Genomic DNA, 57,671 nt, shown 5'->3' with positions numbered 1-57,671 from the left:
GAAAAGTGTCTGCCTCTCAGATTTAGCATACTTAAACTATCTTATAAAAAGTCGAATATAATCTTTAACTAGCTGGTTCAACAAATGTTTCCATATGTTGTTCTATTAATTCCTTCGTTTCATTTTGCATTTCAAAATAAGCATTCATGACTTGGTGTGCAATACGTGTACTTTCACGCCCCCATGATTCTTCTAAAAGATAAGGCACGACTACTGAAACTGCAATTTCTGGATTGTTATAAGGTGCAAAACCTACATATGTAGCATTCGTAACAGGTTGGTTACGAACATATTGAATGGGACCAGAATAAAATGCTTCTGTTGTCCCTGTTTTTGATCCAACCTGAATTGGATAGTTTTGGAAGAAGTAACGTGCTGTACCTTCATCGGTATGTGATACTTGGAGCATTCCTTCATGGATGCGCGCCATTTCTTCTTCTTCTAATTGAATAACATTCATAACTTTTGGTCCAAGTGAAACACGAATATCTCCCAATTCACCATTTGCATCTGTTCCACGAATTTCTTTAACTAAACGTGGTGCATATCTTATTCCACCATTAGCAATGGTTGAGACAAATTGAGCCATTTGCAAAGGTGTATATAAGTCAAATTGACCATACGACAAGTCTAGAGCACTAACTAATTGTGTGCTATCAGGACTATAACCTGAAGATTCATTCGGAAGATCAATACCTGTTTGTGTACCTAAACCAAATTCAGCAAAATACCCACGTAAAATTTCTAAGGTATTATTATCAATCGTTAATTGACCATTTTCTTCGTATTGAGTTTGGCCTCCAATTTCCATTGCCATTTTAATCATGTAAATATTTGAAGACATTTGTAAGGCTTGTATGTCTGAAATTGGCATTTGTCCATTACGATTAAATACGGAAGATTTTTCTTGAGATGCTTGGAATTTTAAAGGTTCATCTAAAATAACATTATCATCAACTTCGATAACATCATTTAAATAACCAATCCCAACCATTGCTGGTTTAATACTTGATCCCATTCCGTAACTTGTATTAATCGCTCCTAAGGCATCATCTACAATCTCATCATAATTGTACGAATCTGTATTTTGGTTATACTCAAAACGTTTACCGGTTAAAGCAAGAATATCACCATTTTGCGGATTCATGACGACAATATAGACCCGGTCGTTATAACCTCTATTGGTCATATTGACTAAAGCATCTTCAGCTATTTGATCTATTTTCCGTTGGAATTCAGTATCAATCGTCAGCATTAAATTATCCCCTTTTGCCCCTTCAAATAATTCTTGATTGGACAAAATATCATCGGTTGAGTCTGTAACGATATTATGAATGGATTTTGACCCTCTTAGTGCATCTTCATATTGTTGTTCTAAATAAGAAATACCGACACGATCATTCATTGCATAACCTTTACTTAATAAATATTGAGCATTTTCACTTGGTAATCCACGTTGTTCAGTTGAAACTTGACCTAGCACAGAGCGCAGCATATCGCCTGCTGGATATGTACGTTGCCAATCTGTCCCAATCGATATACCAGGTAAATCATGTAATTGCTCACTTACCCTTGCAACCTCAGCTTGAGTTACATTTTGATTTTTTACTGTAACTGTCGATAAGGCAAAGGCACTATTCATTCTTTTAAATAAAGCAATAATTTTTCTCTCAGCTGGTGAATAATTTAAATCTTCTTCAGTAACGGCATCCAATTGTACTTGATATAATTGTGTTCCTGGTAAGAGTTTCTCCTCGTCAGTTAAACGATTATTCACTAAACTTGTGTTATCAATAATGAAATAATCTTTTAGATCACGTTCGGTTAAATCTTGAATTGGAATTTCAATTAATGAAGCGAGATTTTTTGCTACACCTATAATATCTTGGGAAGAAATTTGTGAATCACGGTCGCGTGTGTACAAAATAGCTAGTTCGGGATTATTCCCAACTAGAACTCTCCCACTACTATCATAAATCATACCTCTAGGAACAGCTCCAGTAGAAATAGTCGATTCAGTTCGTTGAACCATGTCATTTAAAGCTTCGCCGCTATATAATTGAAGATAACCTAATCGTAAAAATAATGCTGTAAAGCATAAAAAAGCAATGAAAAACAATAAGTTCAAACGTCTTGGAATATGTGAACGTTCCTTTTTCTTTTTCAATTTATATCTCGCCATTTGATCACTCACTTCTAAAATAATTGCTTATTCATTATAGCAAATATTTGTACTAATGATAAATTAAATTCAAACTAATAGAAAAACTTTAAATTTATAAAAAATCAGCAAGCTTTAATGCAGTATTTATTTTTATTTGTTAAGATGTTAATTGCATGCAAATAAAATTGTAGCAATTTTATCAATAAAGGAGAACCCCATATGTTACAAAAGGTTAAGCCTTATGCAATAAATATTCTTTTTCTTTCAATCATTTTAATTGGAATAGCTGTCGTTTTTGGTTTTACTCCATTTGGCAGTGAAACCATGCTAACAGTTGATTTAGGTCAACAATATATTGATTTTTATAGCCTATACCGTGAAACAGTTTTTAACCAACCTGAAATGTTACTCTACTCTTTCCAAAAGGCAATTGGTGGTGAAATGATAGGTCTATGGGCTTATTATTTAATGAGTCCATTTAATTTAATTTTTTTACTTTTTAAAGAAGACCAACTGGCAGTAGCTGTTACTACAATCACTTATTTAAAAGTAATAGCTTCGAGTTTATCATTTATGTACTTTGCCCGAAAAAAATATCACACTAATACTGCTAGTTCATTAATTTTTAGCTTTTCATATGCCTTAATGAGCTATGTAGTTGTCTATTTATTAAATATTATGTGGTTAGACGGTCTTGTATTTCTTCCGTTAATTGCATTAGGTTTGGATAAAATTATTCAATTAGAAAAACCTTATCTATATGTATGTTCATTGAGTATCATGCTTGTTGCCAATTATTATATTGGTTACATAATCTGTATTTTCTTAGCTTTTTATGCTGTTTTTGTTATTTTTGAGCATTATTCAAGCTCACAATGGAAAAAAGCCTTGATTCAATATGGTCGTTTTGTCCTCTATTCAATTGTTGCGGTATTAATGAGTGGCTTGAGTCTCATCCCAACCTTTATTTCCTTAACATCGAGTAAAGTTGAACATATGAACTTTCAATTTAATTTAGACGTTGCACATGAATTAACTGACATAGGTTCTAAATTATTCATTGGTAGTTTTAATTTTGATGAAATGTCTAAAGGTTCACCCAATTTATTTGCGGGAACGTTCATTTTATTACTACTAGTCTTATATTTCACCAATCGAAAAATTAACTTATCTGAAAAAATTGCTGCGATTATGATAACGATTGTCTTTCTATTTACCTATCATTACAAAGTTTTAGATCGAATATGGCATGGTGGACAATTCCCAATCTGGTATCACTTCCGCTTTTCATTTACACACAGTTTTTTCATAATAGTTTTAGCTTTAAAAGCATTTAAATATCAGCCAAAACGTTATTCGGCGATCACTTTGATCAGCTTAATGTTAACTTTTTCCGCTTATACTTTCTATTATTATTTTTACAATGAATATGAATTTTTGGATGAAATGCGGTTATTTATTACACTTACCTTTTTCTTAGTCTTATTGTTAATTTTCCAAATGGAACAACTACAGTCGTCATTACGTCAAATTATATTGCTAGTAATTGTATCTTGCGAGTTATTTATTAATGGGGTTTTGATACTAAATGAAATGAGTTATGTTGATGTAAGTAAATTTGATGATTATACTGCTACTTTAAATGAAGCAGTTGATGGTTTACGTCATGATGATACTGACTTTTATCGGATTAACAAAACTTACATGCGGACAAAAGATGAGGCTATGTTTTCTCATTATAGTGGACTCGATCATTTTGGTTCAACACTCGATGCGGTCCTACCTCAATTATATGGTTATTTAGGACTTCCTGAAGGTAATGGCTTTGTTACTTATACAAATGGTACTTTATTTACGGATGATTTCTTTAATGTTCGTTATTTACTTGATGTTACTAAAGACTCAGCAGACCACACAGCTCCAGAAGAATATGTATTATTTCCACAAGCAACGGATTTAGATATTAAAGCCTACCCTATTGTTAGAGAAGAATCACGGTTTTTAGTCTATGAAAATCCCAATCGATTAGGCTTAGGAATGGAAGTGTCATCAGAAATTGTCAATGACACGACTTCGTTTGTCCGACATCAACCCATTCGCAATCAAGAAACTTTACTTTCATTGATTGATTTTAATGGTAGTGGTGCAGCTTATTTTAGTGAAGTTCCGATTGATGTTTCAAATTTAGAAAATGTTAATATTACGGATGAAGGCGATGGGGATTATCTTACCTATGTACCAATCAATGAGGATGAAGATGCGATTGTAGAATTACGGTTTAATACAACGAGCAACAATCCATATTATTTCTCCATACCGAGCCAATTTGATGATGACAATGTCGCTTTACAATTAAATGGCCAACGTTATCGTTTTTATGCCCCTTTTAGACGTCGTCAATTAACCAATGCGAGTTATCAAACAATTCAAAATAATCAGACCTTTAGTTTCCGTCTTTTAGAAGATGAATTAAAGGCTAACCTAGTTTCTTTATATGAATTTGACGAAAATCGTTACAATCAAATGATTGCAGAAAAACAAGATCATCAGTTACAAGTATCAGAGTTTTCACAAAATCGTATTCGAGGAAATATCACTATCGTACAAGAAAATGCTCATGTACTCTTTTCTATTCCTTATGACAAGAATTGGAAAATAAAAGTTGATAATCAACCTGTAGAACCAGTTAGTGTTTTATCTGACACCCTATTAGCTATTCCGATTACACAAGGCCGTCATGAAATCGAATTACACTATTTCCCAAATAGCATTTGGATTGGATTAGCTTCATCAATCATCGGTTTAAGTGGTTTACTAGCTTTAACTTATGTTGAATTTTATCGAAATAAAAATATGTTAAACCAAAAACTGTCTCTTATTGAAGATAATGTTGAATTAACAGTAGATGATGAAGATTTCATAATTGAAGAAAGGATCGTTATGGATGACAATGATGAGGTTTCTGTGTAATCTTTGTGTCATAAACTTACTATTGACTTCTTATTGCAAATGAAGTTCAACTTGATTAGAATAGTAGAATAACATTCAAGTCCAAGTCGACTAGAAAGGAGTTCTTTTGAAACATTTATTTAAAATTTTAATTCAAGCACTAAAAAATCCACGCCATTATATTGAGTCTATCAATTTAAAGTGGCGTACCATGATGATTCTACCACTCATAGGATCATTAGTTATTACCTTTAATTTACTTTATTTTACTAACAATATTTTAGATGGCTTTTTTTCTGATATTTCATCCGCATCACAATATGTCCCTAATTATGAAATAACCGATAAGCAATTGATTATTAGCGACAATGAAAAACCACTGTACTATAATTCTGGCTTTTTTCAGCTCGTTATTGACGATACAATTGAAAACCGCGGTATTCAAATGAATATTCCGATACCTGTAGAAAAAGCGAATAAAATTTCAGATGATACCCCACTAAACTTATTTTTATTTAAAAACCAAGCCATCGCAATTGTTGGTGGTGTTGATAATATGTTAGATTATTCCACCCCATTACTCAGTCATGATCAGTTAACTCGATTGATGGGGTCAGTAAATAATCAACAATTTTCCTTATTAGGCGCAGTCTTTTTAAGTTATTTTGTTTCTTCTTTCATTTTTTACTGGATTCAAATGTTGTTAATTGCTCTTTATGCTGGAATATTTAATTTGCGTTTAGTACAACCTTTACCTTTTAAAATCAGGCTAAAGTTATCAGTCATTATTTCATTTGTTCCCTTAATCTTAATACAAATAATAAATATCTTTATCCCAGCCATTCAATATGGAACATTCTTACTTCAATTTATAAGCTTGTTCTTATATTATTTAGCTTTGAAAGATCATTCGCGTTTTATAAGAAATCTAATGGAACGATTCAATATTAGGAAAAAATGAAGTGATTAATATGTAAAAAACCGAATGAGTCAATAATAGTATCGGATTTAGTCCAACTATTGACTCATTCGGTTTTTCATATTATTTAATATAAATTAACTTTCATTATTTCTTCGATTTTGACGACGTCTAGCACGTTGTTCTAAGCGATTGGATCGTTTAGCTTCTGAACGCTTATGGTCAGAAATTTGGCTCTTTAATTTCTTTTTGTATCCTGGTTTAACTTTTTGCTTCTTACTCCGATGAATCATGCCTTTAATCGTTGGATCAGTTTCAGCTGGAACTTCTTTTCGGCGTTTACGTTGTTGTCTGCCTGTCACTTCTACGATTTCACCTTTAACAATATCAACTGTCTTAAATTCAACACCTTTGTTTTCCAACATATTAATTGCGTCATCGTCATCTGGAGTTGCTAAAGTATAAGCTGTTCCTTCAAGTTCATTTCTTCCTGTTCTACCTACACGGTGAATGAAAAACTCTAACTCTTTAGGGATTTCACTGTTAATAACCATTGATACTCCAGGAATATCAATACCCCGAGCAGCTAAATCAGATGCAACAACAAATTGAAATTCTAAATCTCTTATTTGCTTCATCACTTTTTTTCGATCCCGTGGTGGAATATTTCCATGAATTGTAGCAATTTTTAAGCCTTGTTCTTTTAGATATTGACTAAGTTTATCTGCATACTCAATAGTATTACAAAAAATTAAGACTAAGTAAGGATGGCCTATCGTTAAGAGTTGGTAAATAATCTCTTCACGTTTTCGGCTTCGTGTTTGAATTAAATAGTTGGTAATTGTATCAGCAATTAAAACTTTTGATTCAATCACAATCGTTTCAGGTTGATCCATATATTTTTTAAGAAATATTGTTAATTGTTGCGGAATGGTTGCTGAAAATGCCATTAGTTGTAAATCTTTACTAAGACGTGAAGCAATTTCATCCACGATGTTTAAAAAACCTAAATCTAAGGTCATATCAGCTTCATCAATGACCATAATTTTCGCCGTTTGTACCAATAAAGCATTTTCTTTCATTAAGTCAAAAATACGCCCGGGTGTTCCAATGACCAGTTGAGGTTGTTGGTGATTTAATTTATCAATTTGGCGCACTTTATCCGTTCCGCCAATATAATTAACTATTTGGATAGGATTGGCCGAAAATGAATTCAGCTGAACAGCTACATTGTATAGTTGGGTCGCTAACTCACGGCTTGGTGCTGTAATGACGGCTTGTACTTCTTTTTTATCTGCTTGGATCATCTGCAATATTGGAATAAGGAAGCTGTGTGATTTCCCTGATCCTGTTTGAGATTGAACAATTAGACTCTTACCGTCTAAAACACGTGGAATGACTTTTTCTTGCACTTGAGTTAATTCGATAAAGTTTAAATCTTCTAAAGCTTGGATGATAAAATCATCCACTTTTAATTCATGGATTGTAGTCATATAAACTCCTTTTAAAAAATATTATTTGACAGCTTATTGTCATTTGTTTGATTATCATATACTAAAATTGCTTGAATGAATAGAATTTTTTCATATCATTGTTTTAAATCGTATATTAACGTATAATTAGAGTACTTACTGGGGGGATTTCATGGAAAACAATCGACTATTAATAACTTTGTTTGGTGCAACAGGCGATCTTGCCTCACGGAAATTGTATCCAGCTATTTATCGATTATATAAGTATGGGCATATTTCAAACCATTTTTCTCTGATTGGTACTGGAAGAAGTAAATGGGATGATAATAAAATAAGAGAAGTTGTTCTTGAAAGCATCAAAGATGAAATTGATGACAAAGAACATGCCCACGAGTTCATCTCACATTTTTATTATTTAATCCATGATGTCAACGATGCTGATGACTATTCAAGTTTAAAAGAACTTGCCGAAAAACTGGATCATCAATATGATATTCAAGGTAATCGTATTTACTACATTTCATTAGCACCTAATCTGTTCCCAATTATTACCCATAATTTAAAACAACAAAATGTTTTAACGGAACAAGGATTTAATCGTTTGATTATTGAAAAACCATTTGGTCATGATCAAGCTTCAGCTGCAGAACTACAAAATCAATTGGAGAAATCTTTTGATGAAGAACAAATTTACCGAATCGATCATTATTTAGGTAAATACATGGTACAAAATATCAAGACATTAAGGTTTAACAATCCTTTATTTGAAAGCATTTGGGATAATCAGCATATCGACCATATTCAAATTACCTTAGATGAAGAGGTTGGTGTTGAAGATCGAGCTGAATATTACGATACGAGTGGTGTTCTAAAAGATATGATTCAAAACCATATGCTGCAATTAGTGGCCCTATTGACAATGGAAAAACCTGAAAATTTTGATGCAGAAGGCATTCATCAAAATAAATTAGAAGTCCTGTCTAAAATTCAGAAATTCGACAGCATAGAGGCATTGAATGAGAATACTGTTTTTGGCCAATATGATACAGATAAAGATAATACCGTTCTTGCTTATCGTGACGAAGAAGACATTGATCCTGAATCAATGACACCAACCTATTTTGCAGCGAAAATATTGATTGATTCAAAACGCTGGGAAGATGTCCCAATTTATATTCGCTCAGGCAAACGTGTTGCTAAAAAAGCAACGCATATTGTTGTGGCATTTAAAGCTGCTTCAAATGGTAATATAGAAAACCATTTGAAAATTGAAATTGCACCAAAACAAGGATACGAACTTCATTTAAAACAAAACAATACTGATTATGATGATGGATTGATGTCTGTCCCTCTATCTTATTATTTAAATAGAGAAGATGAGAAATCTCTTGCTGGTGATTATGAACGACTAATTTATGATTGTATTATAGGTCAAAGAGAAAACTTTACGCATTACGAGGAAGTTGACGCTTCTTGGGAATTTATTGATCATATTCTTAAGTTAGCAGACAAAGCAACTCCACCGATCTATCCTAACTACGCATCGTATTCAATCGGTCCAAAAGAGGCTGATAGTTTATTAGAAAAAGATGGTCGTTATTGGTACGACTAAAATAATATATAATATTTTATGAAAGAAAAGTCTATTTCAGACTTTTCTTTCATTTTCTTGCAAATATTTTCGGTTTGCTACATTCATTTCTTCAATGATTTCTTTTAATTCTTCTTCGCTATAGGCATTTGCCCCACTAGCTTTTGGATGGCCACCACCATCATGGCGACTTGCTATTTCATTAATAGAAGGTCCTTTTGAACGTATCCGGCAACGATATCTCACGTTCGGGCTATCTCCTTCTACAAATGTTACCCATGAAAGAACATCTTCAAGTCTAGAAGCTAAATTAATGACACTATCAGTTTGTTCTTCGCTTATATTAAATTCTTTTAAATCATCTCGTTTTATGACTAAATAAGCTACTTGGTCATCAGTAATCGTTAAGTTTTGATAGGCATAGGCATGAAATTTAGCTTGCTCAAAGGTAATTAATTCCATCCGGTCATTAATATCAAATGCATCAAAGTCGTATTTAATTAAAAAACTCGCTGCCTTAAAAGTTAATTCGGACGTAGCATCATACTTAAATCTTCCCGTATCCGCTACAATACCTGCATATAATAATGCAGCCGCAGCATCAGTCATTGGTAATCGATCATTTAATTGCATGGCGATGAGTGTGATAATTTCACTCACAGAACTAGCGATTGGATAGACCAATTGTAATTCCCCATAGTCATCGACTTCTGGATGGTGATCAATTTTAATAATGCTTTTACCCTTATCATAAAATTTACCATCAATGCGTGGCTGATTGGCAGTATCAACGATAATGACTAAGGCCTCTTTGTAATCCTCTTGCTTCACTTTATCCATCTCACCGAGCCAGCTTAAGCCTTTAGTAGTGGAACCAGCTGCAAGCACTTGTTTTTGGGGATATCTATTTAGAATAAGATTTTTTAATCCTAGCTGTGAGCCTATCGCATCAGGGTCTGGTCTTACATGGCGATGAATGATAATGGTATCCGTTGCTTCAATTGCTGCTAATAAATTTTCAATGTGTTGCTCTTCAATGTAGGTCATAAATTTACTTCCTTTCTATTGTCGATCAATGGTTTGTGATGAAATAATGGCTTTAGCTACAATGGTATTTTCATGAAAAACATCCACTTGAACCAATGAGGATCGTCTTGTTTGATGAAATATTTCTACTTTAAAGTTTATTTCATTTCCAATTTGAATTAATGAAAAATAGTCTAATTGTATTTTCTCAATAATAACATTAGCATTGGCTTCTTTAACAATTTTTGATTGAGCAACTAGCGTAATAAGTTCACATAAAACACCGTATGAAATTGTTCCATAATTATTAATCATTTGTGCTTGTATAAATACACGATAATCATATGGGCTTTCCAATGTTTCTGGCATCTCTTCCAGTGATAGTGTCATTTCATCTTCAAAGGTATGAATCGTTTGTGGTTGCTGCTGAACGGTTTGCATAGCTTTCATCACATCTTGCCGTGAAACCACTCCAAGTAGTTGTAAATTGTCTGCTACAACGGGAATCATCTCAATATCTTCCCAAATCATACGGTGAGACACATTGGCAATGCTCACATGTAATTGGACTGTGACGGTATTTTTTGTCATAACACGTTCAATCGTTGTCGTTTCACTTTTTCCGATTAAATCTTTCGCAGTTACGACTCCGATTAAGCGATTATTATAGGTTACTGGGAAACGCGATAGGCCTGTTTTATCTGATTTTTGGTGAAAGGTGTGAACTGTATCCGTTTGGGTTAAATACTCGGTTTCTTCAATAGGTGTGTAGACATCTTTGATCGTTAAAATATCTTTTTTAATCATTTGATCATTCATTGAACGATTAATCATCATCGCGACTGTAAAGGTATCATACGTCGATACAATTAAAGGTAGTTTTTTCAAATTGGCTAATTCAATTATTTCGTCATCTACTTCAAAGCCTCCTGTTACTAAGACAGCCAAGTCATTTTCAAGTGCAAGTCGTTGAACAGTGGTTCGGTTTCCTACTAAAATTAATGAATTAGGTGTGAAATAGCGAACCATGGCATCTTCTTCCATTGCTCCAATAATGAACTTATTCAAATGCTCCTTTAGACCATCCTTACCACCTAAAACATCTCCATCAATAATCCGAACAATTTCTTCATAGGTTAACATTTCAGGCAAATACTTTGTCTTCTTCTCGATGCGAATAGTACCAACCCGTTCGATTGTTGATACTATACCAAGGGATTCAGCATCTTTGATTGCACGATAGGCTGTTCCTTCACTCATATGTAATTTTTTTGCAATTCCACGTACAGAAATCTTCTCCCCAACCGGCAAAGATTCGATGTATTGAATAATTTGTTCATTTTTCGTCAATTTAAACACCTCTATATAAAATCTTTAAATTAAAATATCTGCAATCTACTATTAAAAAGTTTTTTCAATAATACAGTTTATTCTTTATATCATTGCTTTACTGTATATATTATAACAGATATGAAACAGATTAAGTATGATTGATCTGATTATCAATAAACAAAAAATCCAAATATTTAATGATAGTTTTATGCCCAATGCAGCACTCGCGACTCGATCATTACAAGTCACACTACCAATAAATATCTGGATTAATTTTTATATAAATGATTATCCTAAAGCGACATCTAAAATCATCATGATAACAAAACCAACCATGAACCCCATTGTTGCTGAGTCAGTATGGTTTGATGTTTGAGATTCAGGAATTAATTCTTCGATAACAACGAACATCATAGCTCCTCCAGCAAAGGCTAAGGCATAAGGTAAGATTGGTTGAACGACGATTACCGCAGCTGCTCCTAATACAGCACCTAAAATTTCAATTAAGGCAGATGATTGACCTAAATTAAATGCAGTAAATTTAGATTTGCCTTCGGCGTAAAGTGGAAGTGATAAAGCAGATCCTTCTGGAAGATTCTGTAAGCCAATTCCAATCGCTAAAGCAACAGCAGATGACAAACTCGCTCCTTCAACACCTATACTAGCAGCAGCAAAGGCCACTCCAATTGCCATACCTTCGGGGAAATTATGAATGGTCACGGCTAACCATAACATAGTCGTCCTAGATAAGGATGATTTTTTTACATCTGTATCACCATGGTCTTCAGCTAAGTGAATATGTGGTACGATAACATCAAGCAGTCGTAAGAAAAACCCACCCACTAAAAAGCCAATCGCTGCTGGAAACCATACAGGTAAAGAACTTGAACCATTTTCTGCATAGGATATAGCCGGTGATAATAAAGACCAGAAAGTTGCTGCTGTCATTACTCCAGCTGCGGAACCTTGCATAATCGCTAAAAACTTTTCATCTATTTCCTTGATAAGAAAAACAACAGCGGATCCAGCTAATGTACATAACCATGTAAAGATTCCACCTAAAAAAGCTTGGAGTATTGGGTTCGCTTCTATAAACCAATTAATCATTCACAATATCCTCTCATTTATTCTAAATTTAATCGAATTAATTCAAAGTCAGGATCATCAAAATTTGAAACCGACACACCCAATAAACGAATTTTTTGCTTAAGATGACCATGATTCGACCATAGACTTTTTACCATTTCAAATGCCAATTCATTTTCATCAAAAGCGATTGCTACTTGCATCTGTCGGGTAATGGTTTCAAAGTTTTCATATCTTATTTTAATCGTTATAGTGTGGGCTTGCAAGCCCTTCGATTGCAAACTTTTAATAACCTTATCTGTTAATTGTTTGAGTATCTCCAGGACTTGTGGTTCAAACTCTAAAAATTGACTAAAGGTTGTTTCTTTCCCAATTGATTTTTGTTCTCTAGAAGATTTTACCGCTGAGTTATGAATCCCTCTAACTTTGAAGAATAGAGAATGACCCATTTTCCCAAAATCGTTTTCTAATTCTTCTAGTGTTTTATTAGCTAAATCTTTCCCTGTTTTTATTCCTTTTTCATGAAAATAAGGAACTGATTTACGCCCTACCCCATAAAACTTCTCAATCGGCAAATTTTCTAAAAATGGAATAGCCTCTTCTGGAGATACTAACGTTAGTCCATATGGTTTATGAAAGTCAGAAGCTATCTTAGCAATGAATTTATTATATGATATACCAATAGAGCACGTTAATTGCAGCTCATTAAATATTTGTTGTTGAATTTGTTTGGCAATAATCGTAGCACTTTTGATTCTTTTTTTGTTATTTGTGACATCAAGATATGCCTCATCTAATGATAATGGTTCTACTAGGTCAGTATATTGATAAAAAATGGCTCTTATTTGCTGGGAAACCTCACGATAATATGAATAATTACCTGCAATAAAAACAGCGTGTGGACAACGTTTATAAGCTTCCATTGATGACATAGCAGAATGAATACCATATTGTCTAGCAATATAATTACAAGTCGTTACAATTCCACGACCATTAGTTAACTTAGGATGTTTTGCAATAACAACAGGTTTATCTTTTAAATGAGGTTGATTACGGATTTCCACACTTGCGTAAAAAGCATCCATATCAACATGTAAAATTTTACGTGATATATCCGGTTTTGGTTCTTCAAATTTTAAAATGCCGTATTGCATAACCATTCCTCCTTATGGTTATTATACAAACATTTGTTCGTATTCTCAAGTTTAATTCAAAAAAACGAACACTAGTAAGTGTCCGCTTAAATTAATCATTATTAAGAATTTTTGCTAGCATATTCATGCTCTTGGTCGTATTCTTCTTCTGAGTATTCACCTTCGACTTCATCAGCAGCATCATATGCATCGTACTCATCATACTCATCTTCTACTACTTCTGTTTCTGTTACTTCTGCTGTTGTAACCACACCTTCTTTAACAGTAGAAATAGCTGATATTTCAAAAGTTAAATACACACCTTCACAGTCTAAAACAACTGTTCTTTTTGCTTTGTTAACTTCATCAACAATCCCATGTAAACCACCAATTGTAACGACATAGTTACCTGGTTGCATAGAATCAAGCATGGATTGTTTTTTCTCTTGTTGTTTTTTCTGAGGGCGAATCATTAAAAAGTACATCGCGCCCATAATAATGACAAAAGGTAATAAATTTACTAATAATACATCCATCATTTCACCTACTTTCAAAAAATCATCTGCTAATATTTTACCAAAGATAGTTCATATTAGCTATTTATTTTAATCATTTACGACTAAAAATCCGGTGCATTTTCTTTGTTATAACCATAACGTTCAAAGAAATCTTCTCTGAACTCTAATAAAGAATCATTCATAATATTTTCTCTTACATCTTGCATTAATTTTAATAGGAAATGCACATTATGAATGGAAGCTAAACGCATACCAAACAACTCATCCGCTTTAAATAAATGACGAATATAAGCGCGTGTATAATTTTTACAAGTATAGCAATCACATTGAGGATCAATCGGAGTGAAATCGCGGGCATATTTGGCATTTTTAACGACTAAACGGCCATAAGTCGTCATACATGTTCCATTACGTGCAATTCGAGTCGCTAGGACACAGTCAAACATATCTACCCCACGAATAGCTCCGTCAATTAGAGCGTCTGGTGAACCAACCCCCATTAAATAACGTGGTTTATGTTTTGGCATTTCAGGTGTCAAATAATCTAACACTTGATTCATTTCTTCTTTCGTTTCACCTACGGATAAACCACCAATTGAATAACCTGGAAAATCCATTTGTGCTAATTCACGTGCATGCCACATCCGTAAATCTTTATATCCAGCTCCTTGCATAATACCGAATAAAGCTTGTGTTTTTGGATTCTTATGGGCTTTTAAGCCTCTTTCAGCCCATCTAGTGGTTCGTTCAATAGATTGCTTCACATAATCATATGTATGGTTAAAATCAGGACATTCATCAAAACTCATAATAATATCTGCGCCTAATTTATTTTCAATTTCAATCGCTTTTTCTGGAGATAAAAATAAAGGTTCACCACTAATATGACTTCTAAAGTGAACACCTTCTTCTTCAATGCGACGACGATCACTCAAAGAAAAAACTTGGAAGCCACCAGAATCAGTTAAAACACCACGGTCCCAGTTCATAAATTTATGAAGCCCGCCCGCTTCTTCTACAATATCTTCACCTGGACGTAACCAAAGATGATAAGTATTACTTAAAACAATTTGTGCACCCATATCCTTTAATTCTTCAGGTGATAAACTTTTTACCGTTGCTAAAGTCCCAACTGGCATATAAATTGGCGTATCAAACGTTCCATGAGGTGTATGAAGTTTTCCTAAACGTGCACCTGTGTGTTTTTCTTCTTTTATTAATTCATAACGTACTGCTGCTTCTGTCATTCTGTTGTTCCTTTCATTGACTTAATTATATGGTTCTTCAAGCCTTACTTCTAATACAAAGGGGTAATTTTTCCCAGTTATATAAAAATAATCATCTTCAATATGAGCAATGCCATTTAAAACATTCATAGGTTCCAATTGTTCTTCTGTTAAATCTAGATTAGCGATTATAGGAGCTATATCATAATGCGCTACTACTTTTTCAGTGTTAGGATCAATCTGATAAATCAAATCTTGAAACCATACATTAGCATAAATATAGCCATTTGCATATTCAAGTTCATTTAATTGTTCCAATGGAAGCCCATTTAAATAAATATCAATCGTATCCAACAATTCAAAATTATCACTATCACGTTTTAATAGTTGATGTGAACCATTTGACATCCAAATAACATCATTTTGAGGATCATAAGCTAAACCCCAGCCCATACCTTCGTAATCATAGGTTTCGATAACTGAATAATCATGTTTATCCCGTTTGAAGGCCAATTCATTTTCCCATGTCACTTGCCATAAATAATCATTTGTAAACGTAATGCCTTCCCCAAAAAATATCTCATCTAGTGAGTCAAAAACATTAATTTGACCTGTCTTTAAATCTAATTCCCCAATAATCGATTCTCCGTAAAGACCTGTTGCAATAACTAAATCATTATTAGCTGAAAGTTCAAATCCTTGAGTAAATGCTGTTTGATCACTTAAATATTGTTCAACAACGATGACATTACCTGCTAAGTTTTCTGCAAAAACATTAGCGGGAAAACTCGCTATTAAATAAACTATTAATAGTAAATAATTCTTCATATTGTAGTCCTCTTTTTGAGTTATTTATTAAGAATAAGATAAATCTAGTAAATAAAAGCAATACTTGGTACAATAAAGCATATCGTTACAGAAAAGGAAGTGTATGAATGTCTTTTTATAGCTTTATGGTTAAGGTTTTCTATGTTTTATTTATAATATTTAATGGAAAACCTCAAATAGTAGGCAAAGAAAAATTAAAAAATATCAACCCTTCAATATTAACGGCAACACATCGTTCGATGACCGATCCATTTTTCTTAGCTTTTATTGCAGCTCCACATGATGTAAGCTTTATGGCCAAACATACATTATTTGAAAATAAATTTTTAAATTATGTCTTAACTAAGGCAAATGTTTTTCCGATTAATCGGGCTAAACCTTCATCCAATACGATCCGACATGCCGTCAACGAACTAAATGAAAACAAACGACATTTAGGTATCTTTGCTACTGGTTCACGTTATAGTACTGAAGTTAAAAGTGGGACGGCCTTTATCCAACGCCTTAGTAAGCAAGATATCATTCCTATTGCTATCCAACCTCCAGTAGGTTTTTGGCAATTTATTAGCCGGAAAAAAGCAAAAATGGCTATTGGAGATCCTATAGCCTACAATCCTAATAAAAAATATACAAAAGATGAACTAACTGAAATTGATCAATTGATTGGGCAACGATTTGCTGAGTTAGATAAACAGCTTGATCCCAATTATGTCTATCATGTCCCTACGAAAAAAGAAAAATAATAAAAGTTCCTTTAGCTATTTAATCCTAAATACCTTTCAACTGCAAATAGAGTTGAAAGGTATTTTGTTATTTTATTCCATTGTTTGTAAACGATACATTTGATAGTAGGTACCTTGTTTTTCGATTAATTCATCATGCGTTCCTTGCTCTAAAATCCGACCTTTATCCAGTACAATAATTTGATTGGCATCTTTTATGGTACTTAGGCGGTGAGCAATAGCAATTGTCGTACGATTTTCACGCATCCGATTTAAGCCACTTTGGATATATTCTTCTGTTTCAGTATCAATATTCGCTGTGGCTTCGTCTAGAATCAATAATTTTGGATTTCTAGCCATTGTTCGAGCAAAAGAAATCAATTGTTTTTGACCTGTAGAATAACTCGCTCCACGTTCAATAACGCGTTTACTATAGTTTGCTGGATCGGCTTCGATAAATGTATCAGCATGTACAAAGCGTGCTGCATTCCGTACAGTTGCATCCGAAATTGATTGGTCTAATAAACGTATATTGCGTGAAACATCCCCATGGAATAAGAAAGAATCTTGTAATACTAATCCTATTTCACTTCTTAAGTCTTCATATGAGAAGCTGCGAATATCATGTCCATCAAATAGAATTTCACCCTCTTGAAATTCATAGAACCGCATTAAGACATTTATAATTGAACTCTTACCACTACCAGTGTGTCCAACTAAGGCAACAGTTTCTCCAGGGTTTACTGTAAAACTAATGTTTTTCAGCACATAATTTTCGTTATCATAAGAGAAAGATACATCTTTAAATTCAACTTTTGCATCTGAAATTTTTGCATTTGGATCAACAATTTGTTCCGGTACACTTTCTTTATGATCTATAATTCTAAGAATACGTGAACTTGAAACAACCCCATCTTGCAATAGACTCAGACTATCCATCATCATCCCCATCGGTCTAAAGAAACTAGTACTGTATTGAGTAAAGGCATAAATAACACCAATTTCAAGGAATCCATCAAAAAATTGATTCCCTAACACCCAAAATACTAATGCCAATGAAATACCTTCGAGTAAGTTTATAACAGGCATCAAGAGTAAGGCATTCATGCGAACCATGGCCACTCTACCACGATACTGTTCCTCATTTTCATTTTCAAATTCTTTGATTAAACGTTTTTCTTGTCTAAAATCTTGAATAATTGACATACCCAAAATGGATTCATTAAGTCGCGTATTCAATCGACTTAAACTTTCACGCATGGTCCGATAAACTCTTGAACTATAAGACTGATAAAACCAAATCATAACGGCCATTAAAGGGACAAAAATTAAAAACAGTAAAGCCATACGTCGATTCAGCAAATACATACCTATAAAAACAGAAATTAAAGTAACAATGCCTTCAAACAAAGCGTAAAATACATTCCAGAAATCTTTAATTGTTTCAGTATCATTTGTCACACGAGAAACAATTGAACCAGATGGTGTCTGGTCAAAGAAACGCATGCCTAAGTTATTTAATTTAGTAAATAAAGAATTACGGAGCAATTCAACGGTTTTTTCTGAGGCCATCCCAAAAATATAAGTTGAAAAATAATAACTTATTCCTTGAGATAAAATCAACAATAAATATACAATTGCAAATATAACAGACGTACGAACTGTGGCTGTCATAGGCTCTAAATAATTATCCATATAAAATTGAACCACACGTGGCATAAGCACACCAATTGCTGTCATGACAATACTAAAAATGATTGCTATAAAGAAGCGCCATTTAAACGGTGATGCATATTTAAACATCCTTCTAATTACAGCGATTTGTTCACTTATTGGCATTTTTCTTGCCCAAGCAGACTGTTGATTCTCATTAGTCTGTGACATGTTCAAATCCCCCCTCGCCTAATTCTAATGCTAGTTGTTGTTTTTCATACATTTGTTTATACCAGCCATCATTTTCAATTAAGGTTTGATGGTTACCTTGTTCAGCAATTTTACCATCTTCTAAAACAATAATATTATCAGCATGCATAACAGATGAAATTCGATGTGCTGAAATAATGGTCGTTTTATTCGCACGTGTTGCTTTAATCGAGCTCAAAATAGCTTCTTCGGTTTTCGCATCAATGGCTGATAATGAGTCATCTAGAATTAATAGCGAAGGGTCTGTAATCATGGCACGTGCCATTGAAATCCTTTGTTTTTGTCCACCTGAAAGAGCTACACCACGTTCACCTACAAGCGTATCATAGCCTTCTGAGAAGCCAATGATATCTTCGTGAACACTTGTTACTTTAGCAATTTCTTCTACTCTATCTTGCGATGCTTCAGGTACACCAAAACGGATATTTTCTCGAACAGTTGTTGAAAACAGAAAATTATCTTGCGGAACGTAACCGATATTTGTCAACAAACTATCTAAGGTATAGTCTTTAATCGAATGATCGTTAAAAGTAATTTTCCCATCATATTTATCATAATCACGCATTAATAATTTGAAGATTGATGTTTTGCCTGAACCTGTTTTCCCAACAATCCCAAGTGTTTCCCCTTGCTTCAAAGTAAAATGAACATTACTTAAAATTACTTGATCACTATTAGGGTATTTAAATTTAGTCACATTAAATTCAATATCTCCATCAATAGGTTCAGTGATTGCATCTGGAAATTCAACAATGTTACTCTTATAGCGTAATAAATCTTCAACACGTTTATAGGACGCAGATCCTCTTTCTAAAATATTGAACAAACGTCCAATTGCTACCATCGGCCATTGCATTCTAGCAACATAGTTTAAAAAGGCTACTAGCAAACCTAAAGTTATTTCACCTTGAACAACTAACAGACCGCCATAAAACACTCCGATAACAGTAGATAAACCCATTATCATTTGGATAGCAGGACGGAAAATAGCATCATAAAAGTGAACTGATTGATTTTTATCAACGACATTTTTTGTCATTTTCTTAAAATCGTCAATATCTTTTTCTTCTTCTCCAAAGGTTTTAATAACCTTCATACCACCAATACTTTCTTGTACTTTGTCATTCATGGAAGAAAAAGCTTCTTGTGCTTTTCTAAAATGAACATGGATGCGTGAGCCATTGAAACGTACCAATACAACTAACAGTGGTAAAGGCAAAACAGCAACCAAACTCAAACGCCAATCAATGACCACAAACATCATTAGTAGCGTTATCAGCCCTTGTGACAAGGAGTCAACTAAGGTCAAAATCCCACTTCCTGCAACAAGTCGAATTGAAGTCAAGTCATTCGTTGCGTGCGCCATTAAGTCACCTGTACGATTTTCTTGGAAAAAAACAGCATCCATCTTTGTAAAATGAATAAATAATTGTTGTCTTAATATCTTTTCTAATTTTGCTGATGTTCCAAAAATAGAAGTTCGCCAAAAATAGCGCATTACATATTGAGCGATTGCAATGGCTAATAATACCAATACCCAATAAAATAATTGTTGACCAGTTAATGTACGGTCAGTAAGACCATCAATAATGGTACCAATAATCATTGGAACAATAGCTGCCAATATACTCACTAAGAGTAATAAGCTTGATCCAATAATATAAGCCTTCCTTTCTTGCTTAAAAAACCAGCTTAAACGTTTAAAAATATCCATCTCTGCACCCTTTCGTAAAAAACTCTATTTTATAGTTTACCATGTTTTTATAATATAAACCAAAGCTTTGATTAACAAATCATTAAAATATATTAATTTATTATTATTAGTTCGATAATTATGAAATTATCAAACCTTTTTCGCCCCTTAAGGTATAAAACAACAAAAAAGACTACCTAACAGGCAAATGTTAGATAGCCTATAAACCTTATATTAACGCTGTTTCATTGAGTTCATAATTTGTTGAACTCGTTTCTTTGATGGCTTTTGACCCATTTGTGTCATCATTTGTGTTATCATGCGCTCATCAATTGGTGGGTTTTCTTTAAAATAATTCATCATATAACGTCTAGATACAAAGAAACCAGCTACAAAACCAACGATAAGTGCAACTATAATTAAAATCCATCCCCAAAATGGCATACCTATCCCTCGCTTTCATCCATATGTATTGTTATTCTACTAAAAAATTTTAACTTTGACTAGTTAACTTTTATCGTTCTAATCTTCTAAATGACGATTATGTAATTTCTTTTCTTTTTGAATTTGTTTAACTTTATTTGAAGTTAAATCATTGCCTCTAGGATCAACTATTTTTATCCCTTCAACATGATTCCTCATACCTGATCTAAATGCTTTTAAGTATTTTTCACGTAAATCATTTTGTTCACTCAGTTCTTCGGGACTAAGGCCTACTGTTTTTTTCTTTTTAGCTAATTCATTAATACGCTCAATTAATTTTTGATCAATCAAGTAAAACACCTCTTTTCCTAAAAAATATTTACAAAGCACGAACATTTGTTTGTGTTTTTAATAAAGGTTTGATACAATTAACTTAATATAAGTGAAAGAGTTGATTCCATTGAGTAACCTATCTACTAAACAAAAGAATATTTTACAAGTCATTGCAGACTCAATTGCATCAAATGGATATCCACCAACTGTTCGAGAGCTTGGAAGTATGATTGGTTTATCTTCAACTTCAACGGTACATGGACACTTGTCTCGTTTGGAAAAAGCAGGTTATATTCAACGAGATGCATCAAAAACACGTACAATTGAATTAACACCAATTGCTCTTGACTTACTAGGTCTTAATAACAATCAAATTCCGTTACTAGGTCGAGTTGCTGCTGGTTCACCCATTTTAGCAGTTGAAGAAGCAACAGATTACTTCCCCATTCCTCATGATTTGCCATATGATCCAAGTGAATTATTTATGCTTGAAATCGATGGAGAAAGTATGATTAATATCGGTATCATGGACGGTGATTACATTACTGTACGCAGACAATCCTCAGCCAACAATGGCGATATCGTCATCGCATTAACAGATGAAGATGAAGCTACTTGTAAGACTTTTTATAAGCGTAAAGATTACTTTGTTTTACGTCCAGAAAACGATTCGATGGAAGATATTATTTTATCTAATGTTTCTATCCTCGGACGTGTCGTAAGTCTGTACAGAAAATTTTAAGAACACAAAGCAATCGAATGTGAGAATCAATTCACATTCGATTTTTTTTGCATTAAAACTCCATTAAGGTTTTGATGTTGTAATCTTTAATCAATTCGCGACCTTTTAAGTCCATTAATTCAATTAAAAACGCACAACCTACAACAACTCCGCCTAATTTTTCAACTAAATCAATTGAAGCTTTGATAGTTCCACCTGTAGCTAATAAATCATCAATAATTAACACACGTTGACCTGGTTTAATTGAATCTGCATGAATCGTTAATGTATTTTTCCCATACTCCAAAGAGTAATCGACTTCAATAACTTCTCGAGGTAATTTTCCTTTTTTACGTACTGGAATAAAACCAATATTTAATTCATATGCCACTGGGCAACCAACAATGAAACCACGGGCTTCAGGTCCTACTATGACATCAACTTCCAAATCTTTTGCAAATTCAACAATTTGATTTGTAGCTTCTGCAAAAGCTTCTCCATCTGCCATTAATGGGGTAATATCTCTAAAGATAATTCCTTCTTGAGGGTAATTGTCAACACGTGCAATATAATCTTTTAAATTCATCTTTGTTCTTCCTTTTCTAATGTCTTTTTGACTTGGTTAAGCGATTGGAAATTTAGTAATTCTTCAACTTTCATGGATTCACGGAATTCATGCATGGCTGGTAAATTAGCTAAATCTACTTTCTGCTTAATATTTTCGTTAAATAATAAACGACCACCATTCATTGTAACAAAGCTTGCTTGAAAAAACAGCTTAAGAATTAATTTAATTTTTGTTAACGGTATTTGCGTTTCATTATTTAGTACTCTAACTACATTTTTTGCATCAATAGCTTTATTTTTTTGTATCCAACGGTAAACAATCGCTGTTTCATCTCGTGTTGGTAAACCTAATAAATATTTCGATTCTTTAGTATAGGAACCTAAATAAACTGTCTCCCAAAACTGGATGAGTAAAAGTTCTTCTAATAATTCAATCTTTTTTGGTGGCTCAACGATTGCTAAATATTTTATTTCATTGTTATTTATTAAAGTACTTATTTGCTTAAGATCACTATACCTTATTGCATAGGAAGTCTTTGATATTTTTTCTCGATAAACATCAAATATTGGTTGATGTTCAAATACATAAAGTGTGTGCTGATAGTTAAAAAAATCAGTTGGGATTTGGCTTCCCCTTTTATCAACCCACTGACTACCATTCATTCCAATATCTTTTATCATCAATTGTGGTGTTCTGGTCTGCTGCCACTCATTAATTGCTAATTTGCCTACGATTGATATTTGATTGGATAATTGTAGATACTGATAATCGGCTTTACAATTAAATCCTATAGCATTTAATACGGAAGGATCTTTACTTGCTTGATTTTCTGCTAAGAGTAACTTCAAATGTTGTTGCTCCGTACCAATCCATCTCAATTGATCAATAGTTACATTTTCAAAAGCAAAAATAGGTTTAGGATTGTCGATACCAAATGGTCCTAATAAATCAACTTCTTCAATAAATTGGTTGCTAACATCGGATAAACCTAAGCTTAAATTAATTGTTAAGCTTGGTGTATAGCTAATGGTCGCACTCTTACTTTCAACAACAGCAAGGAGTGTGGTAGTAAAATTCTCCCATTGCTCAAAATCAACCGTCAAACCAGCGGCTTGGCTATGACCACCAAAATATTTAATTTGGTTTGAAACTTGGCTTAAAGTGTCAAATAAATCAATTGCTTCTATACTACGTCCGCTGCCTTTGTAAACTTTATCTGCTTCAATCTTTTGAAATATGATTGCCGGCCTATGATAACGTTCAACAATGCGACTAGCAACAATTCCTAATACACCTGCTGGCCAATTAGCATCTGATTCAATGATAATATCTGGTATCTTATCATATTGGCTAATACGACTTTCAACTTCAACCGCAATATTATTTACAATTTTTTTTCTTTCATCATTTTTTTGATTAATAAAATCAACATATTGACTCGCTTCAATTGGATCAAAACTTCTTAATAATTCTAATCCTGGCGTAGGGTCGCCTAAACGTCCTACCGCATTGAGCCTTGGTCCAATTAAAAAACCTATATCGTCCACTTGTAAATTAGATATATCAACTTTTTGCTGTTCAAATAACTTTCTTAGACCTTCTCTTTGCGTTTCTCGCAATCTGTTAAGGCCATTAATTACAATGGTGCGATTTTCATCTGTAAGCGAAACCAAGTCTGCTACAGTTCCAATAGCTGCTAACTCAAGGGCTTCTGCTGGTATTTCATCAATTAATGCGGAAACTAACTTAAGAGCAACCCCTGCCCCACTTAGTTCAGAAAAGGGATAATCACCTTGGGGATGTTGTGGGTGAATAATTGCATAAGCAACCGGAAGTTTTTCTTGGAATTGATGATGGTCGGTAACAATGACATCCACACCTGCATCCATAGCATAAGCAAGAGCTTCATGGCCAGAAACACCATTATCACAAGTTAAAATTAACTGAGTTCCTTCTTGGATCAATTGTTCATAGCGCTCAAGGTTTGGACCATACCCATCTACCAAGCGATTAGGTAAATAATAGTTCACATTCGCCCCAATTGCTTCTAGTGATTCAAATAGAATAAGGGTACTCGTTATCCCATCAGCATCATAGTCACCATAGATAGTTATTAATTCTTGGTCTGCAATGGCTCGTTCAATCCGATCAACAGCTACATCCATTTGATAAAGCAAAAAAGGATCATGATAAATGGTCGGATTTTGATTAATAGCATTTTTGATAGCTTCTGGGCTATTTAAACCTCTCTGTAAACATAAACGTAAAAAAGCGGGAGTAAGATTTAATCCCGCCTGGCTAAATTTATTCAGTTGTTCTTGTGTCAACTGAGGTCTATCCTCAAATTGCCACATATACTTTGCTAAATTCATTTAATTTCAAAACTCCAATACATAAAAATAAATCCTTACTGACAACTAACTTAGCTTTCTGACATATCAGTATTTGAATTTGACGATTCTGCTTACTCTATTTCTGTTGCTTCTGTCATATTGTCAGTCGTTGTTGATTCAGCTTCAATAGTTTCTGTGTTAGAAAAATCTGCCTCTTCTGTTTCTGCTGGAATTTCATCATATACCAGTGCATTTTTATGACTTTGTTCTAAATCACGTATGGTCGAACGTAAACTTGATAACTCTTTATCTTTCTCAGAGATATCTAAGTGATAACGTTCTTTTTGTTGCTTAACTTGTTTTTGTAAATCTTTATTAGACTTATGATTACTTTTTATCGCTGCTACCGATGCTAATAAGCCGATAATTACACCTAAGAGCACACTTAAAAGCATTACTAAAACCATAGGTGCTTCAACAGTCCCAAAAAAGAAATCTACTTCAACTGTTGCTGTATTTTGCAATGCGAAAATTACGATAAAAATAATAAGTATAATCGTTAAAATTAATTTCCACTGTTGTCTCATCACAAGTGCTTCCTTTCGTAATTATTTGAAATTAGCAAGATGACTAGCGAGAAAGTCACCTATTTTTGGAAATAATTGATATAAATTCGATAAATATCCAAAATAGCTAGGTAAATTTATTTCTCTTTGAATGAAATGTTTATCACTAAATTGATTCACAATCGTTCTGGCTGCATCTTCCACATCTAAAGCAATCCATTTGATCCTATTATAATATTTTTTTGAATCACTGTCATGTTCAAAAAATTCTGTCTTTACTGGACCAAAATTAATCGTCGTAACAGCAACATTACTTTTAGACAATTCTAATCGCAAAGCATTAGCAAAACCAATTAAAGCAAATTTAGTAGCTGAATACAATGTCGAAGAAGACGTAGCAATTTTACCTGCAACACTCGCTACGATAATAATGTGTCCATTTTTCATTTTTTCCATGTGATTCGCTATTAATTGGCTGACATACATGGTTGCTAACGTATTCGTTTCGAACATTTGTTGATAGTCTTCATAGCTATATTTTTTATAACTTTTAAAACTTCCAAATCCTGCACAATTAATAAGGACATCAATCCGTTTAAAGCGTTGAATGGCTTTTGTTACCATTCTTTCAATTTGCTCATGATCCGTTAAATCACATTTTACCACTAATGAGGCAGTATGGTATTCATCAAATAAATACTCAGCCAGCTCTGTTAATTTTTCTAATCTTCTAGCCACTAAAATGAGTTGATGTCCTTGTTGGGCTGCTTGAGTGGCGACTTGGCGACCAATGCCACTTGATGCTCCCGTAATCAAAATTGTTTTTATCATCGTATGCCTACTTTCGATAGTCAATGCTAAACTCATTCAAGTCATAGACTAAATGGCTATGTGGAAAAATTGATTTTGCTTCATCTTCTAAAGCCTTTGCATCAGGACCAAGATAGCGGGCACTAATATGTGTTAAATACAGATTTTTTGCCTTAGCATTTTTAGCAACTGTTGCCGCTTGTGCACTGGTTGAATGAAAATGACTGTGAGCCATACTTGTCTCATCAGCCTGATAGGTACATTCATGCACTAGGGCATCGGCATCTTTGGCAAGAATAGTTAAATTATCACAAGGACGTGAATCTCCTAAAATAGTAACAATTCGTCCTTTGGAATCTTCTCCCACAAAATCTTTACCGTTTAAAATCGTTCCATCTTCTAGTTCAACAATTTCTCCTCTTTTTAATTTTCCAAAAAGAGGCCCATTAGGAATATTATATTCAGCTAATTTATCTACTAAAAGTTCACCTTTTTTATCCGGTTCCTCTATGCGATAGCCAAAACTTAAAACACCATGATTGAGTGGTAAATAAGTGACTTTCCATTTGTTAGGCAACTGAATCTCACCACCATAAGGATCTAATTCAACAATTTCAATCGGATAAGTTAAACGCGTCCTAGAGTAATTCAAACAAGCCTCAATATAAAATTTCAATCCTTTTGGGCCATATAAAGTTACTGGCGTATCCCCGCCTTGGAAAGACCGACTACTTAAAAATCCTGGCAATCCAAAAATATGATCTCCATGCATATGCGTAATAAATATCCGGGTGATTTTCCGAGGTTTTAAAGATGTTCTTAATATTTGATGCTGGGTAGCTTCTCCACAGTCAAACAACCACATTTCATTTAATTCATCTAATAATTTTAAAACAAGTGAGCTTACATTTCTCGTTTTGGCGGGTACGCCTGCTCCTGTTCCAAGAAAAAATAACTGCATCGAAACCTCCTCTTTCTAATTGAGTATTATCTTGTACGATATAAATTCTTTGCAATTAAAATTGCCATTTCCTGAGACCCTTCAACAGTAGGATGAGCATAATCTCTTAACCATTCTGGATGATCATTTGCATAACTTGCCCAATCGATGATGTTCACATTGCCAAATCGACGTGTTGAGGCTTCAAGTTGACTATTAGCGTCACTTACCCACGCCCTATCAGCATTACTCGTTAAGAAATAGATTGAATGATCTGGTCCAATAGCATTAATAAAGTCATTCAATTGACCTTCAGTAAAGGTTCCATTACTTCCTAGTACAACAATAACTGTAGGCATCAAAAGATCCTGATTTTCTAAGTCGTTAACGACATCTACACTATTATAAAGCTGTCTACCTTCTTGCCCCGATATAATGGCTTTGGGGAATACTTCATTGATCTGTTCAGTAGCTGCTAAAAGAACAGAATCTCCTATAAAAGTAACATCCAAGCCATTAGCATGTAACATTTCTCCTTGAGTTAAGCCTTCAATATTATTAATAACTTTATTGTTTTGTGTACTATTAGAAATAGTATTTTGAGCTAATAGTTGGTTTCGCTCAATTAAAGTTTGTAATTCATCCGCTTTTGAATCCCGTGTTTCAGGCGTAATCCCTATTCCAACTGTACCCCCAACAAAAAACAATAAATAAATAACAGTGATAACCTTTATTCCAACTAATGCTTGTGGATGATTAATGAGATATTTAATTTGATGTTGGGCTTTTTTCCAATTAAAATCTTGTCCAATAGGTAATTCTAATCTTTGTTTTTCAAAAAGTTGATAGGTTATTTCGGCTAACACCATAATGATGACAATTTGAATCAAAGTATGTAACCAAACATTTTTATTAACAAAGTTTATTTGACTGGGAATGATGAGATGCACAGGATAAAACCATAAATAGTATGACATACTGCGTTTACCTATCCAAGTAAAAACTGGAAATGAAATTATTTTACTCCAGACAGTTTCAGGATGAATGGAGCTAATAATAAACAACCCACAAACAAGTGAAAACAATGTTAAGCCAAAGCGATAAGCAAAAGGTTGAGTTCCATACATAAACCTAACCATGAAGAAAAGGAGTATAAAACTTGCCGTAGCAATAATATTAAAACTTAATTTAACTCGTCTATTCATTGGTTTAGGTTTTAAACGAATAGGATATAAAAATCCTAATGCCCCTCCGAATGTGTAGGCAGATAAACGTGTGAAAACATCATAATAAATACGAGTGGGATCGCCACCATCATATAAATAGGCCATAAATAAAGCGGATATAGCCGAAACAATTAACAGCATATTTACAGATATGGATGGTCTTCGATGCCATGCGTAAAATAAATATACGAGAATCGGAGTAATTAAAATCAATTGCCCATATAATGAGACATACCATAAATGTGTGAAGGGACTTGGATTTGATGCTTGAACAAAATAAGACTGCTCATTATAAATCTGATAATAATTATTAACAAATAACAATGATGATAAAGACATATTACGAATATTATAGAAAAAATCACGTTGAAATAACATAATATAAGTAATAGTTACCATAATCATCACTAACATTGGAAAGAACAAACGTTTAAATCGTGTAGAATAATAATTTTTTATCAGTTTAAATGGCTGTTTTTTTAAATTTAACGTTGTGAAATGTCGAAAATTAAAGAAACCTGCAATAATCAAAAATAGGTTCACTGCTAAAAAGCCGCCAGGTACTAAGTGTTGGAAAAAATAGTAGGCAATAACGGTTATAATAGCAATGCCTTTTAAGCCATCAAATAATTGAATACGATTCACTTTCTTTTGTTCGTTCATCTCTATCACCTAATCTAAGAATTCAAACTGAAAGTCAAGTAATTCAACGATGTCTCCTGATTGTGCACCCATACTCCGTAATGTCTCGTCAATTCCCATGCCACGCATTTGCCGTGCAAACCGAGCGATACTTTCATCATGAGCCATATTTGTCATGCGATATAATTTTTCAATTTTTTCACCACTGATTTCCCAATAGTTTTCACCTAATCGTTGAATAGTAAAAGGCACTTCCTCTTCTTCCATCTCAAAGTAAGCAAAACTTGTTTCCACTTCTTCTTCAAGTGGTATGAACTCATTATTAGCCACAAGTGTATAAGTTGCTTCTAACAATTCTTGAATACCTTGGTTTTGCCAAGCACTAATAGGATATATTTCTGGTTGCTCAATTTCTAAGTTCTCATAATATCCTGATAATTGTTCTTTAAATTGGACTAAATTTTCATTAGCATTTTCAGCATCCATTTTGTTAGCTACAATTAACATCGGTCTTTCAACTAACTTTTCATGATAAGCCTTTAATTCATTAATAATATTAACATAGTCCTCTAATGGATCTCGTCCATGAAATGCAGACATATCAATCACGTGAAGTAACACTTTGGTTCGTTCAATATGTCTTAAAAAATCAATACCTAAGCCAACACCTTCAGAAGCTCCTTCAATAAGGCCTGGCATATCTGCGACAACAAATTCGCGGTTAATGTCTAATTTTACTACTCCAAGATTAGGCACTAAAGTCGTAAACTGATACTCTGCTATTTTAGGTTTAGCATTACTAATAACCGATAATAAAGTTGATTTACCAACACTTGGAAAACCGATTAAACCAACATCTGCTAATAATTTTAACTCTAGTGATAGTTCAAATTCTTCACCAGGTTCACCATTTTCAGCAATTGATGGTGCTGGGTTTTTATGTGTCGCAAAACGGATATTACCACGGCCACCTCGGCCACCTTTAGCGACAACAACGCTTTGACCTTGTTCAACTAAGTCAGCAATTAATCGTTGGCTAACTGCATCACGAACAATCGTGCCCGCGGGAACTCGAACAATTAAATCTTCTGCTCCGGCACCGTATTTACTTTTACTCATGCCGTTTTCTCCATTTGATGCTTTAAAATGACGATTGAACCGTAGGTCCATAAGTGTTCTAAGCCCTTCGTCAACTTGGAAGATGACATCGCCACCTTTTCCACCATCTCCACCAGCAGGTCCACCATCTGGTACGTACTTTTCACGGCGGAAAGCTACCATCCCATCGCCGCCTTTGCCTGCTTTAACAAATACTGTCGCACGATCTAAAAAAGTAGACATATAGACACTCCTTTCTTGATATATTATAACTATATTTATTTAAAACTTACTAATCAATAAGCGAGGATCAAAGACACTTAATATAGTATTGGTTAATTGTTTAAGTGTAGTCTGACGGTTTGATTTAATCGCTTCGTCTTCTGCATTCACTAAATTATTTTCAAAATAAAGATCAATAGGTTGAACTAAATCTTGGAAATATTGTATTAATTCTGAAACAGATTGATAGTTGTCAGCTTTTTGACTTAATTCTATTAAATTAGATTCAGATTCAGTTTGAGACAAGTTCTGTAGAGGCTCTTGGTTCAACTGAAATTTAACACCTAAATTAACGACACGTGTTAAAGCTTCAACCATTAAACGATAGTTTTCAGCATCATTATTTTTAAATTCAAATAATGCCTTAGCTGCTTGAATATGACGATTAATGTTTAAATGTTGACTTGCAAGAACTGCCTCAATCATATCATAATTAATGCCTAATCGCTCAATATATTGATGGATACGAGCTTTTATAAAATCAGATAATTTAGTCGTTAGTTCATCATTATCACCATCAAATGCTGCTTCAGCAATTACATGATTAATGACATCCAATAAATCAATCGCCCAATCTTCATTGCTAATAATTTCCACAATCCCAGTTACTTGCCTTCTTAAAGCATAGGGATCATTTGAACCTGTAGGGATCAAAGCGACAGCAAAATAATTAATTATTGTATCTAATTTATCGCTGACTGCTAATAACGCCCCAACTTTATTTTCAGGTAATTGACCGCCACTCGTTGTTGGTAAATATTGTGAACCAATTGCTTGAGCAATTTCTGGATCAACGCCAAATTTTTCAGCATAGATATGCCCCATTTTCCCTTGTAATTCAGGAAATTCACCTACAATTTGTGTCATTAAATCAAATTTATAAATTTTTGCCGATTCAATTGTTTTTGAAATTGTCGCATCATCAACTTGTTTTCCAAGCTTTTGTCCAACGATTTGGACCATTTGACTAACACGATTTTCTTTATCCGCTAAACTACCTAATTTGAAATGTTCTCTTACATTTTGTAGTTTTTCATTAAAGGCTGTAATTGATTGATTTAAATCTGACTCATAAAAGAATAAACCGTCTTCTAAACGGGCTTTTAGTACTTTTTCGTTACCTTTAACAACATTTCCGATAAACTCTGCATTTCCATTACGGACAGAGATGAAATATGGCAACAAGTCATTATTTTCTTTGTCTAAAACATAAAAATATCGCTGATGATCACGCATAGCAGTCGTTAAAATCAAATCAGGCACGGTTAAATAGGATTCATTAAAGGCACCTGCAAAAGCAGTCGGCCATTCTACAATGGCTGTTACCTCATCAAGCAGGTCTTGATTCATTGGAACGTTCCAATTATTTTCATTAGCAAGTTGTAGTATTTGTTCTTTGATCAATTCTTGACGTTTTGCAAAATCAACAATCACAAATTTTTTTTCCAAAAGTTCTTCATAGTGATTGACAGAATCAATTACAACTGAATCTCCTAAAAAGCGGTGTCCAAAAGATTGATTTCCTGCCTCGATATGTAAAAACGTAAAGGGAATAATGGTCTCATTATATAAAGAAACAATCCAATGAACAGGTCGAATAAATTCTTCTTCGTAAGCATTCCAATGCATAGTGACCGGGAAAGTTAACGAGCTGAAAACCGTTGGTAATTGAGCTAAAACAGATTCAGTTGATTCCCCGCTCAAATGCTTGTCGACAAAGATATAGGCTTCATCTTTAATGTTTTCGATATAAATATCTTCTACTGTTGCGCCTTGACCTCTTGCAAAGCCCATAGCAGCTTTCGTCCAATTACCTTCACTATCTTGTGCAATTCTTAAAGCTGGGCCTTTTGCTTTTTCTTCTAAATCCGCTTGTTTATCTGCTAAACCTGAAATAATCAATGCTAATCTTCGAGGTGTTGCAAAGGATTGAATGTTTTCAAATTCAACTCGTTGCTCCTTCAAAAAGTTTGCGACTTTATTGGCTAACTGTTCGGATAGGTCAATTAAAAATCTAGCTGGAATTTCTTCCATTCCTAATTCTAATAAATATTGGTTATTCATGATATCCTACTTCCCTTCATTAGCTTTTTTAAGTAATGGAAAACCTAGTTCTTCTCTTTCTGCTACAAAAGCTTTGGCAACTGAACGTGCTAAATTTCGTATACGACCTAAATAGCCTGCTCGATCAGAAACCGAAATCATACCTCGGGCATCCAGTAAATTAAAGCTATGGCTACATTTTAAAATATAATCATAAGCAGGATGAACCAATCCCAGATCAATTAAACGTTTGGCTTCAGCTTCATAGTGATTAAATTGGTCAAACAACATGTCACTATTACTCTCTTCAAAGGCATAGATAGAATGCTCTCTTTCAGGTTGAAGGAAAATTTCGCCGTATTTAACCCCTTCGACCCATTCTAAATCATACACATTATCGACATCAAGCAAATACATGGCTAGTCGTTCAATGCCATACGTTAATTCACTCGTTACTGGATGACATTTCAAACCACCAACTTGTTGGAAGTAAGTAAATTGAGTAATCTCCATTCCATCAATCCAAACTTCCCAACCTAAACCAGCACAACCTAATGAAGGATTTTCCCAATTATCCTCAACAAAACGAATATCATGTTGCAATGGATCAATGCCTAATGCTACAAGACTTTCCAAATAAAGTTCTTGAATATTTAAGGGAGATGGCTTCATCACCACTTGTAATTGATGGTGTTGGAACAAGCGATTAGGATTTTGACCATAGCGACCATCCGAAGGACGTCTCGAAGGTTCAACATACACAGCATTCCAAGGTTCAGGTCCAATAGCACGCAAAAATGTATAAGGACTCATCGTCCCAGCACCTTTTTCCACATCATAACTTTGTAATACTAAACAACCTTGGTTTGCCCAAAATTGTTGTAATATAAGAATCATCGATTGTAAGGTTGGTTTATTCATAAATAGTCTCCTTCAAATAGATTTTTTTACAATATAAAAGCCCCTATGATTAGAAAAAGCCTCTAATCATAGGGACGATTTAATCGCGGTTCCACCCTATTTCCAGTAACACTGGCACTCTATCTATATTAATCTGTTAAATCCAATGCCAAATAAATATCTCTAGCTTTCACCATTCTAGAGTCGCTTTTTTCTTAATCTTGTACGCTATATATTACTTCTTTAGGCCGTAAAAGTCAATTAGATGATGGATTTTTTAACATAAAATTAGCTTTAAATGAAATCTTGATAGCTAAAGTGTTGCGAAACTCGTAAGACAGTGGTATAGGACATTTTTTGTTCGTTTTCTGGAATTTCTCTATACCGTTCTTCAATAGGTGCAAAAGCAGAGATATTTATTTGATTAAGTAATAGTTTTGGATGGGCTTTTAGGCTCATCCATGCACGTGGCAAGTGTTCCGCTGAACTGATAGCGGCAATTGATTTCAGGTGATGATTTAAAATGAATGGAGCAGATTCTAAGGCATTGCCAACGGTATCTTTTGCATTCGGTTCAATTATAATACGGTTAGGCATTATATTTCTTGCCATTAGCCATTTTGACATGGTTTCAGCTTCGTTATATTGGTTTGCAACTGCTCCACCTGAAACAATTATTTTAGCATTGGGATGGTCGTTAGCTAATCTCAAAGTTGCTTCAAGACGTGCCTCTAAGGTTTCAGAAATACTTCCATCAGATTCAATCTCTTTACCAAATAACAGCATTCCATCGAGAGGTTCTTGTTTTTGCCCTAAACGCCACAGTTTGTTGTTTGCCTTAAAGCGATCAATAAAGCTAATCAATTGTGTTAATCGGTTAGCGGCATTGGGGAAGTATTTATTAAGTTGCACATATCGTTCAATATAATAATTAGGTGAATTGAGAATATGAGCATAAATAGTAGTTAGAAATAATGCTTGGAGATCTGAAGGTTTTTCAGCTAATATTTGATCCCACAGTTCCCATGCAGCTTGATATTGATCACTTGTCCCATAGATTTCTGCTTTAAGTCTAATGGCTTTCGTTTTATACATAGGATAATAATCGATTAAATAATCAAGTTGCCTGATGGCCGTTTTTAAATTCCAGCTGTTTGCTTGTTTTAAGATAGGTTGTAATGCTGGTTCGTTTTCAAAACTCTGACCAATTTTCGGTGATAGACGTTTAGGATCGTTGGGACCATTGAAATCCTTAAATAAAGGGATTGTATTAATATCTAATAATTTCATATGAACTCCTTTGGGATGGGATATAATTCGTTACAAAATAAAAAAACGAAATGCTAATGATATCAGTGTAAGCTTAGTAACTTTGATCATTATCATTTCGTTTTTTGTTATAGCCTACCTTTAATTATTTAATTAAATCTTCGATATTAGTATATTCTAAATCAAATGATTCGGCTACACCCTTATTCGTTAATTTATTTTGGTAGGTATTAATCCCTGTCATAATCGTAGGATTCGCTTTTGCTGCTTCAACTAGACCTTGGTTGGCTACTTTTACTGCATAAGGTAAGGTTACATTGGTTAAAGCAAAGGTTGATGTACGTGGTACAGCTCCAGGTATATTTGCAACCGAATAATGAAGCACATCATGTTTTACATAAAATGGATCTTTATGTGTTGTAGCATGGTCTACAGTTTCAAAATTACCACCTTGGTCAACAGCGATATCAATAATCACTGAGCCAGGCTCCATTGATTTAATCATTTCTTCGGTTACTAAAGTTGGTGCTTTTGCTCCGGGAATCAATACAGAACCAATAACGATATCTGCATCTTCTACTTGAGTAGCGATATTTTCTGAGTTAGACATAATTGTTTCAACTTGGTTTCCAAAAATATCAGCTAGTTCAGCTAATCTTGCTGGGTTTAAGTCCATGATGGTAACTTGAGCACCTAGTCCAACGGCGATTTTAGCAGCATTAATCCCAACAACACCACCACCGATAATAACTACTTTACCTAAAGGGACTCCAGGGACAGCTCCTAGTAAGATACCTTTACCGCCATATTGTTTTTCAAGTAATTGTGAACCGACTTGAACAGCATAACGTCCAGCTACTTCACTCATTGGTGTTAGTAATGGTAGTTTGCCATCGAGAACCATCGTCTCGTAAGCTAAGCCAATTGTTCCTGTTTCAAGTAATTTTTTGGTTAATTTTTCATCGTTGGCTAAATGTAAGTAGGTAAAAATAATGAGGTCTTTACGGAAGTATTTATATTCTTCTTCCATTGGCTCTTTAACTTTAAAAATCATGTCGACATCCCATACTTTGGCAACATCAGTTTCAATAATTGCACCCATTTCAACGTAGTCTTCATCTGTAAAACCAGATCCTATACCGGCACCTGATTCAATATAGACTTCATGTCCATTTTCAGTTAATAATGAAACACCTGCTGGTGCTATTGCTACACGATTTTCAAATGCTTTCAGTTCTGTTGGTATTCCTATTTTCATATAATCACTCCATGATTTTCGATTTAATTTCTTATGAGTCAACATTAATTTTTAATGTATTTTGATATATAAATTAATGTGAACTAATAGTCTACCTTTTTCATACTAACATAAAATTGAGGACTTATTAAGTAAAACAGGTTAAAAAAGTGATATTTCTTTTCTAAAACGATTACAATTTTTGTATCAAAGGAGAACTGAAATGAAAACCAAAAATCCGATATTTTCTATTTTGTATAGAAAATATCGGATTAAATTTAATTAGATATATTGTTGTAAAACAGTGTTTAAACGGTTTTTATCATGGAAACCTACTAGTTTGTCTACAACTTGTCCATCTTTTTTAATTAATAGAGTTGGAATAGACATAATTCCAAATGATTGGGCTGTTTTTGGTTCATCATCCACATTCATTTTGTAAAATTCAACTTGTCCATCTAATTCAGTTGCTAATTCTTCTACAACTGGAGATTGCATGCGACAAGGACCACACCAAGGTGCCCAAAAGTCAACAAGTGTAACTCCTTTAGCTGTACTTTGTTCAAATTGTGCATCGGTAATATCTTTAACCATATTATCTTCCTCCTTTTATAATTCCATAATACATATTATCATATTCTTTTGAATGTTGCGAATAGATTGCTTGATATTTATTTAAAATAGACAATCGTTGAGCCGTCGCCTCCAGCATTAGGTGGAGAATATTCAAATCGATCAACTTGCGGGTGACGTTTCAGTGCTTGTTGCACGCCACTTCGCAAAGCTCCTGTCCCCTTACCGTGAATGATGGTTACCATTGGGTGATTCGACAATAACGCTGAGTCTAAGTATTGGCTTAAGCGATTAAGTCCTTCTTCAACTCTTTCGCCTCGAATATCTAAAGTGGTTTGAACTTTGCTGCCCGCCTTACGTTGAACATTAACTTTTGTTTTAGGCGCTACAGCTTCGATTGGATTTAAATCTTTAGCATCAATTTTCATTTTTAGGATACCTAATTGAACAAGATAGGTATCTTTATCCACTTTTTCAATAATGCTTCCCCGCTGCCCATATGAAAGCACCTCGACTTCTTGGCCAACTTTTAATTCATTTTGTTTCTTCGCTCGTTTCAGAACTTTGTTTTTCTTTAGTTTTTCTGCTTGTTTTAACTGACTCAATTGTGATTTTTTATTAATTAAAACATGTTCTTTAATAGTAGTATCATTACCTTGCTGTAATTGCAGCTCACGTATTTCACGAATAAGTTTTTCTGCTTTTTCTTCGGCTTCTGTAATTTTTTCATTGGCTTGTCTTATGGCATTGGCTTCGATGGTTTCTTTACGACTCATCCAGCGCTGATACTCTGTACGTAGATCATCTAGTAGTTTCTCTGCTTCATCAAGTTCACGCTGCGTCTGTTCTGCATTTAGTTCACTTTGACGTCTTTCACGCTCTAGATTTGCTACCATTTCATTAATGGATTGATTATCTTGTGAAATACCTGAGCGGGCACTTTCTAAAATATCATCTCTTAATCCCAAGCGTTTTGAAATTTCTAAAGCATTACTTCGTCCTGGAACACCTATTAATAGTCGATAAGTTGGTGATAAGGTGATAGAGTCAAACTCCATGCTGGCGTTAATTGTATTAGGCGCATCATGTGCATATACTTTAAGCTCTGGGTAATGCGTTGTTGCCATTACCGTTGCGCCAATTTTACGTGCATATTCTAAAATTGCCATAGCTAATGAAGCCCCTTCTTGAGGATCTGTTCCTGAACCTAATTCATCAAATAGTAATAAAGACTGATAAGTCGCTTCATCAATAATGCTGACAATATTGGTCATGTGACTGGAGAAGGTACTTAGATTTTGTTCAATGGATTGCTCATCACCTATATCGGCGAACACTTGATCGAAAACGCCTAATTGACTTCCCTCTTCACACGGTATATGAAGACCACTTTGCCCCATCATTTGAATAATTCCCAATGTTTTTAAAAGAATCGTCTTACCACCCGTATTAGGTCCTGTAATAATTAAAGCTTGATATTGATCACCAATTAAAATATCGTTAGCAACGATTTTATCTGGATCAATTAAAGGGTGACGCGCTTGCCACATGGCAATTTGTTGTTCTGTGGAAAATTTGGGTTTGATAGCATTAATTGATTTGGCATACATGGCTTTTGATTGGATAAAATCTAATTCAGCGATAACTGTTTGGTTTAGTGCAATATGTGCTTGAAAAGGTGCTAACTGCATTGAAATGTCATTTAAGATTACTTCTATTTCTCTTTGTTCTTCGACTTGCAGTTCACTTCGTTTATTATTTAATTGGGCAATCGATTGTGGTTCAATATAAAGTGTTTGACCTGTACTACTTTGATCATGAACTGTTCCTCCAAAGCGATGACGGTATTCTGCTTTAACGGGTAAAACGTATCGACCATTACGCATCGTGATTAAACTATCAGACAATTCGTTGGCTTTATTTTTTAACAATTGATTCAATTGGGTTCGCACCTGATTTTCAGTATTACTTTGATTACGTCTGATTTGTGCTAGTTTTGTAGAAGCAGACGATAAAACACTACCGTCTTCGGCAATCGACACCTGAATCAACTTTTCGATATCTGGTAAAACAACAACTTGATCTGACCATTCACTTAAATTTGGGAAAAATTTATCTTCAGCAGCTAAGTCTTCAAAAAAATCGCCAATTTGTCGAGCGGTACTTAAAACTTTTCCTACTTGGCTTATTTCCAAGCCGTTTAGACTCGCACCAATTTTCAAGCGTCTAAGTGAATTGTTTAAAGAATCTAAGCGGGGAATTGGAATATTTTTCGATTGCTTAATGATGCTATATGCTTCTTCAGTTTCGTTTTGTAGCCGACTAATCACATTTAAATCTGTCAAAATTTCTAATTGATTAATCTTTTCATTTGCTAATTCCGTTTGTGTAAATTCCATGATTGCTTTTTGTATCTTGTGGAATTCTAAAGTTTGGTATATTTTTTCAGGATTCATTCAACGATCCATCCTTTCATAAATCCATCCTTCAAGGCAAGAACAAACGCCATCACCGTTTTGATGGCGTTAGTTTGATTGTAATGGGTTAACATTTAACCATGTTTCTGTTGCTAAATCTGATAAAACAGGAGTATTGGCTACGATTTGGTAAGCAACCGGATTATCCACAAATTGTTGTTGGATAAATTCAATGGGTATCAAGGAAGCAATAAACAAGAAAATGAAGATACCAACATAAGCTACAAACACATTTATCAAGCCACCAATGACACGATTCACTGTTTTAAAAACATCATAATAAATTGCTCGGGTAAATAAAATGGACAACACCTTAGTCGCAATCCACCCTACAATTATAATTAGCACAAAAGATATTGATCGATAGAAAGCTTGATCTAAAAAGAAACTCTGCGCCTCACTATAAAATACAAATTCACTATTTTGCTGAATCGCGGGAAATGGAATAATCATTTCAACAAATTCAGAAATAGGTTCATAGTATTGGGTTGCTAAAATAATTGTTAAAGTATATCCTATCAATTGGATGGCTTGCATAATTAATCCACGACGATAACCCGTATAAAAATTAAAGGCAAGAAATAAAAAAATAACTATTGTTAACATGAACAAACTCCTTTACCAAATAGACCGCCCCATTACCTATTATTGTTTGGATGATTGCTTGTTGGAATATTTGGTCTTTGATTTTTTGTATTTTGTTGTGAAACTTCACTTTGTTTTGGGCGAACATTATGTTGCTTAACTGGAGCTTGTCTAACTTGATTACTTTTTAAAGACTTCAGTTCTTGCTCTAATTCCATAATGCGTGCTTCCTTCACTAATTGATCTGAAATAGCATTAATCGCCATCAAGATACTACGATCAGCATAGTTTAGGTTCGAATCCATCTCACCTAACTGGTCTAATTGTTGATTAACGATATCAACCACAGTGTTTAAATGGTCGGCACTGCGATTGCCTACAATTGTATATTGTTTCCCAGCAATTTCAGCTTTGAAACGACGTTTTTCTTCCATGTTCATTCTCCTTGTATTAGAAAAATACTTTTTTATCTACTATATAATAACAAATAATAGTAATAAATTCATCCAATAGCTTATTTTACTAGCTTTATTCACACATACTTCTTATAAAATTAAAAGAAAGATAGAAAGGACAAACATATGTCATCAATTACCCTAATAAAGACAGCTCAAGAAATCGCTCAAATGCAGACTTATTATCAAGCCTATTTAGTTAATGCCGTTCCTTACAGTCAGTTTAGAGCAAAAATTAATAATGTCACAATAACAGCTTATACAAGTGGAAAAGTATTATTTCAAGGTAATAATGCAATCGATGAAGCTCAAAAATGGCAAAAAGACACAATGACAGCTACAAAAAAGACAAGTAAAACAGTTTCCAATAATGAAAATGAATTGATTCAATCATTACAACAAGCAACGATTATTGGAAGTGATGAAGTTGGAAATGGAAGTTATTTTGGTTCTTTAACCGTTTGTGCTGTCTATTTGCCTGTTGAACAACATGCTTTAGTCAAAGAACTCGGTGCTAGAGATTCAAAACTCTTATCTGATAAACAAATTACAAGTATTGCCAATGATTTGAAGCATACTGTCAAATATCATCTAACCAACTGTAACCCTATCCGTTACAATAAGATGAATCAAACAATGAATGCAAATCAAATCAAAGCCGTCTTACATAATGAAACTTTACAAGCTTTAATTGAGCAATTAAGTGACGAAGAAAAACATAAGATGGACAGTGTCTTAATCGACCAATTTGCTCCTGCAAAAAATTATCATCAATATTTAAAAAATGAACCTCACCCTTACAAAGGCAATATTCATTTTATTAAAAAAGCGGAAAGTCATCATTTAGCTGTAGCTTGTGCTTCCATTATTGCCCGTGCAGCCTTTGTCGAGTCCCTAACCTACTTAGGCAAAATTTATAATCAAAAACTCCCTAGTGGAGCTGGACGGAATGTAGACCTCGTTGCAGCAGAATTAATTAATGAATACGGCGAGAAAGCACTATTCAAAACAGCTAAACTTCATTTTGCCAATACTAATAAAGCAAAAGCCCTTGCCAATTCTAATAAATAACGTTGCTATTTACTTAGCAGAATTGCATCGTCTACATAAAGCTCAAGAATCTCAAAATCAGCATGATTGGTAGATATTTCAACTTGACTGACAATTTCTCTAGTTTTTGGCTGATAAACAGTCAATTGTTTGTCTCCTGCTTGTAAATCTGTTACGAGTAGGAGATATTTATTTTTAACGATTAGTTGTTCAATGTCTGATGAAAAGCTTTCAATAGCTATAAATTGCTCGCTTTCGGTCTGATACTCATATAATTCGTAATGAAACGAGTCATCTAATACGACCGTAAATATTTTATCTTCGATAGCAAATAGATTTTCTTTGGCTTGTTGCAGGTTTTGACCAAATGAAGTTAAAGTAATATTTGTCGTTTCGAGTGTTTCGGGATCAATTAAAATAATTTTATCTTCTACCCCATTATAAGCTTCTTGGACATTAAAATGTCGATTATCGTAGGCATCAGAACGGTAATCAATCGTTGCTTGTGTTTCTAATAAGACAAATGATTCCGGCTGATAGTTTTTAAATTGAAAATCATGATAACTTAATAACTGATAATTTTCATTTACGGGAATGGTTAATGAAGTCTCATTGACTATTTCAGCTGATTTTGTCGATAAAGTTACCATATAGTACTTATCTTCTTCTTGAGTAAAATTTAGTTTCGTAAACAGGAGACTGACATTATCTCCGTGGCGGGAAAATTGTTTAAAAGACAAGGCATTATCTCCCTTATAGTCTAATTTACCTGAAAAACTTTGCTTTTTAATGTGGTTAACAAAACCAAATTCATAACCTGTGCTTTTCAAAGTTGGCAGCCAGAATGAAAAATCATCCTCAATTATAATTGGACGAAAATCTTTAATAAAACTTGGCCGGTTGTAAATAGAAAATAAAGATAGAACTTCTTCTGTATCATTAGTATCAGTTAAAATAGATTGCTTATTTAAAACATGATTTCCAATTGTATAACTAAAAGGATAGTTAGTTGGTTGACGAATCATATCACCGTTTTTACTTATGATTTGTGTTTTACCGTAATCATCTAGCGAACCAGTTAATGTTAAACCTTTTACTATTTGTTCGTCGCCTTCAGTCTGTGTCACTACAATTTTGGGATGAACAAATTGTTTTGTTATAACAAACCAAGCCAGAGCAATTATACTCATTATCAATAAAAGATAGGTTCTTTTTTTATTCATGCCTTTATCCTCCTACACCATTACTTTGTGATTTAACAAAAACCATGTTAATGCGAAATTTAGGATGATGATTAAAGCTAGCATAATAATGACCAAAAAGACAAATTCAGAAAAGATAAGTGGTAAAAAGACGTATAATCCAAAGGATATAATAAATAATCCTATATCAATCAAACTGATGCCAGCTATATAAACAATTACTTTTTGCCAACTAATGCGTCTGTATGAAATAAAAATGGTCATCATGAGATAAAACCATGATAAAACACACAGTAAAGCGATAAAAATCAAGAAAAAGTAATTTAAATTAATTGGCAGAACAAAATTTTGTAATATATCAAATTGTAAGACATAGGAAATCGGCTCTTGTTTGAATATAGTTTGGCTTAAGACATGGCCTAATATAAAGTCTGTTCCGTATACCATCAGTATTTGGATAAAGAGTAAACTTAAATACATTAAAATTAAATGACTTAACTTCGCTAACAATAAGTTAAAACGCGAAGTCGGTAGTGTTAGAAGCCGGTTTACGAATTGGCCTTTAAAAAGCCATTCCCTAAGCCAACTATAACCAGCGTAGACAAAGAAAAAAAGATATACTAATAGCCATAAATAGGGATACCATAATATTGAAAAAATAGATGAAATTGTGTATTGAGGCGCTTCAAAACCTTCTACAAATTGTTGAGATTCTACTATTAATGAACGTGCAGTGAAAAATACACAGACTATTTGAATAGCAATAAAAAACAAAACAAGTAAACGATAAAATGTTTTTCCACGTTCAACTTCAAAATATAATAATTGTAGATATTTATTCATGGTAGACCTCCAGAATATAGTCATTAATCGATTTACCTTCAATTTCTCGAACAGACTCCGTATCAAACGAACGAACGATTTTACCATCATGAATGATCAATGCTTCATCGACCAGTAAATCAATTGAATTTATCTCATGGGTTGATAGTAAAACCCCTTTATCAATAAATAATTCTGTTGTAAACAGTTGAACAATACTATCTCGTGCAATAAAATCAATTCCTGAAAAAGGTTCATCCATCAAATAGTAATCCGCATCTACGGATAAACCAGCAAGTAAATTAGCTTTAGCTTGGTTTCCTTTTGAAAGATTTGCTAGTTGACTTGTTAAGTCTAGTTTTAATGTTTCATTTATTTGCTTAAGCCGTTCATCTGAATAATTAGGATAAAAAGCTTTCATAAAATTCAGCAAATCATTCAATGTTTGTTTGCCTGTATAAGGTAAATTATCAGGTATTAAAACCATTCTCTGATAGTCTTCATGTTTAACAGGTCTTGTATCAATGAAAAAATTACCTGTTTTTCTCGGCATAAGTTGCATAATCGCCTGTATTAAACTTGTTTTCCCTGACCCACTCACACCAGCTAGCAATACCGTCTTATTATCTGCGATTGAAAAATTGATATCCTTTAAAATTGGCTTTTTATTGATGACAACACTTAGGTTTTTCACTTCAAACATGGTCATCCTCCTTCATATACTGATCTAAAACTTTCTTAATTTGGCCTAATAATTGGGCTTTTGTTAAGTTTAAAGGTTTCAATGTTTCATACATAGTCTCAATCGCCGTATGAATAAAATCTTGGCGAATATCATCTAAAATCGCTTGATTTTCTGTGACTGTACTTTGAATGTTGCTCTTTGTTTCTATAATGCCCTCTTCTTCTAATACTTTAAAGGCTCTTTGTACCGTGTTCGGATTAATCTTAAACTGGGCAGCCACACTCCGTCTTGAAGGCAGTGCTGCTCCTTTTAAATACTTACCGCTTGCAATAGACTGTTTAAAATAAACAACTAATTGTTCATAGATGGGGATGTGTTTATCAAATTCCATAAGATCCTCCTCGAGTGTATTAAACACTTAATACACTTGGGTGTCAATTAGAAGACTTATATAAATTTGTAATAGCTGAAGTGATACCAAAATTTATGTATATTAAAAACCATCATAAACACTTTATGTTCAGTGATTATGGTGGTCTAATTTAAAACGAAATATATAATATTTTTTTACAGATGACTGTATTCAAAATAATAAGGATGATTGACTCCTGTTTCTAATGGTGTTACAAAAGTGTATCCCAGTTCAATCAACTGTGGAATCAATGTTTTTAAGGCGTCTGGTGTAGCTTGATGAGTATCATGCATTAAGATAATTGCTTGCGGTGTTAACTGTGCCATCGTTGTTTGATGAATCAAATCGGCATTATGAGATTCCCAGTCAAGCGTATCAATGGTCCATAAAATAGATTCCAACTCTTCAAATAAACTCAAAATATGTGGTCCGCCACTCCCAAATGGAAAACGAAACAATGTAGGCGTTATGCCTGTAGCAGCTTGAATGGATTCTTGGGTCCAAGCTATTTGTTCGATAACTTGCTGGTCATTTAAATCGGCTAAATCAAAATGATTATATGTATGATTGCCAATAATATGTCCTCGTTCAACGATTTCTCTTGCAACATGCGGATATTCATCAACATAGGCACCCATAACAAAAAACGTTCCAACAATATCATAATAATCTAAAATATCTAAAACTTGTAGAGTATATTCTTCATTCGGACCGTCATCAAAAGTTAGCGCCACTCTTTTTGACAGTTGATTTAGTGGTGTATCAATAAATGATTGAGATAATATTTCACTTTTTCCAATAAATGTTAAATCTTCATGATTTAATTCTTGCATCGGATCATTCCAATCAATAATAATTTGACTTAAGTTATTGCAGTATGCTTCTAACTCTTGATAGCTTTCACTCAAATCTGCTGATGTTTCTAACATTTTTAATTCATTCTCAAGCTTATGTATCGCTTCAACTGCTGACAATAGTTCTTTTTTGGTTGAAGGTTGACTAGGTAATTGCTCAACCATATTTTTTAAGGCATCTAATTTGGATCCAATTTCATATGCCTGATCAAAAAGTAATAACAAATGTTCTTCAATATCAACTACTGTTTCATTTAAATTTTCACTAAATTGTTCTTTTGATTGATTGATTTTATCCAAATCAACATCGCGGCTAACTTTTAATCCCATTTCATTACTTTCAAATAGTTCACTTGGATGGGAAACATCATACACTTCAATCAATTCTTGCATGGCTTTAAATTGATTTTGAGCCGTTGCAAGTTGAGAATCTAAAAGCACACCATTAGATCCACCTACTTTATTAACTAAATCATTGGCCAAATCAAGTTCTGCTTGAGTAATATTAGGATCAATTTCTTTGAATTCTTTATCCAAATAAATATTTTGCACTGATGCTTGTGCCGAACGCAAATTTCCCATACTTGAGGTAAATTGATTAATAAGAACAACAGATAAAATAAGGAGTATGACAACTTCTACTGCTATAACAACTTTCCGGTTTAAATTATTTTTTTTATTTGAATTCTTCAATTTCTCCATCCTTTATTCATTAATTCAAACGTTTAAAACATACATGCTAATAGCTTTTAATTTCCATTGGGCTCTTCATCCAAGTAAAAAGTAAAGCCTTCACCTAAAACCTGTTGAACATCAGAAATAACCACAAAGGCATTTGTATCAATTTCGTGTATAATTCTTTGAATTGGCATTAGTTGTTGACGGTTTACCACAATATAAAGTATTTGTTTCTCTGTACTTGAATAATAACCATGTCCATTAATAACCGTAATGCCACGATTAACCTCAGTCATGACACGACTAGCGATTTCTTCATGATAATTTGAAATAACCAAGATCGATTTCTTCGGATTAAATCCTTCTAAGATAAAGTTTAGGACTTGATTGGTCATAAATATAGTAATGTAAGTCATAATGCCACTTTCAAGTCCAATGACATATAAACTAAACGACACGATAACAATATCACAAATAGCTAAACCAGTTGCTATTCTTACACCAAGGTATTTATTTAAAAGCATGGCAATAATATCTGTCCCCGCCGTTGTCCCTCTTCCTAAAACAACCAGACCTATTCCTAAACCAGTTAATACACCTGCAATAATCGGTGGTACTAAACTATTTTCGGGTATAAAAGGACCGAACATTGGGTAGTTTAAAAAGAATGATAATGATACAACCGATAATAAGGTATAGATAACAAGTTCTTTAGATAAATATCGCCATCCAATGGCTAGTAAAAAACCATTGACAACAATAACCGTTAAAGATGGATTAATATTGAAAACATATAATAATAAAACAGAAATTCCCGTTACACCACCATCACCTAGATTATTTGGGATAACAATGGAATTGATGGAGATGGACATGATAAATGTTCCTATTAAAACTAAAGCAATTGAAATCAAAGTACTTTTATTTAATTTCATATTTAACTCCTTTCAGAACTCAACCAACCGATTAAATCTCTAAAAACCGTATCGGCTAAAAACAAACCTCGATTGGTTAAATAAACTCGATCGCCATCAATATTTAGCAATCTTCTTTGTTGTTGTAGTTCAAAAAACGTCCCGAATAATTCAATTGCCGACGCATTAAATTTATTTGAAAAACCACTTAAAGAAAAACCTTTATTGGTCCTTAGAGTTAGGAATAGGTATTCTTCCATTTGCTCTGTGTGATTTAAAACAGTTTCATTTATGATTGGTTTTTCATTATTTTCAGTTTTATTTAAATAATGATGGACAGGTCCATGATTATAATAACGCGTATTTTGATGAAAACCATGAGCCCCAGCACCAAAACCATAATAAGGCTTATACTGCCAATATTTAATATTATGTCGTGACTGATAGCCATCTTTTGCAAAATTACTTACTTCATATTGATGAATTTGGTTTTCTTCCAGTCGTCTAATCGCCAGTTCAAACATATCTGCATCCACATCTTCTGAAGGTAAAGGTAATTTACCTTCACGCATCAATTGTTGAAAGACAGTTTGATTTTCAATGATTAAGGAATACAAAGAATAATGTGGCAGATCAAGTTCTAACGCTTTGGTCAGACTGTCATCAAAATCAGCGAGTGATTGATTCGGTAAGCGAAAAATAAGGTCAATACTAATGTTTGAAAATCCTACTTGGCGCAACCAATCAATGGATTGATAAATATGTTTATGGCGATGGTTTCGCCCAATTTTTCGTAGTAAATCATCATTAAATGTTTGTACACCCATTGAAATTCTATTGACGGATGCATCATACAATAATGCACATTTTTCAATACTTAATTCACCAGGATTAATTTCAAAAGTAAATTCAGTTCGTTCATCAATTGGAAGATGTTGGTGAATACTACCAAATAAACTATCCAACTCTTCCATAGAAAGGCAGGAAGGCGTACCTCCACCAATATAAATGGTATCCAATGGTCTACTTTTTTCAATGGCATATAATTCCATTTCTCGATTTAAGCCATTAAGATAACGGTCAACAGGTTGACCGTCATAAAAATATTTATTAAAGGCACAATAGTGACAAATTTTTTTACAAAAAGGTATATGAATATAAACAGCATCAACAAATTGGGTTTGAACTTGCATGTTATTCTAGCCTCCTTGAATATTAAAATAAGCTTTGGTATCAATTAAATCTTGATCCAATTGTGCAATAAGCCCCTCTACTCCATCAAACTTTAATTCTGGTCTTAAATAATGATGCCATTTAATTTTAACAGACTCACCATAGATGGTTTGATTAAAATCTAAAATGTAAACTTCACATGTCATTTTTCGATTTGCTTCAAAGGTAATATTATAACCAATTGAAGCCATTCCTATATACCAAAGTCCATGGATTTCAATTTCAACAGCATAAACTCCTACAGCAGGTATAAGTTCTAACTCATTAGTTAAGATATTTGCAGTTGGATAGCCTAAAAGTCGGCCTCTTTTATCACCATGAATAACAACACCTGATGTTTGATAAATATAGCCTAATTCTTCATTAGCAATATCCATCTTTCCTTCTTCTATAAGTGTTTTAATAGAAGATGATCCAATTTTTTTTTGGTGTAAAATAAGTTCTGGTACTTCTATTATTTCAAATCGCCCTTTGGCATGCTCAGGTAGTGTCTGCATGTTAGCTATATCTCGTTTCCCATAAGTGTAGTCAAAACCAGCTACAACCACTTCAACATTTAAAGCGACTAAATAATTATCAACAAATGCTTGAGGTGATTGTGATCCGAAATCAAAAGTATAATCAATCATATACATAATATCTAAGCCCATTTGTTCAAATAATTCTTCTTTACGTGGATTCGCAGACAAATAGAACATTTCTTTTGGATTCATTTTTTGATAAACAATTTTAGGATGTTGACTAAAGGTCATGACAGCCGCTTTTATACCACGTAAACGTGCTTCATTAACCGCCATTTCAATGACACGCTGATGGCCTAGGTGAACCCCATCAAAGTACCCCAGTGCAATCACAATCGGCTCTTGAATGATTTTTGAAATATCGTATGGATGTCGTAAATATATTTTTTGCATATGTTCGCTCTTTCTATTCATTAATATTGGAAATGAACATTCGATATGGTTTGATTAAATGTTCTTTACTAGGATGTACTTGATATAAAGCAATTGCTTTATCACGATAACATAACACTGTCATCTCGTGAAGTGGATTTCCAGCTTCAAAATAATCATCAGCTAAAACTTTGCCATGTTTGACATCAGCATAGGCTACATCACTCAATATAATCCTAGGAAAACCCGATAATACCTCTTCAATAGGGAAAATGACTGACTCAACCCGATTATTATTGACGGCTTCTTGTAGCTCTTCTATCGTAATGCTTTGGTCTGAATTAAATCCACCTGTAGCCATACGCGTTAACTCTGACATATGAGCTGGATAGCCTAATTTTTCTCCTAGATCAACAGCTAACGTTCGCACATACGTTCCTTTTCCACAACTCACTTGAAACTTCCAGCATTGAGTTTGCTTCTTTTCATCGTAATCAATGTCAGCAATGCGCTCAAAGCTATTAATATATACTTGCCGTTCTGGTCTTTCAACCGTCTGATTCTCGCGAGCATATTCGTATAATCGCTTCCCATTAACTTTTACGGCTGAATAATAAGGTGGAACTTGCGTAATCCAACCTTTAAAAGTTTTCATAGCTTCATCAATCACCGTAGGATTGATCATGGTTGTAACTGCTTTTGTGGCAACAATTTCACCATATCGATCTTCAGTCTCAGTTGCATAGCCTAAAGTCACTTCACCTACGTAAGTTTTTTCACCATCCATTAACAATTCTACAAGTTTTGTTGCTTCCCCTAAACACACTAATAAGACACCTTCGACTTGAGGATCGAGTGTTCCCGTATGGCCTATCCGTTTTTGTTTTAAAATTTTTCTTAATTTAAAAACCACATCATGGCTAGTCATATTTTTTTCTTTCCATATAGGTATTACACCATTTAACAAACTCAACGCCTCTTTCATTAAAAACATTATATCTCATTATAACAGATGAAAAACGCCTTATACAAAATCCTTTCGATATTTTTCAAATAAATATCTACAATACTACATTACAACATTAAGTTTATGTTATAATTTGCATTAAGTATTTTGTTAGAATATTTTGAAGGAGTCTACATTAAATGTATGAACAATGGATAGCAATGGAACAATTTTATTATCAAGATATGTGGATTGCAGTCATCATTGCAGTGATAGCGGCAGTTCTCTTGGTCTCAACAATATTTCATTTTGGTAGAACAATTGGCAAAGTGATTGTTGGTTTATCAGCCTTAATTATTATGATTAGTGGTTTTTGGACTTATTCAAATTATCAAGTACATGCTGAAACAATTGATAAATTGCAATATGTTAACCCTCTTACTCGTTCTTATACAAGAAATGCTTTCAGCGATCCACTTCCCTATTCTGTTTCAGAAAAACAATTTTATCGTCTTGGTTATCTTCCAAATTCCTTCGAAAATCTTGGATTATATAATTCAGAAACAATTTTGGATGAAATTGAATATTTGGGAAAGTATGGAAATTACTATTATTTCGAAGTTAATGGTAAATCTTATTATACATCCATTAAAAATGTAGAATTTACACAAGATGATAAGACTTACCGCGAAGGTGTCCATTATAAACTGAGTAATCATCAAATGGCAGATTTAGGCTTTGCAGAAGAATCACGTATTTTTTATGTCAGATATCTTGTCCCAAAAAGCTTAGAAGACAAAGAATTGTCACAAGAAGAAGCTCGTACAGCCTTGTATCAAGGTAGTGAAGATGTTGTTGGCAATTGGATAATGCCATAAAAAAACACATAGCAACTAATGACTATGTGTGAGTTGATTTATTTAACTTTTTGTAGAGGAAATACTTAATCATTCCATGAGTTGGATAATCTGGAATTTGACCAGCTAATTGATAATCTAATTTTTGATAAAAACCTAAAGCCTGATAATTTAAAGTTGATAAAGATATGGTATGAACATCCATTTCCTTAACATATTTCTCCAATTCCACCATCAATAAAGAACCAAAATTTTGTTCTCGATAGCCATCTGCTACCGCCAAAGCATTCACGTGGATCGTATCAAACTGTCTGGTAAAAGCAACACCACCTAAAAAAACATCTGCTTCCCATAATTCAACTGCCATCTGTTGGGAAGTTAAGTCTTCCTTGTTAAAATGAGGAAATTTTTCAAGGGTATGTGCATCAATTAGAGCATCAATACGTTCTAAACTATCCTTTGCTGATTGAGTTTTACGAATTTCAACCATTATATAACTCCTTAAATTATTATTTTAAAAAATCCCGAATTTTTAGTCGTATTGCTATAACTAAAAATTCGGGATGTTTTTTATTCTTCGTCTAACATTTCATCTTCATCATCAGATGATTGTTTAATTTGATTCAATAATGAATCGATATGCGCACCATAATCAAATGAACGATCGCGTTCAAATTTTATTTCAGGAGTTTTATACAAAGTCAGACGTTTGCCTAACTCACTTCTAACTTTCCCTGTAACAGCATTAAAGCCGGCTTCAATTTTTTGGCGTGCTCCAGCCTTATCATCAAGTGAACTATAAAAAATAGTAGCTTGTTGTAAATCTCCTGTTAATTCAACATCAGTAATTGTAATACCTTCAATACGAGGATCTTTTACATCACGCATGAGAATATTATTTACTTCTCGAAGAATTTCTTGTCTAACTCGACCAACGCGATATTTAGCCATAAGAATGCTCCTTTAAATAATTATTCTTAACGTTTAACTTCGACCATGTGGAAAGCTTCAATAATGTCATCAACAGCGATATCATTATAATTTTCAATCATAATCCCACACTCAAAGCCTTTTCTTACTTCACGTGCATCATCTTTGAATCGTTTTAAGCTGGCAATTTCACCTTCATAACGTACGATATTATCGCGGATAACACGTACTTTACTATTTCTTGCAATATAGCCATCTAAAACATACGAACCTGCAATGGTTCCTACTTTAGAAACAGTATAAGTCTCTCTAACCACAACTTGACCTTGAATCTCTTCTACAAATTCTGGATCTAACATACCCTTCATCGCTGTTTCAATCTCATCAATAGCATCATAAATAACTCTGTATTGACGAATATCAATTTCTTCTTCAGACGCTTGAGTTCTAGCTTGTGGTGTAGGACGAACGTTAAATCCGATGACGATTGCTCCAGAAGCTGCAGCTAATGTAATATCACTTTCATTAATAGCACCAACTGCTTGATGAATGATATTAACACGAACACCTGACACTTCGATTTTTTGCAAACTAGCAGATAAAGCTTCAACAGATCCTTGAACATCCCCTTTGATAATCACATTGACTGATTTAAGTTCACCTTCACTTAAACTTTCAAATAAATTATCTAAAGTTATTTTCTTCGTAGAATCTCTTTGTTGTAATTGCGCACGCTGTGCTCTTTCAATACCGGCTAAACGAGCTGATTTTTCATCTTCGAATACAGCAAATAAATCACCAGCTTGAGGCGCATCATTCAATCCTGTAATTTCTACAGGGGTTGCAGGTCCTGCAGAACGAATACGTCTACCGCTATCATTTAGCATCGTTCTAACTTTACCATAGCTATTTCCAACAACAATAGGGTCTCCAATACGTAGTGTACCTTGCTGAACCAATAGTGTAGCAGTTGCCCCTTGAGCTTTATCTAAACGGGCTTCAATTACTGATCCTACTGCTAAACGATTTGAATTAGCCGTTAACTCTTCCACTTCTGCAACTAACAAGACCATTTCTAGTAATTCGTCAATATTTTGATTGAATTTCGCAGAAATTTGAACAAAAATGGTATCTCCGCCCCAAGCTTCTGGAATTAAACCATGCTCAGATAGTTCTTGCATAACACGGTCAGGGTTGGCTTCAGGTAAGTCGACTTTATTAATCGCAACAATTATTGGTACATTAGCTGCTTTGGCATGATTGATTGCCTCAACCGTTTGTGGCATTACTCCATCATTAGCAGCGACAACAATAATAGTAATGTCGGTAACGTCCGCTCCACGTGCACGCATTGTTGTAAATGCCTCGTGTCCTGGTGTATCTAAAAATGTTATTGGCTTGCCATCAATCTCAACTTGATAAGCACCAATATGTTGTGTAATACCCCCTGCTTCACCTTCTGTTACACGTGTATTTCGTAACTGGTCTAGCAATGTTGTTTTACCATGGTCAACGTGTCCCATAATTGTAACGACTGGTGGGCGTGATGTTAATAACTCTTCATCTTCATTTTCTCCGAAATAAATTTCTAAGTCCGCTTTATCTACAACCACTTTTTCTTCCGGCTCAACTCCATACTCTAAGGCAATTAGTTCGATGACTTCCTTAGATAAGGCTTGATTTTGATTAGCCATAATACCTGACATCAGAAGTTTTTTAATTATTTCAGAAGCATCTCGGTGGAAAACTTTAGAAATCTCCTGAATGTTCATACCTTCTGTATAAACTAATTTCTCAGGTAAATCTTTATGTTTTCTTGCAGTAATTCCTTTTGAAGCAACTTGTTTTTTGTTGTTGCCTCTATTGCGATTATTTCTCCCGCGACGTCGACTAGAACGATTTTGACGTTCTTGGTTATTTGATTGATTCTCTACAGCATTATTTTTTTGAGCATTTACTGCTTTTTTAGGTTTATTTGTTGTTGTATTCGTTTCGTTTTCATCCTCTGTTACATTATTTTTTGAACGATTTTGTATTTGTTTTTTATGTGAATCTTTATTAGAATCAGATTTTTTTCTTGATTGTTTTGAATCTGATTCATTCTCAACACTATCGTCTGAAGCAACGACTTGTCGCTTACTTAATAATTGATTTAATTGATTTTGTTGTTCATCTGTCATAGACGACATGTGACTATTAAAGTTAATGCCATTTTTAGAAGCAAAATTTAAAATTGCTTTGCTGCTCATATTATGGTTTTTTGCAAATTCATATACACGAATAGCTGTCATAATATCACCTTTCTTTATACCTAGAGAAAAATAGGTTCATTTTAATGTATGGTGATGATCATTCTATAATATATTCATGAAATTTATTAGCCATCCCTTGGTTACTGATAGCACAAATGGAACGTGACTTACCAATTGCTTGACTGATTTCCATTCGACTAAAAGAAGTATTTAAGCTAACTTGATGCTTTTGACAAAGTTCATGATACCTTTCAAGTGTGGATGTACTTGCATCATTTGCACAAATGACCAAGTAGACTTTTTTTTGCTTGATAGCCTTCGTAACTAATTCATCACCAGAAATTAAGTTCCGAGCTCTAGTAGCAAGTCCTAATAAATTCAATTGTTTTTGTCTATTGCTCATAGTAGTTCTTTGCGCGCTTTCTGGTGCACAATGTAGTTATACAATTCGTCATAAAATTCATCTGATACTTTCATTTCAAATGCCTTGTCGAATGTCCGTTTGTTTTTTGCTTCTTTAGCTAACTCAGGTTCGAGTCCGATATAAGCACCACGGCCATTTTGTCTGCCTGTAGGATCAATAAAGATTTCATTTTCTTTATTTTTAACGATTCTAACAAGTTCCTTTTTAGGGAACATTTGTTGTGACACAACACATTTGCGCATTGGAACTTTACGTGTTTGCTTTGTTTTCATTCGTTGACCTCCTACTTTTAAATATTAGACTTCTTCATCTTCTAGAAAATCTTCATATTCTACTTCTTCCACAAGTTCATCATAATCTTGTTCGCGATCGATTTCAACTGATTCAATCGCATCTTCAACTGCTTCAGGTGTATATTCTTGTTCGTTGATTTCTTGCTCGATACGCAAATCTTCAACATCACCTGTGTGATAAAAATCATCTGAATCATTAGCTAATGAATAATCGACATCAGCATATAAATCTTCAGACTTTACATCAAAATCAGCTGCTACTGTCTCTTCATCAAGATTAACAACTTCATCTGTTACGGCTAAATCTTCTAATTCTTCATTCTGTATAGCATCTACTTCAATCTGTTCAATTTCAGCCGCTTCTTGTTCAGCAACATAATCGGCATAAGATGATACTGATTTAATATCGATTTTATACGATGTTAAACGAGCTGCTAAACGTGCATTTTGTCCTTTTTTACCAATTGCTAAAGATAATTGGTGGTCAGGGACAACAACAATACAAGAATGGTTGGCTTCATCAAAAATAATTTGTTCAACATCAGCAGGACTCATTGCATTTTTGATAAATTCAACAGGATCCTCGCTCCATTCGATAATATCCATATTCTCACCATTTAACTCACGTACAATGGATTGAACACGTTGGCCACCAGGTCCAATACAAGTTCCCACTGGATCAACGTTTTTATCACGTGAACGCACTGCAACTTTAGAACGGTCTCCCGCTTCACGTGCAATATTGACAATTTCTACGATACCTTCGTAAATTTCCGGAACTTCTTGCTCAAAGAGTCGTCTTAAAAACTCAGGTTGTGAACGGGTAACAATGACTTGAGCACCTTTACTGGTTTTATCAACTTTACTTACATATACCTTAATACGATCATCCATTTTATATTTTTCAGTAGGGATTTGTTCACTTACGGGCATTACAGCCTCAACTCTTCCCAAGTTTACATATAGAAAACGGTGATCTTGTCGCTCTACAATTCCTGTTAAAATTTCATCTTGATATTGGTTATATTCTTCATAAATGATTTCTCTTTCAGCTTCACGAATGCGTTGCATAATAACGTGTTTAGCTGTTTGCGTAGCTATACGTCCAAAATCTTTTGGAGTTACTTCAAATTTAATCTTATCCCCTATTTCATAGTAAGGGCTAATTTTTAAAGCATCTTCTAAACAAATTTCTAACATACTGTCGTAATTTGTCTCAACAACTTCCCGAACAGAATAAACTTTAATTTCTCCATTTTCTTTATTGAAATTTACTTCTACATTTTGTGCTTGGTTATAGTTTCTTTTATAAGCTAACTCCAAAGCATCTTCTAGAGCACTTTTAATAACTTCTCTTGAAATACCTTTTTCTTCTTCAAGTACTTGCATGGCTTTTACAAGTTCTGTACTCATTTTATCACCTCAAATGTTAATTAAAACTTGATTGCTAATCTCGCTTTAGAGACTGCTGTTTTAGGAATTTCCAATTGCTTAATAGCCGACTTTATTCTTGTTTCAATTATATAATTGTCGTCATGCACTTCAATAAGTGTTCCTTCATGACTTTTTTCTCCATATTGCGGAACATAGTAATCAAAATGTACATATTCACCAATGACATCAATAATTGCTTGTTCATTTTTCAATGGACGCTCAGCTCCAGGAGAAGAAACTTCTAAATAATAGGCAGCAGGAAAAGGATCAGGTTGAATAGCATCCAATTGACTACTTACTGCTTCACTTATTAATGCACAATCGTCTAAATCAATCCCGCCATCTTCTTTATCTGCAAATATTCTTAAAAACCAAGAAGGACCTTCCTTCACATATTCTATGTCCACTAGATAGCAATCAAACTGTTCAACAATTGGTTCAATGATTGGACGAACTTTTTCTACTATAGAACTCATTATTCACCTCTTTATAGATTTTCACCTTAGTTTGCTACTACATTTAGTTATAAAGCATGAAAAAAAGCGAGCGTTGCCGCTCACTGCCCTCACCAATATACTGTTTATATTTTAACATGAATATCCAACTTAAGCAAATCAGATTGCTTTTACAGCCGTTAAATAGCTATATTACTTTGAGTAGTTTTTAAAATAATGCAATCAACATATCAGTTGCTCTTAAATATAATAAATATCTTTATAATTTATTAAGAAAATATAATTTAATTTAACTAATAATTTACAATCGTTTTGCAAGACTTCTCAAATTTATTATGCTAAGGTATAGTTATAAAACTAAAGGAGTGAATGTTTTATGTCATTAAAAAAATTATTATCAATTGCAAGTGCAGGTCTACTACTGGGTAGTTTTATTCCCTACTCTTCAGCAATTTTAGCCCAAGATGAAGATGCTAGCGAAGAATCTACTAGCCAAGAAGTATCAAGTGAAGAAGTGACAAGTGAAGAAACATCCAATGAGGAATCAACTCCTGAAGAAGAAGAATATGCTTTTGAAGTAGTTGTTGATGTGATTAATAATGAAGAAGAAGTAATGGGAACAGCAACATTTAGAGAAGATAAAGATGGTAAAGTTACTTTAGAATTAAAATTAGAAGGATTAGAAGCAGGTGAATATGGTATGCATATTCATGAAGTTGGTTTAGCGACTGCACCAACATTTGAAGATGCTGGCTCTCACTTTAATCCAACCGATGTTGAACATGGAAATGAAAGTGAAACAGGTCCACATGCTGGTGATCTACCTAATCTAGTAGTTGGTGAAGATGGAAAAGTTGAGGAAACCATTGAAATTCCAGACGTTACATTAGATCCTGAAGGTGAAAATACACTAAACAATACAGACGGAACGACTTTGATTGTTCATACCGAAGCTGACGATTATGAAACACAACCTACTGGAGATGCTGGTGATAGAATGCTTGCAGCCGTTATCTTTGCGCCGTTAGAAGATAGTGAATTTTATGTAGATGATTCAAGTGAAAGCACTCAAGTATCTACAGACGAAGAAAGTTCAGTAGAAGAATCTACAGAAGAATCATCTGAAGAATCTGCAGAATAGATATTTATTAAATAAAAATACTGGTTCTCCAATTTTTGATGTTGGTGAGTAAATCTCACTGACATCTTTTTTATTGTTTAAAATGAAAAAGCCAGTGAATTCTACTATAATTAAGTTACCAGACAAAACTATA

General features: G+C 33.8%; 52 protein-coding genes. 8 read left to right on the top strand and 44 right to left on the bottom strand.

Going from position 1 to position 57,671, the window contains the following annotated elements:
- Window positions 1–64 precede the first annotated feature (64 nt).
- The gene (locus ACTQ54_RS04365; protein ID WP_441754940.1) at window positions 65–2,182 is read right to left on the bottom strand and encodes a peptidoglycan D,D-transpeptidase FtsI family protein; all 2,118 of its coding nucleotides are present in this window, start codon (window positions 2,180–2,182) and stop codon (window positions 65–67) included.
- 201 nt (window positions 2,183–2,383) lie between these two features.
- Here ACTQ54_RS04365 and ACTQ54_RS04360 point away from each other — a divergent pair, with 201 nt between their 5' ends.
- Both ACTQ54_RS04360 and ACTQ54_RS04355 read left to right on the top strand, forming a co-directional pair.
- A complete protein-coding gene (locus ACTQ54_RS04360; RefSeq protein WP_441754939.1) occupies window positions 2,384–5,134 on the top strand; it encodes a YfhO family protein in 2,751 nt (916 codons plus the stop codon).
- 106 nt (window positions 5,135–5,240) lie between these two features.
- Window positions 5,241–6,074: a DUF1189 family protein gene (locus ACTQ54_RS04355; protein WP_441754938.1), complete on the top strand. Its 834-nt coding sequence runs from the start codon at window positions 5,241–5,243 to the stop codon at window positions 6,072–6,074.
- A gap of 95 nt (window positions 6,075–6,169) precedes the next feature.
- Here the strand turns inward: ACTQ54_RS04355 and ACTQ54_RS04350 are convergent, their stop codons facing one another.
- On the bottom strand, window positions 6,170–7,525 hold the full coding sequence (locus ACTQ54_RS04350; RefSeq protein ID WP_441754937.1) for a DEAD/DEAH box helicase: 1,356 nt from the start codon (window positions 7,523–7,525) through the stop codon (window positions 6,170–6,172).
- 151 nt (window positions 7,526–7,676) lie between these two features.
- On the opposite strand from ACTQ54_RS04350, the gene zwf reads away from it, so the two are divergent.
- Window positions 7,677–9,116, top strand: coding sequence for a glucose-6-phosphate dehydrogenase (zwf, locus tag ACTQ54_RS04345; protein WP_441754936.1), 1,440 nt, complete (start codon window positions 7,677–7,679; stop codon window positions 9,114–9,116).
- Between the two features lie 36 nt (window positions 9,117–9,152).
- Here the strand turns inward: zwf and ACTQ54_RS04340 are convergent, their stop codons facing one another.
- The 7 genes from ACTQ54_RS04340 to ACTQ54_RS04310 all read right to left on the bottom strand — a co-directional run bounded on the left by ACTQ54_RS04340 (window position 9,153) and on the right by ACTQ54_RS04310 (window position 16,244).
- Complete coding sequence (locus ACTQ54_RS04340) at window positions 9,153–10,142, bottom strand: DHH family phosphoesterase (protein ID WP_441754935.1); 990 nt, start codon at window positions 10,140–10,142, stop codon at window positions 9,153–9,155.
- A 15-nt stretch (window positions 10,143–10,157) separates the two neighbouring features.
- Entirely contained in the window at window positions 10,158–11,480 is a 1,323-nt protein-coding gene (locus ACTQ54_RS04335; RefSeq protein ID WP_441754934.1) for a DRTGG domain-containing protein, read from the bottom strand.
- A 261-nt stretch (window positions 11,481–11,741) separates the two neighbouring features.
- Window positions 11,742–12,560, bottom strand: a complete 819-nt coding sequence (locus ACTQ54_RS04330) for a ZIP family metal transporter (protein ID WP_441754933.1) — start codon at window positions 12,558–12,560, stop codon at window positions 11,742–11,744.
- 17 nt (window positions 12,561–12,577) lie between these two features.
- Entirely contained in the window at window positions 12,578–13,693 is a 1,116-nt protein-coding gene (dinB, locus tag ACTQ54_RS04325; protein ID WP_441754932.1) for a DNA polymerase IV, read from the bottom strand.
- Window positions 13,694–13,794: 101 nt separating this feature from the next.
- On the bottom strand, window positions 13,795–14,226 hold the full coding sequence (yajC, locus tag ACTQ54_RS04320; RefSeq protein WP_441754931.1) for a preprotein translocase subunit YajC: 432 nt from the start codon (window positions 14,224–14,226) through the stop codon (window positions 13,795–13,797).
- Window positions 14,227–14,291: 65 nt separating this feature from the next.
- Window positions 14,292–15,437, bottom strand: coding sequence for a tRNA guanosine(34) transglycosylase Tgt (gene tgt, locus ACTQ54_RS04315; protein WP_441754930.1), 1,146 nt, complete (start codon window positions 15,435–15,437; stop codon window positions 14,292–14,294).
- 21 nt (window positions 15,438–15,458) lie between these two features.
- Window positions 15,459–16,244: a glutaminyl-peptide cyclotransferase gene (locus tag ACTQ54_RS04310; protein ID WP_441754929.1), complete on the bottom strand. Its 786-nt coding sequence runs from the start codon at window positions 16,242–16,244 to the stop codon at window positions 15,459–15,461.
- Window positions 16,245–16,351: 107 nt separating this feature from the next.
- On the opposite strand from ACTQ54_RS04310, the gene ACTQ54_RS04305 reads away from it, so the two are divergent.
- Window positions 16,352–16,987, top strand: a complete 636-nt coding sequence (locus ACTQ54_RS04305) for a lysophospholipid acyltransferase family protein (protein WP_441754928.1) — start codon at window positions 16,352–16,354, stop codon at window positions 16,985–16,987.
- 72 nt (window positions 16,988–17,059) lie between these two features.
- On the opposite strand, the gene ACTQ54_RS04300 is transcribed toward ACTQ54_RS04305, so the two are convergent.
- From ACTQ54_RS04300 to ACTQ54_RS04285, 4 genes are all read right to left on the bottom strand, one after another.
- Window positions 17,060–18,850, bottom strand: a complete 1,791-nt coding sequence (locus ACTQ54_RS04300; protein WP_441754927.1) for an ABC transporter ATP-binding protein — start codon at window positions 18,848–18,850, stop codon at window positions 17,060–17,062.
- A complete protein-coding gene (locus tag ACTQ54_RS04295) occupies window positions 18,837–20,603 on the bottom strand; it encodes an ABC transporter ATP-binding protein (RefSeq protein WP_441754926.1) in 1,767 nt (588 codons plus the stop codon). The genes ACTQ54_RS04300 and ACTQ54_RS04295 overlap by 14 nt, the downstream gene beginning before the upstream one ends.
- Window positions 20,604–20,816: 213 nt before the next feature.
- Complete coding sequence (locus ACTQ54_RS04290) at window positions 20,817–21,026, bottom strand: YneF family protein (RefSeq protein WP_441754925.1); 210 nt, start codon at window positions 21,024–21,026, stop codon at window positions 20,817–20,819.
- 78 nt (window positions 21,027–21,104) lie between these two features.
- Window positions 21,105–21,356, bottom strand: a complete 252-nt coding sequence (locus tag ACTQ54_RS04285) for a DUF896 family protein (RefSeq protein WP_441754924.1) — start codon at window positions 21,354–21,356, stop codon at window positions 21,105–21,107.
- Window positions 21,357–21,465: 109 nt separating this feature from the next.
- Between ACTQ54_RS04285 and lexA the strand changes: the two genes are divergently transcribed.
- Window positions 21,466–22,080: a transcriptional repressor LexA gene (gene lexA, locus ACTQ54_RS04280; protein ID WP_441754923.1), complete on the top strand. Its 615-nt coding sequence runs from the start codon at window positions 21,466–21,468 to the stop codon at window positions 22,078–22,080.
- A gap of 52 nt (window positions 22,081–22,132) precedes the next feature.
- Here the strand turns inward: lexA and ACTQ54_RS04275 are convergent, their stop codons facing one another.
- The 15 genes from ACTQ54_RS04275 to ACTQ54_RS04205 all read right to left on the bottom strand — a co-directional run bounded on the left by ACTQ54_RS04275 (window position 22,133) and on the right by ACTQ54_RS04205 (window position 40,042).
- Entirely contained in the window at window positions 22,133–22,645 is a 513-nt protein-coding gene (locus tag ACTQ54_RS04275; protein WP_441754922.1) for an adenine phosphoribosyltransferase, read from the bottom strand.
- Complete coding sequence (recJ, locus tag ACTQ54_RS04270; protein WP_441754921.1) at window positions 22,642–24,999, bottom strand: single-stranded-DNA-specific exonuclease RecJ; 2,358 nt, start codon at window positions 24,997–24,999, stop codon at window positions 22,642–22,644. The genes ACTQ54_RS04275 and recJ overlap by 4 nt, the downstream gene beginning before the upstream one ends.
- Window positions 25,000–25,091: 92 nt before the next feature.
- A complete protein-coding gene (locus ACTQ54_RS04265) occupies window positions 25,092–25,547 on the bottom strand; it encodes a lipopolysaccharide assembly protein LapA domain-containing protein (protein ID WP_441754920.1) in 456 nt (151 codons plus the stop codon).
- A gap of 21 nt (window positions 25,548–25,568) precedes the next feature.
- Entirely contained in the window at window positions 25,569–26,357 is a 789-nt protein-coding gene (locus tag ACTQ54_RS04260; protein ID WP_441754919.1) for an SDR family NAD(P)-dependent oxidoreductase, read from the bottom strand.
- A gap of 7 nt (window positions 26,358–26,364) precedes the next feature.
- The gene (gene rnz / locus ACTQ54_RS04255) at window positions 26,365–27,297 is read right to left on the bottom strand and encodes a ribonuclease Z (protein ID WP_441754918.1); all 933 of its coding nucleotides are present in this window, start codon (window positions 27,295–27,297) and stop codon (window positions 26,365–26,367) included.
- A 26-nt stretch (window positions 27,298–27,323) separates the two neighbouring features.
- Complete coding sequence (locus ACTQ54_RS04250; protein WP_441754917.1) at window positions 27,324–29,165, bottom strand: acyltransferase family protein; 1,842 nt, start codon at window positions 29,163–29,165, stop codon at window positions 27,324–27,326.
- 9 nt (window positions 29,166–29,174) lie between these two features.
- Entirely contained in the window at window positions 29,175–30,485 is a 1,311-nt protein-coding gene (obgE, locus tag ACTQ54_RS04245; protein ID WP_441754916.1) for a GTPase ObgE, read from the bottom strand.
- A 39-nt stretch (window positions 30,486–30,524) separates the two neighbouring features.
- Window positions 30,525–32,588 carry a glycine--tRNA ligase subunit beta gene (glyS, locus tag ACTQ54_RS04240; protein ID WP_441754915.1) on the bottom strand — a complete coding sequence of 688 codons (2,064 nt, stop codon included), beginning with the start codon at window positions 32,586–32,588 and terminating at the stop codon, window positions 30,525–30,527.
- A gap of 6 nt (window positions 32,589–32,594) precedes the next feature.
- Window positions 32,595–33,488 carry a glycine--tRNA ligase subunit alpha gene (gene glyQ / locus ACTQ54_RS04235; protein ID WP_441754914.1) on the bottom strand — a complete coding sequence of 298 codons (894 nt, stop codon included), beginning with the start codon at window positions 33,486–33,488 and terminating at the stop codon, window positions 32,595–32,597.
- 273 nt (window positions 33,489–33,761) lie between these two features.
- Window positions 33,762–34,757: a YdcF family protein gene (locus ACTQ54_RS04230; protein ID WP_441754913.1), complete on the bottom strand. Its 996-nt coding sequence runs from the start codon at window positions 34,755–34,757 to the stop codon at window positions 33,762–33,764.
- A gap of 124 nt (window positions 34,758–34,881) precedes the next feature.
- Window positions 34,882–35,994, bottom strand: a complete 1,113-nt coding sequence (gene ald / locus ACTQ54_RS04225) for an alanine dehydrogenase (protein ID WP_441754912.1) — start codon at window positions 35,992–35,994, stop codon at window positions 34,882–34,884.
- Between the two features lie 261 nt (window positions 35,995–36,255).
- On the bottom strand, window positions 36,256–36,567 hold the full coding sequence (trxA, locus tag ACTQ54_RS04220; RefSeq protein ID WP_441754911.1) for a thioredoxin: 312 nt from the start codon (window positions 36,565–36,567) through the stop codon (window positions 36,256–36,258).
- 77 nt (window positions 36,568–36,644) lie between these two features.
- On the bottom strand, window positions 36,645–39,002 hold the full coding sequence (locus ACTQ54_RS04215) for an endonuclease MutS2 (protein WP_441754910.1): 2,358 nt from the start codon (window positions 39,000–39,002) through the stop codon (window positions 36,645–36,647).
- A gap of 69 nt (window positions 39,003–39,071) precedes the next feature.
- The gene (locus ACTQ54_RS04210; protein ID WP_441754909.1) at window positions 39,072–39,629 is read right to left on the bottom strand and encodes a CvpA family protein; all 558 of its coding nucleotides are present in this window, start codon (window positions 39,627–39,629) and stop codon (window positions 39,072–39,074) included.
- 32 nt (window positions 39,630–39,661) lie between these two features.
- Window positions 39,662–40,042 carry a cell division protein ZapA gene (locus ACTQ54_RS04205; protein ID WP_441754908.1) on the bottom strand — a complete coding sequence of 127 codons (381 nt, stop codon included), beginning with the start codon at window positions 40,040–40,042 and terminating at the stop codon, window positions 39,662–39,664.
- A gap of 147 nt (window positions 40,043–40,189) precedes the next feature.
- Here ACTQ54_RS04205 and rnhC point away from each other — a divergent pair, with 147 nt between their 5' ends.
- Window positions 40,190–41,134: a ribonuclease HIII gene (gene rnhC, locus ACTQ54_RS04200; RefSeq protein ID WP_441754907.1), complete on the top strand. Its 945-nt coding sequence runs from the start codon at window positions 40,190–40,192 to the stop codon at window positions 41,132–41,134.
- Between the two features lie 5 nt (window positions 41,135–41,139).
- Here the strand turns inward: rnhC and ACTQ54_RS04195 are convergent, their stop codons facing one another.
- The 9 genes from ACTQ54_RS04195 to truB all read right to left on the bottom strand — a co-directional run bounded on the left by ACTQ54_RS04195 (window position 41,140) and on the right by truB (window position 49,800).
- The gene (locus tag ACTQ54_RS04195) at window positions 41,140–42,336 is read right to left on the bottom strand and encodes a hypothetical protein (protein ID WP_441754906.1); all 1,197 of its coding nucleotides are present in this window, start codon (window positions 42,334–42,336) and stop codon (window positions 41,140–41,142) included.
- A gap of 12 nt (window positions 42,337–42,348) precedes the next feature.
- On the bottom strand, window positions 42,349–43,158 hold the full coding sequence (locus tag ACTQ54_RS04190; RefSeq protein ID WP_441754905.1) for a hypothetical protein: 810 nt from the start codon (window positions 43,156–43,158) through the stop codon (window positions 42,349–42,351).
- On the bottom strand, window positions 43,151–43,840 hold the full coding sequence (locus ACTQ54_RS04185; RefSeq protein WP_441754904.1) for an ATP-binding cassette domain-containing protein: 690 nt from the start codon (window positions 43,838–43,840) through the stop codon (window positions 43,151–43,153). The genes ACTQ54_RS04190 and ACTQ54_RS04185 overlap by 8 nt, the downstream gene beginning before the upstream one ends.
- The gene (locus tag ACTQ54_RS04180) at window positions 43,833–44,213 is read right to left on the bottom strand and encodes a GntR family transcriptional regulator (protein ID WP_441754903.1); all 381 of its coding nucleotides are present in this window, start codon (window positions 44,211–44,213) and stop codon (window positions 43,833–43,835) included. The genes ACTQ54_RS04185 and ACTQ54_RS04180 overlap by 8 nt, the downstream gene beginning before the upstream one ends.
- A gap of 176 nt (window positions 44,214–44,389) precedes the next feature.
- Entirely contained in the window at window positions 44,390–45,781 is a 1,392-nt protein-coding gene (locus ACTQ54_RS04175) for a polysaccharide deacetylase family protein (RefSeq protein WP_441754902.1), read from the bottom strand.
- 56 nt (window positions 45,782–45,837) lie between these two features.
- Window positions 45,838–46,701, bottom strand: coding sequence for a YitT family protein (locus tag ACTQ54_RS04170; RefSeq protein WP_441754901.1), 864 nt, complete (start codon window positions 46,699–46,701; stop codon window positions 45,838–45,840).
- Between the two features lie 2 nt (window positions 46,702–46,703).
- Window positions 46,704–47,873 carry a radical SAM family heme chaperone HemW gene (gene hemW / locus ACTQ54_RS04165; RefSeq protein ID WP_441754900.1) on the bottom strand — a complete coding sequence of 390 codons (1,170 nt, stop codon included), beginning with the start codon at window positions 47,871–47,873 and terminating at the stop codon, window positions 46,704–46,706.
- Window positions 47,874–47,879: 6 nt separating this feature from the next.
- Complete coding sequence (gene ribF / locus ACTQ54_RS04160; protein ID WP_441754899.1) at window positions 47,880–48,827, bottom strand: riboflavin biosynthesis protein RibF; 948 nt, start codon at window positions 48,825–48,827, stop codon at window positions 47,880–47,882.
- 13 nt (window positions 48,828–48,840) lie between these two features.
- Window positions 48,841–49,800, bottom strand: coding sequence for a tRNA pseudouridine(55) synthase TruB (gene truB / locus ACTQ54_RS04155; RefSeq protein ID WP_441754898.1), 960 nt, complete (start codon window positions 49,798–49,800; stop codon window positions 48,841–48,843).
- A 152-nt stretch (window positions 49,801–49,952) separates the two neighbouring features.
- Between truB and ACTQ54_RS04150 the strand changes: the two genes are divergently transcribed.
- Window positions 49,953–50,630, top strand: a complete 678-nt coding sequence (locus tag ACTQ54_RS04150) for a hypothetical protein (RefSeq protein ID WP_441754897.1) — start codon at window positions 49,953–49,955, stop codon at window positions 50,628–50,630.
- 22 nt (window positions 50,631–50,652) lie between these two features.
- Here the strand turns inward: ACTQ54_RS04150 and ACTQ54_RS04145 are convergent, their stop codons facing one another.
- The 7 genes from ACTQ54_RS04145 to rimP all read right to left on the bottom strand — a co-directional run bounded on the left by ACTQ54_RS04145 (window position 50,653) and on the right by rimP (window position 56,418).
- Entirely contained in the window at window positions 50,653–51,099 is a 447-nt protein-coding gene (locus ACTQ54_RS04145) for a GNAT family N-acetyltransferase (RefSeq protein WP_441754896.1), read from the bottom strand.
- Between the two features lie 80 nt (window positions 51,100–51,179).
- Window positions 51,180–51,560, bottom strand: a complete 381-nt coding sequence (gene rbfA / locus ACTQ54_RS04140) for a 30S ribosome-binding factor RbfA (protein WP_441754895.1) — start codon at window positions 51,558–51,560, stop codon at window positions 51,180–51,182.
- A 26-nt stretch (window positions 51,561–51,586) separates the two neighbouring features.
- Window positions 51,587–53,830: a translation initiation factor IF-2 gene (infB, locus tag ACTQ54_RS04135; RefSeq protein ID WP_441754894.1), complete on the bottom strand. Its 2,244-nt coding sequence runs from the start codon at window positions 53,828–53,830 to the stop codon at window positions 51,587–51,589.
- A 58-nt stretch (window positions 53,831–53,888) separates the two neighbouring features.
- Window positions 53,889–54,194, bottom strand: coding sequence for a L7Ae/L30e/S12e/Gadd45 family ribosomal protein (locus tag ACTQ54_RS04130; RefSeq protein WP_441754893.1), 306 nt, complete (start codon window positions 54,192–54,194; stop codon window positions 53,889–53,891).
- On the bottom strand, window positions 54,191–54,487 hold the full coding sequence (gene rnpM, locus ACTQ54_RS04125) for an RNase P modulator RnpM (RefSeq protein ID WP_441754892.1): 297 nt from the start codon (window positions 54,485–54,487) through the stop codon (window positions 54,191–54,193). The genes ACTQ54_RS04130 and rnpM overlap by 4 nt, the downstream gene beginning before the upstream one ends.
- 24 nt (window positions 54,488–54,511) lie before the next feature.
- Window positions 54,512–55,921, bottom strand: a complete 1,410-nt coding sequence (gene nusA / locus ACTQ54_RS04120) for a transcription termination factor NusA (RefSeq protein ID WP_441754891.1) — start codon at window positions 55,919–55,921, stop codon at window positions 54,512–54,514.
- Window positions 55,922–55,941: 20 nt separating this feature from the next.
- Window positions 55,942–56,418, bottom strand: a complete 477-nt coding sequence (gene rimP, locus ACTQ54_RS04115) for a ribosome maturation factor RimP (RefSeq protein WP_441754890.1) — start codon at window positions 56,416–56,418, stop codon at window positions 55,942–55,944.
- A 355-nt stretch (window positions 56,419–56,773) separates the two neighbouring features.
- Here rimP and ACTQ54_RS04110 point away from each other — a divergent pair, with 355 nt between their 5' ends.
- A complete protein-coding gene (locus ACTQ54_RS04110; protein ID WP_441754889.1) occupies window positions 56,774–57,538 on the top strand; it encodes a superoxide dismutase family protein in 765 nt (254 codons plus the stop codon).
- The last annotated feature ends 133 nt before the right edge of the window (window positions 57,539–57,671 follow it).

It is taken from the genome of Fundicoccus sp. Sow4_H7 (assembly GCF_052115865.1).
Classification (GTDB): domain Bacteria; phylum Bacillota; class Bacilli; order Lactobacillales; family Aerococcaceae; genus Fundicoccus_A.
Note: the sequence above shows the minus strand (reverse complement) of the source record. Positions and strands in the feature narration are given on the sequence as shown.

What these genes read in the sequence shown, in the direction of transcription:
- ACTQ54_RS04365 (WP_441754940.1), bottom strand. Translation starts at nt 2,182, where the DNA reads ATGGCGAGATATAAATTGAAAAAGAAAAAGGAACGTTCACATATTCCA.
- ACTQ54_RS04360 (WP_441754939.1), top strand. Translation starts at nt 2,384, where the DNA reads ATGTTACAAAAGGTTAAGCCTTATGCAATAAATATTCTTTTTCTTTCA.
- ACTQ54_RS04350 (WP_441754937.1), bottom strand. Translation starts at nt 7,525, where the DNA reads ATGACTACAATCCATGAATTAAAAGTGGATGATTTTATCATCCAAGCT.
- zwf (WP_441754936.1), top strand. Translation starts at nt 7,677, where the DNA reads ATGGAAAACAATCGACTATTAATAACTTTGTTTGGTGCAACAGGCGAT.
- ACTQ54_RS04340 (WP_441754935.1), bottom strand. Translation starts at nt 10,142, where the DNA reads ATGACCTACATTGAAGAGCAACACATTGAAAATTTATTAGCAGCAATT.
- ACTQ54_RS04330 (WP_441754933.1), bottom strand. Translation starts at nt 12,560, where the DNA reads ATGATTAATTGGTTTATAGAAGCGAACCCAATACTCCAAGCTTTTTTA.
- dinB (WP_441754932.1), bottom strand. Translation starts at nt 13,693, where the DNA reads ATGCAATACGGCATTTTAAAATTTGAAGAACCAAAACCGGATATATCA.
- tgt (WP_441754930.1), bottom strand. Translation starts at nt 15,437, where the DNA reads ATGACAGAAGCAGCAGTACGTTATGAATTAATAAAAGAAGAAAAACAC.
- ACTQ54_RS04310 (WP_441754929.1), bottom strand. Translation starts at nt 16,244, where the DNA reads ATGAAGAATTATTTACTATTAATAGTTTATTTAATAGCGAGTTTTCCC.
- ACTQ54_RS04305 (WP_441754928.1), top strand. Translation starts at nt 16,352, where the DNA reads ATGTCTTTTTATAGCTTTATGGTTAAGGTTTTCTATGTTTTATTTATA.
- ACTQ54_RS04300 (WP_441754927.1), bottom strand. Translation starts at nt 18,850, where the DNA reads ATGTCACAGACTAATGAGAATCAACAGTCTGCTTGGGCAAGAAAAATG.
- ACTQ54_RS04295 (WP_441754926.1), bottom strand. Translation starts at nt 20,603, where the DNA reads ATGGATATTTTTAAACGTTTAAGCTGGTTTTTTAAGCAAGAAAGGAAG.
- ACTQ54_RS04290 (WP_441754925.1), bottom strand. Translation starts at nt 21,026, where the DNA reads ATGCCATTTTGGGGATGGATTTTAATTATAGTTGCACTTATCGTTGGT.
- ACTQ54_RS04275 (WP_441754922.1), bottom strand. Translation starts at nt 22,645, where the DNA reads ATGAATTTAAAAGATTATATTGCACGTGTTGACAATTACCCTCAAGAA.
- recJ (WP_441754921.1), bottom strand. Translation starts at nt 24,999, where the DNA reads ATGAATTTAGCAAAGTATATGTGGCAATTTGAGGATAGACCTCAGTTG.
- ACTQ54_RS04265 (WP_441754920.1), bottom strand. Translation starts at nt 25,547, where the DNA reads ATGAGACAACAGTGGAAATTAATTTTAACGATTATACTTATTATTTTT.
- ACTQ54_RS04260 (WP_441754919.1), bottom strand. Translation starts at nt 26,357, where the DNA reads ATGATAAAAACAATTTTGATTACGGGAGCATCAAGTGGCATTGGTCGC.
- rnz (WP_441754918.1), bottom strand. Translation starts at nt 27,297, where the DNA reads ATGCAGTTATTTTTTCTTGGAACAGGAGCAGGCGTACCCGCCAAAACG.
- ACTQ54_RS04250 (WP_441754917.1), bottom strand. Translation starts at nt 29,165, where the DNA reads ATGAACGAACAAAAGAAAGTGAATCGTATTCAATTATTTGATGGCTTA.
- obgE (WP_441754916.1), bottom strand. Translation starts at nt 30,485, where the DNA reads ATGTCTACTTTTTTAGATCGTGCGACAGTATTTGTTAAAGCAGGCAAA.
- glyS (WP_441754915.1), bottom strand. Translation starts at nt 32,588, where the DNA reads ATGAATAACCAATATTTATTAGAATTAGGAATGGAAGAAATTCCAGCT.
- glyQ (WP_441754914.1), bottom strand. Translation starts at nt 33,488, where the DNA reads ATGAATAAACCAACCTTACAATCGATGATTCTTATATTACAACAATTT.
- ACTQ54_RS04230 (WP_441754913.1), bottom strand. Translation starts at nt 34,757, where the DNA reads ATGAAATTATTAGATATTAATACAATCCCTTTATTTAAGGATTTCAAT.
- ald (WP_441754912.1), bottom strand. Translation starts at nt 35,994, where the DNA reads ATGAAAATAGGAATACCAACAGAACTGAAAGCATTTGAAAATCGTGTA.
- trxA (WP_441754911.1), bottom strand. Translation starts at nt 36,567, where the DNA reads ATGGTTAAAGATATTACCGATGCACAATTTGAACAAAGTACAGCTAAA.
- ACTQ54_RS04215 (WP_441754910.1), bottom strand. Translation starts at nt 39,002, where the DNA reads ATGAATCCTGAAAAAATATACCAAACTTTAGAATTCCACAAGATACAA.
- ACTQ54_RS04210 (WP_441754909.1), bottom strand. Translation starts at nt 39,629, where the DNA reads ATGTTAACAATAGTTATTTTTTTATTTCTTGCCTTTAATTTTTATACG.
- ACTQ54_RS04205 (WP_441754908.1), bottom strand. Translation starts at nt 40,042, where the DNA reads ATGGAAGAAAAACGTCGTTTCAAAGCTGAAATTGCTGGGAAACAATAT.
- rnhC (WP_441754907.1), top strand. Translation starts at nt 40,190, where the DNA reads ATGTCATCAATTACCCTAATAAAGACAGCTCAAGAAATCGCTCAAATG.
- ACTQ54_RS04195 (WP_441754906.1), bottom strand. Translation starts at nt 42,336, where the DNA reads ATGAATAAAAAAAGAACCTATCTTTTATTGATAATGAGTATAATTGCT.
- ACTQ54_RS04190 (WP_441754905.1), bottom strand. Translation starts at nt 43,158, where the DNA reads ATGAATAAATATCTACAATTATTATATTTTGAAGTTGAACGTGGAAAA.
- ACTQ54_RS04185 (WP_441754904.1), bottom strand. Translation starts at nt 43,840, where the DNA reads ATGTTTGAAGTGAAAAACCTAAGTGTTGTCATCAATAAAAAGCCAATT.
- ACTQ54_RS04180 (WP_441754903.1), bottom strand. Translation starts at nt 44,213, where the DNA reads ATGGAATTTGATAAACACATCCCCATCTATGAACAATTAGTTGTTTAT.
- ACTQ54_RS04170 (WP_441754901.1), bottom strand. Translation starts at nt 46,701, where the DNA reads ATGAAATTAAATAAAAGTACTTTGATTTCAATTGCTTTAGTTTTAATA.
- hemW (WP_441754900.1), bottom strand. Translation starts at nt 47,873, where the DNA reads ATGCAAGTTCAAACCCAATTTGTTGATGCTGTTTATATTCATATACCT.
- ribF (WP_441754899.1), bottom strand. Translation starts at nt 48,827, where the DNA reads ATGCAAAAAATATATTTACGACATCCATACGATATTTCAAAAATCATT.
- truB (WP_441754898.1), bottom strand. Translation starts at nt 49,800, where the DNA reads ATGTTTTTAATGAAAGAGGCGTTGAGTTTGTTAAATGGTGTAATACCT.
- ACTQ54_RS04150 (WP_441754897.1), top strand. Translation starts at nt 49,953, where the DNA reads ATGTATGAACAATGGATAGCAATGGAACAATTTTATTATCAAGATATG.
- ACTQ54_RS04145 (WP_441754896.1), bottom strand. Translation starts at nt 51,099, where the DNA reads ATGGTTGAAATTCGTAAAACTCAATCAGCAAAGGATAGTTTAGAACGT.
- rbfA (WP_441754895.1), bottom strand. Translation starts at nt 51,560, where the DNA reads ATGGCTAAATATCGCGTTGGTCGAGTTAGACAAGAAATTCTTCGAGAA.
- infB (WP_441754894.1), bottom strand. Translation starts at nt 53,830, where the DNA reads ATGACAGCTATTCGTGTATATGAATTTGCAAAAAACCATAATATGAGC.
- ACTQ54_RS04130 (WP_441754893.1), bottom strand. Translation starts at nt 54,194, where the DNA reads ATGAGCAATAGACAAAAACAATTGAATTTATTAGGACTTGCTACTAGA.
- rnpM (WP_441754892.1), bottom strand. Translation starts at nt 54,487, where the DNA reads ATGAAAACAAAGCAAACACGTAAAGTTCCAATGCGCAAATGTGTTGTG.
- nusA (WP_441754891.1), bottom strand. Translation starts at nt 55,921, where the DNA reads ATGAGTACAGAACTTGTAAAAGCCATGCAAGTACTTGAAGAAGAAAAA.
- rimP (WP_441754890.1), bottom strand. Translation starts at nt 56,418, where the DNA reads ATGAGTTCTATAGTAGAAAAAGTTCGTCCAATCATTGAACCAATTGTT.
- ACTQ54_RS04110 (WP_441754889.1), top strand. Translation starts at nt 56,774, where the DNA reads ATGTCATTAAAAAAATTATTATCAATTGCAAGTGCAGGTCTACTACTG.